Origin of the sequence: Vibrio ouci, assembly GCF_004551525.1 — a bacterium.
Lineage (GTDB): Bacteria > Pseudomonadota > Gammaproteobacteria > Enterobacterales > Vibrionaceae > Vibrio > Vibrio ouci.
In genome coordinates this window covers 1-53,569 of record NZ_SATR01000032.1, presented here as the reverse complement: position 1 = coordinate 53,569, position 53,569 = coordinate 1, and the positions used below count along the sequence as shown (strand labels likewise).

Sequence of the window (53,569 nt, the reverse complement as noted above, 5' to 3'; positions counted from 1 at the left end):
AGCTTGGCAAAGTGTTGTTGGCTATATCATCAGATATTACAGCCAAATCAGGCCGCACCAGTATAATGGTGGCCTGACTCCGAATGAGTCAGAAAGGCTTTACTGGAAAACTTACAAAACTGTGGCCAATTTTAGTTGACCACTACAGTTGGCCGAGATTGCCGCTCGGGATACACAGACTCTTTGCTTCTGTCTCGAAGATAAGTGCGAACGGTATTCCTTGAGATACCTAAATCTCTCGCGATGCGGCGGATGCTTTGCCCTTGCTGATGTAAAACGTGTATTTCCACTAGTTGCTCCTGATTGATCATAATCCGCCGCTTTGTCCATTTACGAACGGATAGTTTGCCTCAGGTGGGTCAATTTTAAATCGGCGTTAGTGGGTCATTTTTACATCGGCGCTGACATCATCATTGATTTGCTTGATTAGCTTTGTAAAACCTAAAGCGATCAAGAGGTAAGCGATCTGTAAGGTGCCATCTTCAATCATGGTATCAACGAGGTCGTACTTATCTGAAATAGCGTCAAGGTAATTAATTTCGGTTAAAACATCATACGCTTGATTAAAGATCAGAAGGAGAAAACCATACTTGATATAGCGATTGTCTAGGATGGTATTTTGGGAGATGACGAATATAAAAATCAGAACAAAGAGGGTATTACTTTCAAACCACACATCGTTGCGCGAATCGATGTAATCGCTGTGGGTCAAAAAGGCTATCAGCGTAGAAATGGCAAACAGTAGGCATAATATTATCAGTATTATTTTATACCTTCTTTTCATAGCTCATCCTTAGCTAGGTTTTACATAAAAAGAGAGCGGCATCATGCCGCTCTTTAAGTATATAACTGATATTAAATACCAATCAGAATAAATATCTGCTCATTCTTACTGGTTAAAATCGCTAATAGCTACGTTATAGATTTTGTAGGTAGAACAACTAGCTAGCTGCAATCTATGCCTTGCTCTGAGCGATTTTTCCTGCGTAATTATCTGAACATCTACTTATCCTAGTTGGTATATATGTGTTTAGTTATCAACTTTTAGCTTTTGGAAGTACTCGTCATAAAGAACGCTTGCTTCACCAACTTCATCTTGCCATGTACCGCTGTCCATCACTTCTTGAGGAGGGAAAATGCTTGTGTCATTAGCAAACTCTTCTGGAAGAAGTTTATGAGCTGTAGCAACAGGGGTTGGGTAACCAATCTCTAGAGCAATTTTTGCTGCATTCTCAGGGCGAAGTAGGAAGTCGATCATCTTATGCGCTGCATCGACGTTTTTAGCTTCAGCAGGGATTGCTAAGCTGTCCATCCAAAAGACAGTCCCTTTTTCTGGCCAAATGATATCAATTGAAGCGCCTTCTTGACGCGCCATGTATGCTGAGCCGTTCCAAAGCATACCCAGTGAAACTTCACCCGCTAGGTATGGGTTAGCAGGGAAGTCGGAGTTAAATACCAATACATTTGGCATTAGCTTTTTAAGCTCTTCGTAAGCTGCTTTAATTTCATCTGGGTTGGTTGTATTTGGCGAGTAACCAAGCTTAGTTAGTGCGATATGGAAAACTTCGCGAGAGTCATCCATAAGCATAAGTTGGCCTTCCCACTTGCTATCCCAGAAGTCGTCCCACTTAGTCACAGATGACGCATCTAGCATGTCAGAGTTAATACCGATACCGGTAGCGCCCCAGATGTAAGGGATTGAGTAATTATTGCTTGGATCAAAAGGTTTGTTTAGGAAATTAGTGTCCAAGTCAGCAAAGTGAGACAGTTTGCTTTTATCGATCTTCTGAAGCATGCCTTCTTTACGCATTTTAGAAACGAAATATGTAGACGGTACTACTAAATCGTATCCTGAACCTTGCGTCTTAAGCTTTGCATACATGCTTTCGTTTGACTCGTAAGTCGAGTAAATGACCTTAATACCTGTCTCTTTTGTAAAGTCTTCAAGAACTTCACTTGGAATGTATTCAGACCAGTTGTAGAAATAAAGTTCTTGGTCAGCAGCCATTGCTGGCGAAGCGATTAAAGTCGCTGCACAAAGTGCGCTTGCGTAGAATTTACTTTTCATTCTTTTTCCGTTTTATTTTGTCTTATAGGCGGCGATCTTCACAGATATCTGCGCTGATAAAACCATCGTATCAAACTTACTTATCTTCATGACAAGTTTAGCAGGGCGTAAGTATATCAGTGAAAACGAAAATAGGCAGCCGAGGCTGCCTATTTTTACAAAACCGCTAGTTATTACTGACCAGCTTTAAGCTTTAAGAAGTACTCTTCATACTTAACAGTCATATCGCCAACAGCGTCTTGCCACTCTACGCGGTCAAGATCTTCTTGTGATGGGAACAGAGGAGCGACATCTTTGAATTTAGCGTTAGATGCTTCAACTGCTGTTAGGTAGCCCGTATCACGAGAGATTTGCTCAGCGATTTCAGGGCGTAGAAGGAAGTCGATCATCTTATGTGCCGCTTCTACGTTTTTAGCACCTGAAGAGATTGCAAAGTTATCAACCCAGCCGATACCGCCTTCTTTAGGGAATACCAGTTTAAGGTTCATACCTTCGTTTTGCGCTGCTGCTGCACTACCATTCCAAAGCATACCAAGGCCAACTTCACCTGACATGTATGGCGCACCAGGGTTGTCAGAGTTGAATACTAGAACGTTTGGCATCAGCTTCTGCAGTTCTGCGTACGCTTCATCAATCTGCTTAGGGTCTTTAGAGTTACCTGAGTAGCCAAGTTTACGCAGAGCAATGTGGAACACTTCACGAGTGTCATCCATCATCATCAACTGACCTTCAAGCTCAGGGTTCCATAGATCCGCCCAGCTAGTGAAGTCATTTGGATCGTACATGTCTGCATTCACTGCAAGACCAGTAATCGCCACAACGTGTGGAATAGAGTAGTCGTTGTTTGGATCGTAAGGCTTATCTAAGTAGTTCTTATCTAGGTTCGAGAAGTTGCTTAGCTTTGACTTGTCGATCTTTTGTAGCATACCTTCATCGCGCATCTTCGCTACGAAGTAAGTAGAAGGTACAACTAGGTCATAACCTTGGTTATGAGTTTTTAGCTTTGCATACAAGGTTTCGTTTGACTCGTAAGTCGAGTAGATAACCTTGATACCAGTTTCTTCAGTAAATTGTTCTAGGATATTACTGTTTATGTAAGGCCCCCAGTTCATAAATACGAGTTCTTTGTTTTCGTCCGCTGCAACTGAACCTGAGAACAGGGAAAGCGCACATGCACTACCAGCTAATAGAGTAGCCCATTTTTTCATTTACGTTAGCTCCAAACCAAACGTTGCCACATCATAAGTTGATGTATTTACGGCAGTAGATAGAAAAACAGAATGACAAAATGCCATTCTGTTTCGTTAAAGTGAAAGCAATTCTACTTCACTTTCTCCCTTGCTAGCAACTGAGAAGTTACCACAAGGATTAAAGAAACAATCAGCATGACTGTTGCTAAGGCATTCACTTCTGGTGAGATGCCGACTTTCACCATCGAATAGATCTTCAATGGTAGAATTTCGTAAGTTGGGCCTGTCACAAATGAACTGATAATCACGTCATCTAAAGACAGGGTAAAGCTTAATAGCCAACCCGCCGCAACCGCTGGTTTCGCAAGCGGTAGAATAATCTGTTTCAAGATAACCCATTCACTTGCGCCAAGATCTTTTGCTGCTTCCAGCATCTTCACATCAAAACCATTCAATCGGCTGTATACCGTTACAACAACGAACGGTAGGCAGAAGGTAATGTGCGCGATCAATAAGGTTAAGAAACCAAGTTGCGCTCCCATTACTAAGAACAGTGCCAGCAAGGAGATTGCCATTACGATGTCTGGTGACATCATCACAACGAAAAGCATCCCATTGACGATTCCTTTACCTTTAAAAGAGTAACGGAATAGGGCAACCGCCGTTAAACTACCAATTATGGTCGCTGCAGTTGCAGAGAACACAGCAACATTCAACGAGTGCCATGCGGCTTGCATCAAGCTGTCGTTATTAACTAAGGTTTCGTACCACTTAGTGGTGAAGCCTCCCCATTTCATACCAAATTTATTGGCATTGAATGAGTTGACGATTAATACAATGATTGGCAAATACAGGAATGCATACACCAATGTCATAAAGCTAAATCTAACTGTACGTCCCATCAGTCTAGCTCCACTTTCTTATTCAATAGCTTACCCGCTCTGTAGTAGGCATATAGCATCACAGCCATCGCAATGGTTAGGGCAATACTGGTTGCCGCACCAAATGGCCAGTCACGCGCATTGAGCACTTGGCTCTTAATCACGTTACCAATCAGTAGGTTCTTCGCACCGCCCAGAAGATCTGAAATGTAGAACATTCCAAGAGCAGGCAGTAGAACTAGTAAACAGCCGCCGATAATGCCTGGCATCGTCAGAGGTAAAGTCACCTTAGTGAAGATCTGGAACTTGTTCGCGCCTAAGTCTTTCGCTGCTTCTACGTAGGTATCGTCAAGTTTCTCGATAGCTGAGTAGAGCGGAAGAATCATGAACGGTAACAAGATATACACTAAACCAATCATTACTGCGGTTTCTGTGTACATCAGTCTCATTGGTTTATCGATGATCTCCATCGCCATCAGAGACTTGTTCAAAATACCTTGTGTACCTAAGACGATTTTCAGACCGTAAGTACGAATTAGTGAGTTAGTCCAAAATGGAACAATCACTAAGAACAACATAATTGGACGCCATTTCTCTGGCATCTTCGCCACGATATACGCGAATGGGTAACCAATCACCAAACACAGCAGTGTCGCAACAATTGCCATGTAGAACGAATGGAGTAGTACCTTAGCGTATAGCGGATCCATCAAGCGTAGATAGTTATCTAGCGTGAAGGTCATCTCAATTAAGTTTGCTTCATCACGAGTCAGGAAGCTGGTACCAATAATCATTAGGTTTGGCACCAAAACGAAAAGCGTTAGCCAACCTACGATAAGCGTGATGATCGCGTTTTGAAGATTAAGCTTCTTGCTTATCATTTAACACCACCTCCCAGCTCTCTACCCAAGTGATAGCAACCTTTTGACCAAGAGAGTGGTCAACGTCAGGATCATCTTCGTTGAAGAACTCGCTTACCATTACACGCATACCAGACTCAAGTTCAATTACAGAGTCTAGAGTCATACCTTTATAAGTACGCTCAGTAACGTGACCAACGATGCCTTTTTGCTCAGACTCTTTGATCTCTTCGATTCGTAAGTCTTCTGGGCGAAGTAGAACTTGTAGCTTGTCGCCAGCGGATGCGTCTTTATCATAGTAAACCACTGACTCAACGCCTTCGATCTCTGCGCGGATGCGTTTCTCATCGATACGCTCAATCATGGTTGCGTTGAACACGTTGATTTCACCGATAAAGCGAGCAACAAATAGGTTCTTCGGCTCTTCGTAAATTTCACGAGGAGAGCCATCTTGCTCAATCACACCATCGCGCATAACAATAATGCGGTCAGACATCGACAATGCTTCTTCTTGATCGTGTGTTACGAAGATAAATGTAATGCCCAGTTGACGCTGAAGCTGTTTAAGCTCGATCTGCATCTGTTTACGCAGTTTGTAGTCAAGCGCAGATAGCGATTCATCAAGTAGCAGTACTTTTGGTTTGTTTACTACTGCACGAGCAATAGCAATACGTTGCTGCTGACCACCAGAAAGCTGATGTGGTTTACGCTGAGCCATTTTCTCTAGGCGTACCATACGTAATGCTTCCATAACGCGTGGTTCAATGTCAGCTGATGGTACTTTCTGCATGCGTAGGCCGAATGCTACGTTCTCGAATACCGTCATATGAGGGAAGAGTGCGTAACTTTGGAATACAGTGTTGACGTGCCTTTGCTCAGCAGGGACTGATGTAACATTCTGATTATCTAGAATGATGTCACCATTATCAGCGGTTTCGAAACCAGCAATCATCCTTAAAACGGTTGTTTTACCGCAGCCAGATGGACCAAGTATCGTAAGAAACTCACCGTGGTTAACATCTAGATTGAGATTACCGATGATTTCCTTACCATCAAAACTTTTACTGATACCAGTCAAACGAATAACTGGTTGTCCTGCTTTTTGTTTAGCGTTCAACGTCTGTTTTTCTCCCACCTTGGTCATTTGTAAATCATTTAAGAAAATGACCTGTCGTTACACAAATTAGAGGCGCGCATCATAATCACCAAAAGTGTGAAATCAAAGCATTTTCTTATCTTGAAACAGAAAAAATTTTGCAGGTAAAAGTAAACATTCCTTACCATACTCTCAGTACGCCCATTTAATAGCGTATAACGAGGATATTTTCCTTAGTGTCTCTCTAGATTTAGGCATTGATATGATGCATTTAGTGGTCAATTATCAACCAAATAGTCAAGAAAGCAAGTGACAAGCTGAGATCCGATTTTAGACTTCGCTCGCTTGCAGTATAATGAGTGCAATTTTCTATCAACAAGTTAGCTTGGTTAATGTCAAACTAAGCACTAGGTTCAAGAATGAATAACGACATTGAAAAAGACTTTAATTTAGGCGGTACCGTAGAAAGTGCACTGTCAGGGGAATACGAACTAAAAGCGGGGGAAGTAATAAAAGAGGCGTGGCAACATACAGTTAAGAACTTTTTGTCATTCTCCCCGTCAATCATCATCTTAATCGCTTTGCAGTTAGCGATTTTTTATATTGCGTTAAAACTGCAGCTTGGTAATCCGGGAATTATTCTTGACGCTTTCACCAACCCAGAAGCCTTTGACCCAAGTATCTTCAATGCCATTATGGTTGCAAACTTCAGCTATGAAGTTATCAGTGCGCCCATTTACGCGGGTATCAGTTTGATGGCGATGAGTCATGCTGCTGGACTAACAACTAAACCGCGCCATATCGGTAAAGGTTTGCAATATACAATGCCTGTAATGTTGGCGACTTTGTTCAGTCTATTGCTTCAAGGTATTGCTGGAATGATCTTCCCATTCCTTTCTCTATACCTATCTCTAGCATTCAGCAATGCAATCCTTCTGATCTGTGAGAAACAGATCCCACCAATGCAATCTCTGTTAATTTCGCTAAGAGCGGTCAATAAGAAGATTATTGTATTAGCCGGGATTTACTCACTGGTCACTATCATGTTTGTTGTAGGCATGATGTTCTACGGTATCGGCTTAATCTTTGTTCTACCTTTCTTCTTCCACGTAAAAGGTATTGTTTACCGCAATATGTTTGGCATTAAATTGAAGATTATTGCCTCCGACCGACCAAAAGATGAAGACGATAACGATGACAACGATCCACAAGTGTTCAATGCGTAAGAGTGAGTTCATTGCTATCGCTGCAGCTGGCGTTATTGCCGGCTGTAGTTTTTATGGCTATGAGCAAACACAACCGCGAGTGTCCGAAACTCGTGTCGAAGAGCGTAAACAAAACAGGCTTTCAGACTCACAAGTTGCAGGAAAGTCTGTTGGCGGCGCTCCGGATTTTTCAGCCATCAAAGATACCAAACAGAAAAAACAAGCATTCTTTGATTATCTGAGGCCGGGTATCGCTTTAGAAAACCAACGTATTGTCAAAGAGCGAGTGCGACTTGAGCAACTCAAAGAGCGTTTTGATAACCAAACAATTGAAAGCTCAGACCAAAGTTACGCGATTAAGTTAGGCAAACTATACAAAGTAGAAGTGCCTGCGAATGGCATAACAGATGAATGGTTAGATCTCATGCTCCACCGAGTTGATGTCATCCCTGAATCGCTAGTTTTAGTTCAAGGGGCGAATGAATCAGCATGGGGAACATCTCGCTTTGCCACCCAAGCCAATAACTATTTTGGTCAGTGGTGTTATAGCAAGGGATGTGGTCTCGTACCCCTACAGCGTGGTGAAGGAATGAGTCATGAAGTCGCGAAGTTTAGCTCTGTACAGCAATCCATACATGGTTACTTTATGAATGTGAATCGTAATCGCGCCTATGAAGAGTTGAGAGAAATACGCTATCAACGTCACCTTGCTGGACAAAGTCTAACCGATACGGAAGCTGCGATTGCCTTGAGCAATGGTTTACTCAAATACTCTGAGCGAGGTGAGGCATACGTCAACGATTTGCAGAGTATGATCAGGCACAATGTGCAGTTCTGGGAATCACCCCTAGCAAATCAATAAATAGCTAAACCAAAAAGAAAACTATCAATGAAAAAAGTATCGTTAGCGATTTTGGCAGCAGCGCTAAGCAGTGCTGTTGCGTTACCTATTCAAGCTCAAGAATACATGTTCACTTACTCTAAGCTTTACTCTCATATGAAGCAGAATGCGAAAGAAGGACATGATGATGTAAAGGTTGGTTTCTTCTTCTTAAATGCAGACACTAAAAAGCTTTGTAATATCGAAAAGGCATGGATGGAAAAAGAAGAACATTACGAAGAGTTAACTATTTCACCTTATAACGAAGTATTAGTGCCATTAGATAATAATCTACGCTCAGCCAACCCACTGGTATTCGTTCACACGCCAATGGACACACGTTGTGATTTTTCTATGGTTGTTATGACGAAAGAGCCAATGTCAGGTGAGATCAGCTACGACCAAGTAGAAGTCCTGCTGCCACAGATGCAGGTTATTCTTGAGCAACTAGGTGGAATGTTCGCGAGCTACTTTACTCCTGACGTTGAGGGTGTGACGCTAGAGTTTCCAAATAACTTAAACTCTACAATCAAGTTTTCTAATGGCTCAACGAAAAAGATCGTTAATGGTAAAGCGCAAGTTGCACTTTCAGAAATCGGTAAGGGCGGCACAATGACACTGCCCGCTGAGACAGCAAGAGTCTTACCTTACTTGCCAAAAGCAAACTAAAAACAAAATAAAGGTCGCACAAGCGGCCTTTATTATTATTGGCGCATGACAAAGTTAACTTGTATCAGTAATCGTCCACTTTTATCTGCCTATAACGATACAGGCATTTAATCCTCGCAAAAAAGCTCGTATAATCCACGCCCCAAGAAAACACGTTAGGAAGTCCTAATGTCGATTTTTCGGCAATATGAGAGCTCGCAATGAACGAAAAAGATACAAGAAAAGAAACCCTAGAATTCAACAAACTTCAGAAGCGTCTGAGAAGAAACGTTGGAAATGCCATTACTGACTACAACATGATCGAAGAAGGTGATGTGGTTATGGCATGTATTAGTGGGGGTAAAGATTCATTTGCGATGCTGGATATCCTATTGAATCTACAAAAAGCTGCACCAATCAAGTTTGAAGTTGTGGCTGTTAACTTAGATCAGAAGCAACCAGGCTTCCCTGAGCACATCCTGCCAGATTACTTCGAAACGTTGAACATTCCTTACTACATTGTCGACAAAGACACATACTCTGTTGTTAAAGAGAAAGTGCCAGAAGGTAAGACAACCTGTGGCCTCTGTTCACGTCTACGTCGCGGCACATTGTACTCTTTCGCAGAGAAGATCGGCGCAACTAAGCTAGCACTAGGTCACCACTTAGATGACATCGTAGAAACCATGTTCCTAAACATGTTCCACGGTTCACGCTTAAAGGCGATGCCACCAAAGCTACGTTCAGATGATGGTCGTAACGTGGTTATACGCCCATTAACATACTGTCGCGAGAAAGATCTGATTAAGTATGCTGAGCACAAAGCCTTCCCGATCATCCCATGTAACCTATGTGGCTCACAGGAAAACCTACAGCGTCAATCAATCAAAGCGATGCTAATTGACTGGGATAAGAAGACTCCTGGCCGTGTAGAAGCTATCTTTAAGTCGATTCAAAATGTTAGCCCAAGCCAGCTTGCTGATAAAAATCTATTCGATTTTGAAAACCTTCCACTTGATCGTGAAGGCAGCCGTGAAGAGTATGAGTTTAGCGAAGCAATTGTCTCGTCAACCAATATTGATGAGTCTATGTTTATCGATGTAACTAACATATAAACAAAGTCTCTAGATACAAAAAAGGAAGATAATCATTATCTTCCTTTTTATTTGTCTAAATTTCGTTAGATAGCGGTTTTTGGGTCGAGTGGGCTAATATAGCCTTCCGGTTTAAGCGCCAAAACATCGCAATTAATCTTATCGATAACGTGCTCAGCTGTATTACCAATAAAGACAGCAGATAAGCCAGTACGGCCAGTTGTACCTACAATCACCATCGCTGCGTTGAGCTTCTCAGCTGCATCAGGAATCACATCTTCAGGCAAACCTTGCTCTACAATTGTTTGCTCTTCATCGTAACCGTGTTTCTGGCGCAGTGCTTTCATCGCAGTTAAGTGATGGCCACGTACAGCATCAGTGTAGGTAGAAGGATCAAACTCAGGCAGTTCAATAGTAATGTTCGCCGGTGTAACAGGGTAGGCGTTGACTAAATAAGGTTTGGCATTTAGACGCTCAGATAAACTATTTAGCTGCTCAACCATGGAATCATTGAGACCTAGATGGGTATCGTTTTCTGAGCCAACATGCACTGACGCGAGAATACTGGAATCTTCAGGCCATTCTGCGTTTTTGATTAACAAGACAGGACAAGGACATTTACGTAGCAAGTGCCAATCGGTAGGAGTGAAGATAACCGATTCTAAAACGTCATGCTTACGCGTTCCTTTAACCACAATATCGTGACTGCCAGCAAAAACCTCAGCGATAATCGCTTCATAAGGTCTGTTGTGCCAGACGACACGCACTTCAAACTCAACTCCCTCTACAACATAATCTTTAGCGATTTTCTGCATCCATTGCTCGCGTTGGTGAATAACACCGCGACGCATTGCATCTCTTTCATCAATCGACAGCATAGAAGTCATATCGTAAGAGAAGTCGTAAATAGAGAGGAAGAAAGTCACTCGACTAGGAGAACGGCTTTTCGAAGCGAGCTGCATAGCACGAGCCAGCGCAGGCTGCTCATCTTTGTTGATATCTGCAACAACTAGGATTTTATTGTAGATGCTCATATAAAACTCCTTAAAGGCGAGGAGGGGTATATGATTAATGTAGCTTAGTTCGAAGGAGAGTTTTAGAAAAATATTGAGGAATTTGAAAGAATTATGATGTAGCTCATTATCGGAATGAATAGTGAGCTACATCATTGAAAGATATTATGATTCTGTTGAAACGCCAGCGAGTTCCATCAGAGCATCGTGATCTAAGATAGTGATGTATTTACCTTTCACACTTAAGATTTCTGATTTTTGGAAACGACCCAATAGGCGAGAGATTGTTTCAACAGTTAGGCCTAGGTAGTTACCAATATCACCACGAGTCATAGTTAGACGGAATTCACGAGGGCTGAATCCACGCTGTGAGAAGCGCGTTGAAAGGTTGTAAAGGAATGCCGCTAAACGCTCTTCTGCATTCTTTTTAGAAAGCAGTAGAATCATTTCCTGGTCACCTTTAATCTCGTTACTCATCAAACGCATGATTTGCTGACGTAGCTTAGGCATTTTGCCAGACAAGTCATCAAGGATCTCGTATGGGATTTCACATACCATTGATGTTTCCAGCGCCTGAGCGAAGCTAGGGTGAAGGTCGCCAGTGATAGCGTCAAAACCAACCAGATCACCTGCTAAGTGGAAAGCAGTAATTTGCTCATCACCTTGCTCAGTAATCGTATAGCTCTTGATCGTACCTGAACGAATTGCGTAAAGAGATTTTAGTTCATCTCCCGCTTTGAACAGCTCTTGACCTTTTTGAATTGGCTTTTTGCGTTCAATGATTTGGTCAAGCTGATCGAGCTCTGATTCATTTAACGTAAATGGAATACAAAGTTGGCTAATACTACAATCTTGGCAATGAATCGCACAACCACCAGACTGAATGCGCTTTGTTGCAGGCTTTTCAGAAATCATAACAACCTTTCACTATTTGATATACATCAATATTTTAGCACTCATTACCTACAAAGGGTAGTGAAAAAAGGTAGGGAAAAACAGCAATCTATCAACTTATTGATAATAAAATTATTGCGCCATAGCCTGTGTATAGGCCATAAGTTAATAAAATTAGAGCGCCGAGGTTACGGAAGATTTGAGATTGTTGCAGTTTATGTAAATATGTAGCGCCAAAGCCCATTAGTAACATTGCTGGTAGAGTACCAAGACCAAATGCGGCCATAATTAGAGCGCCGTTTAACGCGCTACCTGACACCGCCGACCAAGTTAACGTTGAGTATACTAAGCCACAAGGTAACCAGCCCCAAATGAAACCAAAAGGAATAGCGTGAATAGGGGATTTTAATGGTAAAAGAGATTTACCGGCAGGAGAGATAAATCGCCATAGGGTTTGACCGAGTTTCTCAACCGCTAGTAACCCTTGCCACCATCGACCGATATAACAGGCCAACAGCACCATAAACACGGCAGCTGCGAGTCTTAACCAGGTTAGCGCATTGTTGAGTGAGCTAATTTCGCTGATTGAGGCGACAGTACCACCAACGATAGCGCCAATAAGGGCGTAGCTGATGAGGCGGCCAGAATTATAAAACAGTGGAATCGTTTTAGATGGTTGAGACTGGCCAATGGTCAGCATAGAGGCAATTCCCCCACACATCCCCATACAATGGCCAGCACCAATCAAACCAATTAAGAAAGCTCCAATCCAATCAGGGCTCATTTAGGTGGATTCTCTTTACGCTCGTCTTCATCAAATAAGATGTTATGCCCTTGACGCTCAAGGTCTTCAAACTGTTCGCTTTTTACAGCCCACAAGAAGATCGCTACAGCGACACAAACTAGCACTATAGCGATAGGGATCAGTATATAAAGGCTTTCCATCTATCTACCTTTTTCTTTAAGCAAGCGAAGAGAGTTAGATATTACAATAATTGAGCTGGCAGACATACCGACTACAGCAAAATATGGTGCAACAAAACCCGCAACGGCCAAAGGAAGTATCAATAGGTTGTAGCCAAGCGACCACGCTAAGTTCTCTTTAATGATTCGACGCGTTTGCTGAGCAAGCTCTCTTGCTTCAAGAATTCTATCGAGTCGATCACCCAAGAGAACCATATCCGCAGACGCTTTAGCGACGTCTGCACCACCACCCATAGCAACGGAAAGGTGTGCACCAGCAAGTGTTGGCGCATCATTGATCCCGTCGCCAATCATCATAGTGATATCGCCTTCATCCGTGCCCTTAAGGTATGCGAGTTTGTCTTGCGGCTTAGCTTCGGCAACAACATCTTCTATACCAATTTGTGAAGCGACGATTTCAGCGTTTTCTTTGGTATCACCAGTAAGAAGAGTGACCTTAACACCTGATTGCTGGAACTTTTCAATAAACTCTTTGGTTTCAGAGCGGATAGGGTCGCGGTAAACAAAGTTAGCGACATGGACGTCGTCTAGAGATAAGTAAACTGTATTCGCTTGAGCCGATTGATTATCGCCCAATACATAACTTGCGCTACCAATCTTAACGGTTTTTGAATCGAGAGAGCCAACGATGCCTGAACCGATAACATTCTCTACATCATCAACTTTAACTGTACGATCTAAGTAAGGTTTAAAAGCACGGGCAATAGGGTGGTTTGCGTGAGATTCTAGTGACGCAGCGATCGCCAAAACCTGTTGCTCGGATAAATCACCAAACAGTTGGACTTGATCAATTTCAATATCACCATGAGTAAGAGTCCCTGTCTTATCTACAATAAGGTGATTCACCTTACACAGGGTTTCAAAAACATGACTCTTACGCAGAAGAATACCAAGGTTGCCCATACGAGATGTGGCACATGTCAGCGCGGTTGGTGTCGCTAATGAAAGGGCACAAGGACAAGTTGCAACTAATACTGACAACATAATCCAAAACGCGTCGTCTGGACGACTTGAATGCCAGAAGAACCAAGTGCCGGCTGCGACAATAAGTATCACTGCGACAAAGTAACGAGCAACGACATCTGCGATTTCAGCAATCTTTGGTTTAGAAAGCTGAGCTTCATCTTGTAAGCGGACAATGTTCGAGATCATTGAGTCAGCTTTAGAAGAGGTTACCTCAAGCTCAAACGACTCTTCACCGTTAAGCGTGCCGGCAAAAACGTAATCATCGACTTGTTTGACAACGGGGAGAGACTCACCAGTCAACATAGACTCATCAATATGGACTCGGCCTGACAGAATCTTACCGTCAGCAGGAATGTGCTCACCCGGTAAAACGCGGATTTGATCGCCCACTTTTAGCGTCTTAACAGGAACTTGATCACCATTTAGCTTATTAGCTATAGCAGGAATCAACTTTAACAAGTTACCGCTCGCGGCAGCGGCTTTACGACGCGCACGCATTTCTAAGAAACGGCCAACTAACAGGAAGAAGGCGAACATCGAAATCGATTCAAAGAACACTTCGCCTTGTTCAGTCACTGTCGCTACTAGGCTTGCAAAATAAGCGAAGATCATGGCAATAGAGACGGGAACGTCCATACCCAAAGTTCGACTGCGAAGACTGCGCCATGCGTTGATATAAAATGGAAGAGCTGAGTAAAGCATAACTGGGGTAGCGAAAATCAAGCTTACCCAGCGGAAATAGTTTTTAAATTCAGGTTCGAGGTCACCAAACACCTCGAGATATAGCGCAACTGCAAGCATCATAACCTGCATAGTTGCTAGGCCTGCGATACCCAAACGATACAGGTATTGCTTCATTTGCTCGTGGTAAGCGGCTTCCTGCTTATCAGCTTCAAATGGCGCGGCTTTATAACCAAGGCGATGAATAGAAGCGAGCAGTTCACTTAAGCGAGTCTCAGTTTTGTCCCATGCAAGAAGGGCACGATTGGTTGTTGTATTAACACGTATAGACAAAACGCCTTTATTCGCCGCAACTTGTTTTTCAATCAACCATGCGCAGGCGGCACATGAGACACCCTCAAGTGACAATGTCACCTCAGAGCAGTTTTCGCTGTTGCGCACAAACTCTGCTTGAACATCATCATTATCATAATGAATTAGGGCTTGTAGCTGCTCTGGGACGAGATCGGCTTTTTCAGCCGGGGCAGTTCGATATTGATAGTAAGAGACCAAACCGCTGTCAACGATAGTCTGAGCTACCGTTTCACAGCCTGGGCAACACATATCTCTAATGTCGCCCAAAATTTCCACTTTGAAATCCGTGTTGGCTGGTACATCTTCACCACAGTGATAACAGGATTTGCACATAGACTTTTCTTAATTGGATAGTTGTACTGCTGACGAAGTTGGGAACTCAACGCGACCTTGGATCAACCATTTTTCGTCATGTGGAGTCAGTTCAATAAACCATGGGCCTTGAAGGTCATTATCGAGCTTAAATCGGTAGGTACCGCGAGCGTCAGACGTAATAAGTCTCGAGAAGTCATGATCAGGGAGAGTACGGTGAGCGAACATAGCGGTGATCGCAGGATAGTGATCTAGCTGGCCTTTAGTAAATTGAATCACTACAGTGTCGCCTTCAGCACGAACGGTAGCATCAAGACCTAGCTCTTTAGCAACGTTGATTCGGGATATGTCGACGTTAATCCCTTTACCTTTTTTATAGTAGTCCTCAGTCACCAGGTGAACTGAATGGTTTGTAAGTATCGCGACTCGAACCAAAGTTAATATAGACACCCCGACCGTTAGGGAGAGTATAAACCACGGCCAAAACTGCTTATACCAAGGCTTTTCCATAATAGTTCTCGATAAAAAATTGAAATAAATTAGGGCTTTAACTGTAAAGGAAAGACAGCCCCATTACCATCTATAGAGAGTAAGGGGCTGTTATTGAAATGTAACTTATTGTTCCGAGTTGCTTAGACTCCAAACATAAGCAGAAACAAGCTGAACTTTGTCTTCACCTAGAATATCTTTCCAAGCTGGCATTACGCCCGAACGACCGTTCATTACTGTTTCAGTTACGTCAGCACGTGAACCACCAAATAGCCAGTCTTGGTCAGTTAGGTCAGGTGCGCCCACTGCTGGGTTACCTTTACCATCTGTACCGTGACACGCTGCACACACTACGAAGCGAGCTTTACCAGCCTCCGCTTCTTTAGCGTTAACAGAACGACCAGATAGGCTTAGCGTGTAGCTTACAACTTCTTTCACACCTTGCTCGCCTAGAGCGTCTTTCCATGCTGGCATCTGACCGATACGACCATTCATCACGGTAGTAACGATAGCTTCTGGCTCTCCGCCATATAGCCATGCATCATCTGTTAGGTTAGGGAAACCTTTCAGACCACGCGCATCAGAACCGTGACACTGAGAACAGTTCTGTAGGAACAAACGCTGACCAACTTTAACTGCTTCGTTATCCGCTGCAATTTCAGGGATAGGACGCAGTTCAGTTGAGCCATCTACGTACGCAAGTTTCTTGAATGCTTCACCAAAGTAGGTATCTGCATCGTCAAGCTCTTTAGCGTATTGAACCAGTTGCTTGTTTTGTTGAGAAGCCGCAATCGACGCTTTTGATTCTTCAATTGAACGAACCGTTTGGTCAGAACTCTGCCAACCTAGAACGCCCTTGAAGTTACCTAGGCCTGGGTAAAGCGTTAGGTAAATCGCAGCGAAGATAAACGTACCAACAAATAGGTAAGTCCACCATTTCGGTAGTGGGTTGTTAAGCTCACGAATACCATCGTATTCGTGGCCCATGTCTGCACCTTCTTCGACACCCATCTTATCCTTAAGGCACCAATAAAGGATCACAGCACAGCCAACTAACGTACCGACTGTAATGATGATTATCCAAAGACTCCAAAATGTAGTCATTGCTTAGTCACTCCTTGTTCTTTTGAAGGTGCTTGCTCTTCATCAGCGAATACAAGGTTTGCGGCTTCGTCGAAACGAGACTTACGGCTCTTACCATAAGCCCACCAAACAACGCCTATAAAGCTTACGAAAAGCACTATGGTCCAAATACTGTGAATAGTACCGATATCCATAATCACCCCTTATTATTTCATTGCGTGACCAAGAGACTGAAGGTAAGCGATGATGGCATCCATCTCAGTTTTACCTTCTACATCTTTAGACGCGTTTGCAATTTGCTCATCAGTGTATGGAACACCAAACTGATCACGGAAGATAGTTAGCTTCTTCTGAGTGTCCTTACCATCAAGAACGTTCTCTTCAAGCCAAGGGAAACCTGGCATGTTTGACTCAGGAACCAACTCACGTGGATCAATTAGGTGAACGCGGTGCCACTCATCAGAGTAACGACCACCAACGCGTGCTAGGTCAGGACCAGTACGCTTAGAACCCCAAAGGAATGGGTGCTCATATACACTTTCACCAGCAACAGAGTAGTGACCGTAACGCTCTGTTTCAGAACGGAATGGACGAATCATCTGGCTATGACATACGTTACAACCTTCGCGGATGTATACGTCACGGCCTTCCATTTCAAGGGCTGTATAAGGACGTAAGTTCTCTACAGGCTCTGTTGTTTGCTTTTGGAAAATCAGAGGAGTGATCTCTACAAGAGCACCCAAACTGATTGCAAAAACGATAAGAATCGCTAATAAACCGACATTGCGTTCAACAATTTCGTGGCGATTGTTAGAATTTGAACTCATTCTTAAATCTCCTTATGCCGGTTGTGGGATAGCTTTTAGGCTATCTTTTGGCGCACTTACTGTCTTGTACGTGTTGTATGCCATTAGGAACATACCAGCTAGGAAGATGAAACCACCTAGGAAACGTACAAAGTAGAATGGGTAAGACGCTTGTACAGATTCAACGAAGCTGTAAGTCAATGTACCGTCAGAGTTAACCGCGCGCCACATCAGACCTTGCATAACACCAGAGATCCACATAGCAACGATGTACAGAACTGTACCGATAGTTGCTAACCAGAAATGCGTGTTAACCATGCTTACAGAGTACATACGCTCTTGGCCGAATAGCTTAGGAACAAGGTGGTATACCGAACCGATAGATACCATTGCAACCCAGCCTAAAGCGCCAGAGTGTACGTGGCCGATTGTCCAGTCAGTGTAGTGAGACAGTGCGTTAACTGTCTTAATAGACATCATAGGACCTTCGAACGTAGACATACCGTAGAACGATAGAGATACGATTAGGAAACGAAGAATTGGGTCATAACGTAGTTTGTGCCAAGCACCTGATAGCGTCATGATACCGTTGATCATACCACCCCAAGAAGGAGCAAATAGTACCAGTGACATCACCATACCTAGTGACTGCGTCCAATCAGGAAGAGCAGTGTAGTGTAGGTGGTGTGGGCCAGCCCAAATGTATAGAGAGATAAGTGCCCAGAAGTGAACGATAGACAAACGGTATGAATAAACAGGACGTTCAGCTTGCTTAGGTACGAAGTAGTACATCATACCTAGGAAACCAGCTGTCAGTAGGAAACCTACCGCGTTGTGTCCGTACCACCACTGAACCATTGCGTCCACTGCACCGGAATAAATCGAGTATGATTTACCCAAAGATACAGGAATCGCCATGCTGTTTACGATGTGTAACACAGCAACAGTGATAATAAAGGCACCGAAGAACCAGTTTGCTACGTAGATGTGAGAGGTTCTACGAGTGATTAATGTTCCGAAGAACACAATCGCGTAAGAAACCCAGACAACTGCGATGGCAATGTCGATTGGCCATTCTAGTTCAGCGTATTCCTTACCGGAGGTAAAACCTAACGGTAGAGTAATAGCTGCTGCTAAAATAATGGCTTGCCAACCCCAGAAGGTAAAGGCGACAAGAGGGCCACCAAATAAACGTTGCTGACAGGTACGCTGAACAACGTAATAAGACGTTGCGAATAGGGCACTTGTACCGAACGCGAAAATAACCGCATTAGTATGCAGAGGACGTAAGCGACTATACGTCAACCACGGCGTATCAAAGTTTAGCTGTGGCCAAACTAATTGAGCGGCAATCAAAACACCAACAGCCATACCGACAATACCCCAGAGAATGGTCACTAAGGTAAACTGACGAACGACTGTATAGTTGTAGTTTTGTTCAAGCTGCTTTTCTTGGCTCATTTGCATGCTTCCAATTTCTAATTAACTACACTTTACTTCCAACACGACACATGTCGTAATGCCACCCAAACCATAAAGAAAAACAATCTGAAACAATCAGTTAATTATTCTTGCTGATTTTAAGAAAAAGTGGCACTTTCAGCCGCCAACTATACTGCATTTAACAATTCAATGACAGAGTAGTAACCTTACAGTCGGTCTGGTTTTGGCCTTTTATTTAAAAACTTTGAAGTTTGTTACACGGAGAACACCGCAGAATGGCTGCCGAAAAACTTACACGAGGACGTTTTGTTCAAATAATCATCATGTTAACCCTGCTAGTTACAGTGTTTATTTGGCGCACAGTAACATTCACAGAACCACAAATTCTCGAGTGTAATTTGAAACCAAACTGTGCATTTAGTGTTAAAAACGAGCGATTCAACGCGCAAAAACTCGAAGATAGGGTTGTGATACAAAAACCATCAAATAACTGGACAATTAAGCCTCAAAATAGCGCGCTAAAAATCATTGAAAATGAATCTAGTTGGGAAGTTTATCCAGAGCCGGACTCTGAATTCGAAATTTCTTTTTCGGACCTTGAGCAAACTAATCTAGCGGGAGTTAAATTCAGAATCTAAACTAGGTATTTCGTTACCACGTAACTAATAGCGAATGGCGGATACTAGTCCGCCATCAAACTCATCAGACCAAATAACTTGGCACGGCTCTAGCTATCATTCGCACATCATCCATAATACGCTTTAATCCTTCGCAGTGATTGATAAACTTAAGCTTATAAACAGTAAAAGCTCCCATTAAAGAAATAGATAGGTGCACATTTTAAGTTTGGTAATTGAAACCCTGTGGACTACATTTTTAATACCGCCTTATCAAATCCAATCTATCACACGTTATAAACGGACTTCATAGCGAGGGATAATCATGACCACAGTGACTGTATTTTTTAGTGGTACAGGTGCAACTTCTGAAAACCATGTTCATAAAGCTTATGCGTCAGGAGAGCTCGTTTCTGTACTCGCAAAGAATGTCGTTGGTCGCGACAATATTGACTATATACAGGTTGATGGAGTAGGTAGCGGCAATTTAAGCGAATGGAAAAAACAAACTAAAGATGACAAATATTGGCAAGTCACTGGGCAACTTGCAGGTAGAGGTGTAGATAGCAATATTCAACACGTTATTAACTTACTTGCAGGAAAAAAACCGTCAGGGCTAGCTGACTTCAAAGATAGAGCCAGTGATATTCTCAGTGCCCAAAAGCCGTTTAACAGAATAAGTTCAGCCTTTTCTAAGTGGCAGTCCGAGCGGGATAAACTCGCTTCAGACCTAAAATCTGGTCTCGATTTCCAGATGCAGATAATTGCAGCAGAGCGTCAAAAGAACCCGATCACTCAACTTAACCTCATCGGCTGGAGCCGAGGAGGTGTAACATGTTTCGAACTCGCTAACGCACTGTTAAAGGTGCCTGCTTTAGCCAACATAAAGGTCAATATTTTCGCTTTAGATCCCGTTCCAGGTGGAATGAATGCTTTCAAAGATTACAAGACATTGGGTCCGAACGTTAAACAGATTGTCTGTGTATTTGCGCAGGACGAGCGTTCATTATTCTTCAAAGCACGTATGCCTAATCTGCACAAGAACACCAAATTCTATACCACACTAATGCCAGGTCGACACGCCACGCTAGTCGGAGCATCAAGAACGAGTGGTGGCGGAAAAGGAGATCACTTATTGCTTGGGCCTGGTTTTGTCACTCGTGATTTAGCAGAGAAAGTGCTGTGTAGCTGGGGAACCAGCTTCAAACAGAAATCAACGCTCGGTTTATCCAAAGAACAGATCTTAGAACTTTACGGAAAAATGGATAAAAACAAAGCCTTGTATAAAAAGATGCATAGCAAAGTATACACGGCGAAAAACCTGATTATCACAACTACATCAAATCGTATTGCCGCTCATTCCAATTTCCCGGGAATAAAGCAGCAGTTTGATAACGCGGTAAATCGTCATCATTTCGATGTGCTAAACAATAACGCATTCGCCATCAAAGGAAATTCGGCGGTGTTGGTCTAGTTAAGTCTACTAATAATCAGTATTAGAATCGTAAGATTATAAATACTGATTATTAGGTATTTTATGGTAAATCAATTATGTTGAATCGACATAACCTAGATGTAAGAGGAGGAGCTACAAACAACCGTGGCATACGAATCTGACAAACTCCATTTAACATAAGATACATAATGCGCACTTGGCTTGACATAGTTAAGGTTTGTTTCTAAGGTGAATCTCTATGATTTTCGGGTTCTAATTAGTGGATTGGGTGTTTACGAAGCTTAAAATATTATTGCTCTAACTAGTTTAATACCCATCGATTAGTTTCGTTACGTGAAATCTTGAGTATTTCAGCCTCGCTAAGTTGTTCAGATTTTACGTAGCGCGCCAATTCTCTATCGATTCTTTAGCTGCGCGTTTTGCGAAACTATTTATCTCATCAGTTATCTTAGTGCAGCCTTCGCGTCCGATTCGCAGAATTATGCTCGATAACACACTTTGTAGAAACACAGCTCATGATTGTGAGTTTTCACTCAACGGCTATTTTCTTGTTTCTATACTAGAATATTTAGCTGAGTTGTTCACTGATGCTGGGTTTATCTCGTTACTGAACTTAATAGTGATTCAAATGGATTTAGTTATAGTGCTTTAAGTCAAATCGACCTAACTACTGAGTTCAACTTTACCTGGGTGTTTTTTACGGATCTGTTGAATTGACTCTGCCGACATTTGTACGTTAGCAAACCAAAACGGCTTATGTTTCTCGACAAATACGTTGCTACGTTCAAGGCCATCATAAATGGCATATGCTTGAGCTTGCGCCAATGCCACGCCGGCTTCACTTCGCTCAAGTATTGGCACTTCATCCAGATCTTCTTGAAGTGCCGTTTTCATATGAATATTAAACGGCGTCCACTCCAAAGAGTCTATAAGCTTTTGGGTAATAGTTTTCTCTAAGCTAGTGATTAGCTTGGGAATAATACTCAAATTTGGGGTTACGTCCGCGCACGCGTAGTATTCTTCACGCATATTGTTTTCACGGTAATAACGCATTTTATCGACCAGTGCATCTTCATACATCTGCGTAAAATGGTTAATAACCGCAAAATGACTCGTTGTTCTCAAAACACCAAGTAGAACACCTTGCTCTGGGTTTTTAACATTACCCTGCTCTAGCCTTAATCTGGTTACATTCGCGGTTAAAATCAGGTATTGCCATAGTTTAGGTGCAATATTTTTTGTCGGTTTATCTTGCCATCTCAATAGTCGCCGAGCCATAAGTATAGGAAACAGCAAGGCTGAGTTTTCGATACCTAGCGTTCCAATAGCCACCTTGGGATCCTGAAGGTTCCTAGGCGACTTACCAATGCGGTCACAAAATTTGGGGTTGTTGGCCAGTTCAATCACTTCTGATTTTAGTTGCGTGTCATTGGTGGTTAGAACAGACAGTTTTGTATAGTTAAGTGATGGTGAGTAAGCGATACTCATGAAATGACTAAAGTCAGGAAAACGATTGAAGATTTTTTTGATTGGAGAAGACGCCAGTTTCTCAAAAATTTGCTCTTGTGCGTACGCTGCAACATCGTCAACGACAAAGCTATGAATCTTCTGTCTTTCTTCAATTGCTTGCCTACGCTCTTTGACTCTTGAACTCTCACACTCAAGTAGAAGGCGTTGATTATCCGTAATTCTTTCTTTCTTGTGTAGAATTACACTGTCACAAAATTCACCTTGACGACTTAACACACCATCAACGTCAGATTGATCGAGTAAGTATTTTAAACTGACTAGCCATTTTGCGTGACGCTCTCTCGTTAGAAGAGATATTTTGCGTGCAAGGTCGACAGCTTCTTGGTTGTAATTCTTATTGGTAGTAAGCGAACTTTGCATAACCATACTATGTTTGAAAACTTCAGCGCGAATATAGTACGTCATTCACTAATTTTCAATGTGTAGACGAATGTATTTCTCTGTAAGGCTGTACTCATACCGATGACCTTTACGGACGATCTGCTTGCTCGCCTTACATAGCTTGTGATCTCCTGTTGATGTGACTCTTTTAATAACAGCGAAATTCTCTTTATGCGCCATTTCTATAAACAAGTCACAATACCCTGAAAGGTTATATTTGGAGAGCTGCTTATCTATTTTAGATTTAATCTTGCTTGCGAGTGGATTGACCTCTGTGTCATCAGCATAGACACCAAAGCTCATTACTATTGAAAAAATTAGTAAGTTTCTAGTCATCATGGTTACCTCTGACGACAAGATAACAAACATGATGACATTCGAACTTTCTAACGTGTGACTTCTAGAAACTTAGAAGAGAAATATGAAATTAACAAGTTTCTCAGTTTGCCTTTTTATTGCCCTTAGAGCGGAAACCTTGAAACGGAAAAACATTACGGATTCGTTGTTGAACGGATTTGTTGATCTCTTTCGACATCACAAGCTTAGTACCAGAGCGCTGCTGATAAACTTTTAACTCACCACTGAATGGTGTTCTATGCCCTATTTCTAACACGTTATGGCGGAAGCTAGGAGGAAAATGCCCTTTTTCACTGACAATCTTGCCGTCAGAAAAGGTGACTTTCAAAATCGGCCTGTCAATGGCGACAAGCCAAAACACAATAACAGCAGCAATCAAAATCACATAAAGCATCTAGGGCCCCCTTTACGCTAATCAAGCAATTTACTTAGATCTTCTTTCAAGCTATTTACCGCTTTACTTGCCTTCTCGCTTCTCGATGCTTCAGAAAGCAAGTATTCAATCGCGTCAGAGAGCGTACAACCTAACTCATTTGCCCGGTGTGACAGCTTCTCCCATACACGATAATCGAGATCAATTGATTTCTTTTTGGTATGAATCTGCTCAGCATTAAAATGGCGCTTACGCTTTGCGCGAATCGCTTGCTTGAGTTTGTTATCTAGCTCAGGAGCCATGTGGTTCTCGATCCATTCAAGAACCCTGGTTGGTTCGTGCTCGATTTTTCTTAGTTCAGCGACGGCAGTATCAGCCTCACTGGTATCGATATGGCAAGTAATAGATTCACCAGCTTTCCATTTATTGATTAAGTAAGTCCATTTCCAACCACATTCAAGATTTTCAAGCTGCTGATATTTCATTTCGAGGCCATTTAATAAACGTTAGAGTGACAGCGTAACTGTAAGTGACATAACTTACAATCCCTATTGTATTCGAAAAGAGATCAAGATCATTAGATAAATTATCTATATATACTACTTCAGTTTTTCTATATACTTTGCGTCCAATTAAAGCACATGATTTGATTCAATGAACCAAGAAAGCTGGCACGCGGTCACTCCTCAATATTCTCGCTATGATGCGAAAATCCAACGATTTTCTGAGCTAAGCCTAGTCAATTTTTTCGATATTCAGCCTCGCCTGAAACAATCTTTAGATACATTCACAAAACTCGCTGGATACAGCCGCCTACTGGTTATAAATTCTATCGACAATGCCTTCTATAGAAACCTAATCAAAGATGGCTTAACGACTCTTGATTCAGCCCAGCCATGTGTAACAACGGAATCATTAAACATCGCAACCCTTCTTGGGTCTTACACATGTAATGACTCAGGTGACGTTGTAACTAGAGTGCCTGGTCTATTTGATAAAGCAAATGGCGGTTACTTAGTTATCCCTGCGACATTACTGCTCGCTAACCCTGCAAGTTGGCAGGTGTTAAGGTCAGTGTTACTAGGACAGAGTGTTAACCCTGTAAACGCTAATACAAAGTCCATTGCACTCGATGAACCATCATCTAAATACGATATTAAAGTCGTGCTGGTTGGCGATAGACACCAAATTGCTGACTTCGAGTACCTTGAGCCTGAACTCTACACTGGATTGGCTCTGTTTACAGAAATAGAAACCGAGCTTGCACTTGATCATAATAGCATCGAGCAGTACTTAGGGTTCATTTCTTGGATAGTTCAGCAGTACAAACTGCCCCAGCCTACTTTTGGTGCCATTCACCGCCTGATGAACGCTGGAGCTCGATATACTGAAGATCAGCACTACATGCCTATTGAAGTACTTTGGTACTTGGCTCTTTTTGAAGAAGCACGCCTCACCTCCAATCAGCAGTTCATATCAGAACTCGACTTAGACCAAGCACTAGAGAACAAGTATCAGCGTGAAGCTTACCTACCCGAGCGCGCGTTGGCGGATATTACCGATGGCCAAGTCATCATTGAGACTAAAGGTGAATGCATTGGCCAAGTCAACGGCCTAACGGTTATTGATGTACCTGGTCACCCGATGTCATATGGTGAACCTGCACGTATTTCATGTGTCATCCACTTCGGTGACGGTGATATTTCTGACGTTGAACGCAAAGCCGAGCTCGGTGGTAATTTGCATGCAAAAGGCATGATGATTATGCAAGCCTTCGTTAGCAGTGCCCTTCAACTTGATGAACCCTTACCGTACTCTGCTTCAGTTGTGTTCGAACAATCATACAGCGAAGTCGATGGCGATAGCGCAACCTTAGCGGAACTGTGCTCTTTCGTTAGCGCATTGTCTGAATACCCAATCAATCAACAAATCGCTGTGACCGGCGCCGTGGACCAGTTTGGTCGAGTGCAGGCCGTCGGTGGCTTGAATGAAAAGATTGAAGGCTTCTACCACGTATGTAAACACCAAGGTTTTACGGGCGAACAAGGCGTAATTTTGCCTAAAACCAACCTCAAACATTTGGCTCTTCACAAAGATGTTGTTGAAAGCATCAAAAAGAACGAGTTCCATATCTGGTCGGTATCAACGGTTGATGAAGCCATTCCAATCATCATGGGTAAGCCTTTTAGAGGTGATGATGAAGAAAGTGTGATTTGTAAAATCGCCCAACGTATTGAAAACTTTGAGAGACATGAACACCCTCCGGGTTTTGTGGAACGAATCAAAAACTGGTTCATGTAAGACTTAAATCATTAAAAAATGGACTGATCGGAGTTGTTTAGCGTACACGTGTTCACTAACATGCTCCTATCAAAATTTGGAGTAATTGATAATGCAAAACAAACGTGATTCTTATAACCGTGAAGATCTTCTAGCATCTAGCCAAGGTGAACTGTTCGGCCTGGGTTACCCTCAACTACCAGCGCCAAACATGCTAATGATGGATCGCATCAGTAAGATGTCAGAAACAGAAGGCGATTACGGTAAGGGTCTTATCTTAGCTGAACTAGATATTACTCCAGACCTATGGTTCTTTGACTGTCACTTCCCTGGTGACCCAGTAATGCCTGGTTGTCTTGGTCTTGACGCAATGTGGCAGCTTGTTGGTTTCTACCTAGGCTGGGTTGGCGGTAAAGGTAAAGGTCGCGCACTAGGTGTTGGTGAAGTGAAGTTCACAGGTCAAATCCTACCTACAGCGAAAAAAGTGACTTACGAAATTCACATGAAGCGCGTTGTTAACCGTAGATTAGTTATGGGTCTTGCTGATGGCCGCGTTCTTGTAGACGGTAAAGAAATCTACGTAGCGAAAGATCTTAAAGTTGGCCTTTTCCAAGATACGTCAGCGTTTTAAGTATTAGATTTTTCAAAAGCGACTAGTTTTAGTCGCTTTTTTCATAACAATATATTTAGTTATAGTGCATTAGGTTGCTATTTAAAAGCCCCTTTCGGGGCTAGATCCTTTCAAAGTATGTGGATTGAGTGTTATTTGTAGAGACCAGAGTGTTTATCTTCTCTGGCATCGCGCCAACCACCAAGCCAATAAGATCGAGCATCCATCTGCTGGTATGGACATGCCTCCATTGAGCGGCCATTAAGGCCCGCTTTGTATCCTTGAGATTGAGCTCTTTCTAAGCGGTCACGCTTTTGTCTCTTCATAGTGTCGTCCTCATACATAAAATGTTTTCTTAACGTACTACTTAAATCCATCACTCCACCAGCAATCTCATTGCTCGCCTCTTTACGTGATAGACGTGAAGCTTTTATGGCTTCTAGATTAAGATTCGATCAAAATTTGGCTTTATTCAAGATAAAAAAAAGGCACAGATTCAAAATTGTGAACCTGTGCCCTTGTTGAATATTTAACCTATTTTCTACGGAACCCAAGCAGGCCTAGAAGTGTCAGAGCGAAGAAGCCTAACGAGCCCCCCTGGCGTTCAACTGTTGAAGTTTCCACAGGACGTTTAGTAATTGCAGTGCTGCCACTAATAGGCACAAGTTTCACCGCGACCAACTTAGATGAACCGCTACACGCCGCATCGATTGCGTCACTAGCGTAACCGCCTTCACAGTAGTATGCCGTTGCTGCAATCACACCAGCATCATTAATGTCACCCGCTTGGATAATGCGGTAGTCATTGTTCGAAGCTAGCGCATCGCCACCATATGTAAGGTCATCAAGGTACCATGCTTTACCTTGAAGTGGTGCCTGAGCTTTAGTCGTTAGCTGAGTAATGAAACCTCTTTGCGCACGTGGCTGACCATCAACTTCACGGTGAGTTTCAAAATCAACAGCACCCACTACTTCATCGTATTTGTTAATGCCGCCGATTAAGCCGTTTGCACCAGTAAAGAAGATATCACCAGAGAACACTTTCGCTGTTGGGTTAGCTACGTCTGTTACGTAGAATAATCCGTTACTGTATGCACCATTACTTACGACATCTCTAAGCTTATACGTACCAACGGCTACACCGTTTTCACTTACGGCTGTCAGTGATGAGTTCAGGTAGTTATCTAAATCACGATCGCCGCCATCGAACCCAGTAACAAATGTCGATGTCCATGTGTTGCCGTTATCGCCGGAAGAGAAAACGCTTGCACGTAGGCGCTCATCAATGTCACTGTTATAACCAACGGCATAAAGTGTAGAAGAGACTTTTGTAATATCTCGAGCGCTACCTTGTGGCATTACGCGATCACGAACAGCCGCACTATCCCAAGCAACAGATGTTAGTGTAGTGCCTTTCCAAATAGCTGCTTTCGAGGTGTAATCGCTCGCTGAACCATATTTTGTTGAAACACTACCAACTGTGTAGACATCTGAGCCATCAGTATACTGAGCCCATGCACGAGAACGATCTCCATCGATAAAGGTATCAGTACCTGCATAAGCAGTGTTACGGCGAGTACTAGTTTGGTAGTTACCTACAGGCTCTCCAGAAGCATCGATACTGTTAACAATTACGTTGCCCTGAGCCGATTGAACATCGCTGTTCTCAAGGTATGCTTTTGAATTGTTTATATCACTATTTTCAAACTCATTTGCGTAGCCATTCGTATACTGGCTATTTGCCCAGTTTTCACACAGTGAGTCGGTGTAACCAAGATAGTTGTAACAGTACGAACGGAAGTTGTCGTATACATTATCGCCTTGATCAATGTAATCAAAACCGAAGTTGACTAAGAACGGTGATTCATCACGGTACTGAAAGCCTTCTTGGTATCGCTTACCTTCATAAGCGATTGCTGATGTTTGCTGATCACAGCTATCACTGAAACAGTTCGTTTGGCCTGAATCAGTTACTGGCGAGATCGCAACACCGTATGTCTGCACTGCGGAACTGTCGTCATACTTGTAAACGTTGTATAACGCCGCGTTAGCTGCGAAAGAAGCTGCGACGGTTGCCGCAACTGCTGAAATCTTAAAAATTTTACTACTCATTTGATCTTAACTTTCCTGTTGCATTGCCTCTAGCTCTTCCCAGCGTTCGAAGGCAATTTCAAGTTCCTGCTCAGTAGCAGCTAACTTATCTAATATTGGTTGCGTCTGGTCGACAGGCTTTGAAAAGAAGTCTGCGCTGTTGACCTGCTCTTGCAAATTCTCGATTTCAGATTCTAATTCTTCAAGTTTTGCGGGTAACGCTTCTAACTCTCGCTGCAGTTTATAAGATAACTTCTTAGGCTTACTCTTAACCACTACAGTTTTGGGAGTTTCCTCAACCTGTTTAGCACTTTTAGATGATTTTTCATCCGATCGTGCTTGATGGCTTTGTAGACGTTGCTGCTGAGCGTCGTGATAACCACCGACAAATTCTTCAATAACACCTTCGCCTTCGAAAATCCAACTCGTAGTCACCGTATTGTCCACAAACTGACGATCGTGACTCACAAGTAGTAACGTACCCTGATAATTGGCAAGCAAATCTTCCAAAAGTTCCAAAGTTTCGATATCAAGATCGTTAGTTGGTTCATCTAACACCAACAAGTTGTTTGATCTGAGGAAAATTCGAGCAAGTAACAAGCGGTTCTTTTCACCACCTGATAATGCTTTAACTGGAGTACGTGCACGCTTTGGTGCAAATAAGAAGTCTTGCAGGTAGCTTAAAGCATGGCGCTGGCGTCCGCCGACCATGACCTCTTGTTTACCATCGGCTAAGTTGTCAATAACTGACTTCTCAGGGTCTAGGATTTCACGATATTGGTCAAAATACGCTACTTCTAACTTAGTACCGCAATGCAGTTTACCGGACTGTGGCTGAAGATCGTTCAGCAATAGCTTAAGCAGTGTACTCTTACCGCAACCATTAGGGCCAATCAGCGCTATACGGTCGCCACGCATGATATTGAACGAAAAGTCCTTAACGATAGACTTACCATCAATACTGTAATTGATATTCTTAGCTTCAAACACGATCTTGCCAGAGCGCGCTGCATCATCAATTTGAATATTGGCTTTACCTTGAACTTCACGGCGGTCACTGCGTTCTTCACGAAGCTTTTTAAGTGCTCTCACACGCCCTTCATTACGAGTACGACGCGCCTTAATACCCTGACGAATCCAAACTTCTTCTTGAGCGAGCTTTTTATCAAATTCAGCGTTTTGCATTTCCTCAACACGTAACGCCTCTTCTTTCTCTACCAGATAGTTCTCATAATCACCTGGGAATGAAGCGAGTTTGCCACGGTCTAAGTCGACAATGCGAGTCGCCATTGATTTAATGAACGCGCGATCGTGTGAGATGAAAATGATTGAGCCGCGAAAATCTTTAAGGAAGTTCTCTAACCATTCAATCGTTGTCACATCTAGGTGGTTAGTTGGTTCATCAAGCAGTAATACGTCTGGGTCGCGCACCAAAGCACGAGCAAGGGCTGCTTTACGCTGCCAGCCACCTGATAAATCCGTCAGCTTTGTATGACCATCGAGCTTCAAAGCCGCCAGCACGTTTTCAATACGGTCTTCAAAACGCCAAGCACCATTAATTTCTAGCTCTTCTTGGATGCGCGCTAACTTATTAATGTTTTGTTCAGACGCATCTACCGCTATCAGATCCAGCTGATCTTGATAGATCTTAAGCTTTTCACCAATTTCAGCCAACCCACCAGCAACGTAGTCAAAAACGGTACCTTCTTGGTTACGAGGTGGATCTTGCTCAAGTCTTGAAACCACAACATCTTGAGTAACTGTAAGTTTACCGTCATCAAGAATGACCTCGCCGGCTAATACCTTCATCAAGGTAGATTTACCAGCGCCGTTGCGACCTACTAAACAAACACGCTCGTTTTCTTGAAGCGCGAAGTCCGAATGGTCTAGTAAAGGATGATCACCGTAAGCCAGTAATCCGTTATTAATTGTTAGCAATGCCATTGTTTTCTAACCAAGCTTGTAGTTGTTCCAAATCAAAAGGCCAATTGAGCTCATTTCCTTGATAATTCAGCACGGGAATAGTGACCCCGTAACGAGAAAAGAGCTCATCATCAAATGCGATATCTACAATTTCGACCTGATCTGATATTTTGAGTTGTTGAGTTAAGTGAAATGCCATCTCACAAAGATGGCACCCTTCTGTACTGTACAAAGTGATCACGATACTTAACTAGTCCTTGTGTTTTAGTACCCAACAGTTGTGAATATGTTTGTTACGTGAAAAGTCTAATGGCATCGTTTGACTAGAAATGTTCTTAGCTTCCAGTCCTAACTCTTGCAGAGACTCTAAGTCCATCTTGAAATGGCGCTTGTTATTTGAGAACACTATAGTGCCTTCAGGACGAAGGAGACGTTTCAAGTTTCTCATAAGCTGGATATGATCGCGTTGAATATCAAAGCTCTGTTCCATACGTTTAGAGTTAGAGAACGTTGGCGGATCGATGAAAATCAAATCGAACTGACCTGTCGACTTCTCTAACCATTGTAAGCAGTCTGCTTGCTCAAAGCGGTGCTGGCGGCCCACTTGACCATTAAGCTTCATGTTGTCTTTCGCCCACTCTAGATAAGTGTTAGACATATCTACGGTTGTTGTAGATTTAGCACCACCACATGCAGCGTGTACAGTTGCAGAACCTGTATAAGCGAATAGGTTCAAGAAATCTTTACCTGCAGCCATTTCACCCAGTTTACGACGAGTAATCTTATGATCTAAGAACAAGCCCGTATCAAGGTAGTCATGCAGATTAACGATGAGTTTAACGCCGTATTCGTTCACCTCTAGCTTTTCAGATTCTTGAGATAGCTTTTGGTATTGAGAGCGGCCTTTCTGCTTCTCTCTCACTTTAAGAACAACTTTGTTTGCCTCAGTACCTGTAACTTGTATCGCAGCGCGGATAATGTCCGTTAAACGGCGTTTAGCAGTCTCTTCAGGGATGTTTTTCGGTGCTGCGTACTCTTGAATCACTAATTGATCCAGATATACGTCGATTGCAACGTTGTAATCAGGCAAGTCAGCATCATAAATACGGTAACAATCTAGTTGCTCTTTACGAGCCCACTTACCAATCTTGCCAATATTTTTCTTAAGACGGTTTGAGAAGTCAGGTGCTATAACCTGCTCCGTGACATTGTCACCTTTATTTTCAGACTGACGAGCACTGATTGAATAATTCTTTTGCTGACAAGGCAGCGCGCCGTTATTGAGCTTGAATTGCTTGTCTGCGCGCATACGTAGACAACTTAATAGTTCGTCAGAGCTAGAGAAGATTGAAGCTTGGCAACCACCAAACTGAGCTTTTAGTTGCGCACCAAATGCTGTGTATAAAGCGATTAGACCAGGATGTGTACCCAGACGCTCACCATATGGCGGGTTTGATACAATAACACCCTCTTCGAAGCCTTCTGGACGTAATACTTGAGCCGCATCACCTTCTTTAAATTCGATCAGTGAATCAACACCAGCGCGGCGAGCATTATCGCGAGCGGTTTGGATTACGCGCGCATCATTGTCAAAGCCGTAGAATTTAGTGTCAATTTTATTGACGCCTCGGCGAGCTTGTACTGACGCCTCAGATTTAACCTCAGCCCAAAGGTCAGGTTCAAAATCTTCTAGTGATTCAAAGCCCCACTTTTCGCGTTTAACACCTGGAGCCATGTTAGCGGCCATCATTGCAGCTTCGATAAGCAAAGTACCTGAACCACACATAGGGTCTAACAACGGCTTGTCAGCAGTCCAGCCACTACGCAGGATAATCGCTGCTGCTAATGTCTCACGCAAAGGTGCTTTGCCCGAAGCAGGACGATAGCCGCGTTGATGAAGACCACCACCGACCATATCGACACCCAGGATAGCTTTATCGCGGTGTAGACGAACGTGAATACGAAGATCTGCATGATCTTTACTGATCGACGGTCTTGGTAAGCTTTTCTTCTCAAAGCAATCCACTACTGCATCTTTAACCTTCATCGCACCGTATTGGCTGTTTCTGATTTCACGGTTAGTACCATTGAAATCAACAACAAACTTTTTAGAGCTATGGAATTGGTTGACCCAATTTACTGAAGAAGTCGCTAGGTATAAGTCCATGTCGTCGTTACAAGTGAACTCCGATAACACACGAACAAAACGCGATGCCAGACGGCTCCACAAACAACAACGATAAATCTGTTCATTAGAAGCTTTAAAGCGAACGCCCGCTTGCACAGGTTTAGCATTCGAAATGCCTAGCTTTGTAAGCTCCTCAACCAGAAGGTTTTCGAGGCCATTGGAAGTAACCGCAAGATATTGATGCATAGTGATCTTTTTATTCTGTAGAAAATGACCCCCCATTATACCTGACATCAACATATATCGTTAGCCGAATAGCGACTTTCCTCACGTTTAATTCTTAATTGAATACTCATTCGCCACTTTTGACTTGAGTAATCGAATTTCATTTCTCCTCTAAGAAAGCTTTTACTTTTAACCAAATAAAGGGGCCTAAAGGCGAAGTGAATACTTATTCGCATTGAATTTGGTCTATACCAATGGAGATCAAATGTGTAATTTCCTTTCAAAATAGCCCTAAATGGGGAACTTGTGACCATTTTTAAGGAAAAGATTCGTGCTGGTGTAGTGATTAATTGAATGTTATTTGCTCAAAAATCGAACCAAGTTCACAGTTGTGCCCTGCCGATTATTGTATTAGCGGAAAATTGGGCAAAAAAAAGCCAGCTGGATAGCTGGCAGGAAATGAAACAAAAGGAACGATAATGGGTTTTAGCTCACCATTCTGATGGGCTGAACGGTAAAAAAGTGATTCACAATCGCCATACGGTCATGCATGACTTTAATTGCTTCACCGAACTTAAGACTTTTTGAGCCACTCAATGCAAACTCTTCTAAGCAGACCGAGGCGCATAAGCTTGCGCTCTCTCCTACTTCTAGGACAATGAAGTAACCTTCATTATGGCTGTTTGACAAGCGAATCAAATCACCCTCTTCAGGGTTGATTGAACCATCGGCCACTGAATCAAAGAACCAACTTTTTGGCTGGACAGGTTTGTGGAAACGTTTTGCAGCTACGCAATACAGAGCGAGTTCCGCTTGTCTTGGTTCGCTTAAATCAAGATGAGCAATTTGCTCCTTGTAGCCTTGATAGGCAGACGCATCATCCACAGAGAATTCGTTTATACCAATTGCGCAATCGACAATCAGTTTGCGAGGAAGATTTGTTTTAAATAGCATTTCGTTTCCCAGATCGAGCATTAAATGCCCTTCTGAGTCTTCGTAATACCATGTCCATTTGTCACTAGGTTTAAGCATCGTTCCATCTCTGGTTAGTTTTTACATTATTAGGTAAAACGCTTAATTACCTTCCAAATAATATTGAAATTCTATTCCCTCTCTCGCAAAAAAAAAGAGGAAATGACTATGCATTTCCTCTCGTTTCACGTCAGCTTTTTTGTCACTAATTCAAAGTGACATTGTCACCATCACTTTGATGGCATAAACAATACAGACTATAGATTCTTAACGATATCTCGTACTAATGCTGGACCGTGGTAAATAAAGCCCGAGTAAACTTGAACCAGTTGCGCACCAGCCATCATTTTCTCTTTAGCAGCAACATAAGAGTCAATACCGCCTACCCCAATAACTGGGATCTGGTCATTTAACTCTTCGTGTAAACGGCGAACAACTTCGGTACTGCGTGATTGAACTGGGCGACCGCTTAAGCCACCAGCTTCATTACCATGCTTCATACCTTCAACAATGCTACGATCTAACGTTGTGTTTGTTGCGATAACAGCGTCAATTTGGTTTTTGATCAGAGATTCACAAATCTGAGAGATTTCATCATCACTTAGATCCGGCGCGATCTTTAACGCTAGAGGTACATACTTGCCAAATTTTTCTGCCAGCTCAGATTGCTTAGCTTTCAGTTCAGCAAGAAGCTCATCTAAAGCTTCGCCGTATTGTAGTGAACGAAGCCCTGGTGTATTTGGTGAAGAGATATTTACTGCGATGTAACCCGCGTGCTCATAAACCTTCTCCATACAGATCAGGTAATCTTCCGCACCCTTCTCGATCGGAGTATCTTTGTTTTTGCCAATGTTAATACCAAGAACACAATCGAACTTTGCTTTCTTAACATTTTCAATCAGGTTATCAACACCTAGGTTATTAAAGCCCATGCGGTTAATAATACCTTCCGCTTCAACCAAACGGAAAAGACGTGGTTTGTCATTACCCGACTGAGGACGAGGTGTCACTGTACCCACCTCAACGAAGCCAAAGCCCATCGCATCGAATGCTTCGATACATTCGCCATTTTTATCTAGGCCAGCCGCTAAACCAACAGGGTTACGGAAGGTTAGCCCCATGCACTCTACTGGGCGATGAGGAAGCTGTTGACGATAAAGAAGATCCAGTGGTGTGCCGGTGAAACGTTTGAAGTTTTGGATTGCAAGATCATGTGCCTTTTCGGCATCAAGTTGGAAAAAGCCAGTTCTGGCTAGACGGTAAAGCATTGTGCCTCCGAAAGAAAAAAGCCCCGTGTAAACGGGGCTGTATTATTTACTGTTTTACCGAATTATTCAATGAATTATCGCAATCGTTTACTCATTCGCTGAACAATTGAGGTTTAGAAGCATCAGTTCGCGTAAAGCAACCGAGAATTTAGCAAATTCATGGACAGAACCTACTTTAAATTCATTGAGAATATTCTCCCAACGATGCAGTGATACTTCGTTAGTCTCAATCCAATCATCAAGCGCTTTCATGACATCAAGCTCTTCCGGTGAACAGCCGCAGCTAAGTACCTGACCTGTTAATTGACGTTGCTGCCAATCAAGGTCTTCACGGAATGCCGCTCTCGCCAGTGCTTGCCAGTTGTTATCGACTGCCTGGCCATTGATTTGCTTCAAGAACCAGTGAAGTGACAATCGATCGCCTAGGTTGTAGTAAAGTTTGGCTGTTTGTTCAACCGTTTTACCTTTTTCACGAGACACTGTGGAAATATCCAGTACTGAGTACAAGCTAGACAAACGAGCGACATAATTGGCAACTTCACCATTAATGCCCTGCTCAATCCACGCCTGAGCCATCTCTTTATGTTCTTCAACTTCAGATGGAACCAGCATGTCATCAAGGTGCGTTTTGATGGTATCAACATCACCTTGGTACAGCTCAATCAGTTCATTGACTGACTGGCGACCAGTGCGATTACGCAGTAACCAGCGCGATAAACGACGTAGCGTGCGACGAACATAGAAAATCATATCGTACTGAGCATCCGTCGAGGCTTCGTTATCTTGCGCTCGAATCTCATCGAGTACTTTACCTAAACCAAAGATTTCACGCGTCGCCGCATATGCATTAGCAATATCAACAACGTTCGCACCCGTTTCTTCTTGTAGACGAGTAACGAAGTTACAGCCCATTTCATTGACCATTTGGTTGGCCAACGCTGTCGCAATAATTTCAGCGCGTAGCGGATGGTTGTCCATTTGGTCCGAATAGTTACGGCGTAACTCAGTTGGGAAGTAATTCACGAGCTGCTGTGCATGAAATGCATCTTTAGCAATATCTTCGTGCACCAACTCTTCTTTAAGAACCATTTTGCCGTAAGCAACAAGAACGGATAGCTCAGGGCGAGATAACGCCATACCCTGCTTTTCGCGCTCTAGAAGCGTTTCATCATCTGGAATGTACTCTAGCGCACGATCCAAGTGGCCTGCTTTTTCCATAGTATGGATAAAGCGAATCTGCTCTTTTACTAACGAGATACCCTGACGCTCAGTTACTGAGATCGATTCAGATTGGCAATACGCATCGTCTAGAACGATATCGCCAACTTCATCTTCCATCGACTCAAGGATCTTATTACGTTGTTTAACCGTAAGATCGCCGTTGGTCACTAGACCGTTAAGGAAGATCTTAATGTTTACTTCGTTATCAGAACAATCTACACCACCAACGTTATCAACGAAGTCAGTATTAACACGACCACCAGTAAGTGCATACTCGATACGACCAAGTTGAGTCATACCCAAGTTACCACCTTCACCAACTACTTTAGCTTTTAGGTCACGACCATCGATACGAAGAACATCGTTGGCACGGTCACCAACATCAGTATGAGTCTCTGTAGACGCTTTAACATAAGTACCGATACCGCCATTCCATAGAAGATCGACTTGCATAGATAAGATCATTTTAATCAGATCATTCGGTGCCATCGACGCCTTTTTGGTACCCAGCATCTTTTGAATTTCTGGTGTAAGCGCAATAGATTTTGCTCGGCGAGAGAAGATGCCGCCACCTTGCGAGATTAGGTCAGTATTGTAATCTTCCCAGCTTGAACGCGGTAAGTTAAACAAGCGATTACGCTCTTCCCAGCTACTTGCCGACTCAGGATTCGGGTCGATAAAGATGTGCATATGGTTGAAAGCAGCTTGCAGACGAATATGCTTAGACAGCAGCATACCGTTACCAAATACGTCCCCTGCCATATCACCTACACCAATCGCGGTGAAATCAGTTGTCTGGCAGTTAATTCCCATTTCACGGAAGTGACGTTTAACAGATTCCCAACCACCTTTAGCAGTGATACCCATCGCTTTGTGGTCGTAACCATTCGAACCACCTGAAGCAAATGCGTCACCCAACCAGAAGTTGTATTCTGCAGATACTGAGTTAGCAAGGTCAGAGAATGTCGCCGTACCTTTATCCGCGGCAACAACCAAATATGGATCATCTTCATCATGACGAACCACACTCTTAGGGTGCGCAACTTCGCCATCAATGATGTTGTCTGATACGTCTAGAAGTGCACGAATGAAACGTTTGTAGCAACGTTGACCTTCAGCGAAGATTTCATCACGGCCACTTAGGGTTGGTTGACGTTTACAAACAAAGCCACCTTTTGCACCAACTGGTACAATTACGGTGTTCTTAACTTGCTGAGCTTTCACTAGGCCAAGGATCTCAGTACGGAAATCTTCTTGACGATCTGACCAACGAAGACCACCACGTGCAACTTTACCGCCGCGTAGGTGAACACCCTCAATATCCGGTGCGTAAACGAAAATTTCGAATGCCGGCACTGGCTGAGGAATCTCAGGAATATCACTTGGCTTCATTTTCAGCGATAGCCAAGGTTTCGCCTGCTTGTTGTCGTCCAGCTGATAGTAGTTAGTACGAAGCGTCGCGGAGATCATCTCCATGTAACGGCGGATGATACGATCGTCATCAAGACTTTCTACATGATCGAGTTGCTCGGTAATTCTAGCAATCAGATCATTTTGACCTTTCTGACTACCTTTGAATTTCGGCTCAAAACGTTTGGTAAATAGCTCTACCAAACCTTTCGCAAGCTCTGGGTAATGGTTTAGTGTCTCTTCAATGTAGTGCTGGCTGAATGGGAAGCCAACTTGGCGCATGTAACGCGCGTATGCACGCAGTATTGAAATCTCACGTCCGGTTAGTGAAGCGCCAAGAACTAAACGGTTAAAGCCATCACTTTCAAGTTCACCCGCCCAAATAGCAGCAAATGCTTGCTGGAAACGGTCTCTCGCTTCACGGAGATCCACTGTCTTATCGCTCTTATGCAGCATTGAGAAATCAAGGATCCAGTACACTTGACCATTTGATTTACGCACTTCATAAGGTGACTCACCAATAACACGTAGACCAAGGTTTTCCAGCATTGGCATGACGTCAGACAAGTGAATTGGTTCATCGCGGTGGTAAAGCTTAAGTTTTACTGCTTTAGAATCAGAACTCAGTTCTTGCGGACGGTAGAACAGCATGCCAAGCTTGTTGTCATCACTCAAGCTTTCTAGACGTTCAATGTCTGCCACTGCAGAACCTGGCATAACATCTTCTTTGTATGAACGTGGGAATGCGCGCAGGTAGTCCTTTGATAAAGGTAGACCTTTACTCTCACCGAAGTTTGCCACGATCGCTTCTGATAAACGATCATCCCATGTAGAAGATGCTTCCATTAAGTTTTGCTCAATCGTTTTAACGTCGACATCCATGTTGTTGTTATCAACACGAACGATGTAATGAGTGCGCGCTAGTGGGCTTTCCGAGAAGTACGTTGTAAATTCAACTTCCTGCTCGCAACCAAAGTATTGTTTAAGAATTCGTTGTGTTTGACGACGCAACTCTGTGTTGTAACGATCTTTTGTGACATACACCATGCAACTGAAGAAACGACCAAATGGGTCTTTACGTACAAACAGGCGAAGCATGTCGCGATCTTGCATCTGAACAACGCCCATACCGACTTCTAATAACTCTTCTTCTTTCGCTTGAAGTAGTTCGTCGCGTGGGTAGTTTTCTAGAATATTGTGGAGTGCTTTATAAGAGTATGAGCCTTCTCGGTAACCACTTGCGTAAAGAATACGTTCAACTTTCTCTCTGATAAGTGGGATGCCCGCTACGCTTTGGTTGTATACCGCTGACGTATATAGACCTGTGAATCGGTGCTCACCGATTACCTTACCGTTTTTATCGAATTTCTTAATTCCGATATAGTCAGTGTACGCCGGGCGGTGAATACGAGAAGCGCGGTTACCTTTAGTGACAATCAGAAGAAATGGCTTTTTCGCTTCTAATCGCGCTGAATCTGGAAAATCTGAAAGTTTCACGGTACGGACACGTTCACTATTCGCGAACAGACCTAAACCTTTATCTTCAGTTGGGCGTAACTCCGTATCACCATCAACAGAAACAAGATCGTATTCCTTGTAACCCATGAATGTGAAGTTATGATTGCCTAACCAGCGAAGGAATTGCAGCGACTCATCATAACGATCGCGTTGGATCTCTACCTTTCCTTGCTGAGACTCGACCTGCGCAGTTACCTGTTCTAGTTTTTCAACCATCAGTAACCAGTCTTGAACAACTAATCCCGTGTCGTTCAAAATGCTGAGAAGTTCTGCTTTCAAAGAAGCCATTTCTTCTTTTTGACTTAGACGGTCAACCTCAATATGGAATAGAGATTGAAGAACGCCCTCGCCTTCATTAATACCGGTAATTTCACCTTTATCGGTACGAGCTACCTGTGTAGGTCCATGTAGCATTAAGTGTGATGAAAGATCCAAACGGCTAAGTGCCATCTTAACCGAGTCAACCAAAAACGGGCCATCTGGCACCACGATTTCTACGATCGTGTGTGTCGACTGCCATCCTTGACGGCTTACGGTTGGATTAAAAACTCGAACAGAAATATCGTCAGCTTTTTTCTCGTTAATATGATGCCAAAGTGAGACAACAGCACCATATAAGTCAGATTCATTGCGTTCGACTAAATCGTCTTGAGAGATGTTGCTAAACAGGTGTTGAGCAAGTTGGGTGACTAAAGGTTGATGAGCAAGCTCGAGTTTGTCTTGAATAAGTTTATATACTTTTTCAAGCAGAACCGGCATCAATGTTTCACGCGCGGTCATAATCACACTCCACAATTAGAATTGTATGTATTTTTGAGGTTTTTGTAAGCATAGTGCTTAACACGGGTAATGCCGCTTTATTGTAAAAGCTTTATTGATAAATGGTTAATTGTTTTAGAAGTGGTAGGAGGTGAAATGTTCGAGAATGTGACTAAGGTTCTATTTAAACTTCTATAAAATCAGTTGCTCACAGAAGTTCTAACTTCATAAACTTGTTATTTTGGTCAGTTGTTAATCTGAACCGCCCTTTTAGCCCTATTTGACTAAGAAAAGGCCTGAAACGAGATGCAGGCAATTGTAAGCGCAAGCCCTTGTCAGTAACGACTAAAACGTTACTAGCAGCACCATTATAGTGAGCTAAGAAAGTTTGATATGAGATGTTTAGGGTGAAGTAATAGTGGTTCATAAATTGGCTAAAAAAGTAACGTTTTTATCACCGCTACAAAAGAACTGTATAAATAAACAGTAGCACACAAAAGTGCTACTGTTTTATCCATGTGGTTAAGACTCAAGCGCCTTAGTCACTTTTTCGAACAGATCTTTGGCGAGATTATCCATAGATTTCAACGCTTCCAACTCTGCTTTAATCAAAGCTTGGCGTTGCTCATCATACTTACGGAATTTCAACAAAGGATCAATCAAACGAGACGCAACTTGAGGGTTACTGCTGTTTAGTTCACGCAAAATTTCTCCAGCGAACTTGTAGCCTTCGCCACTCTTAGCATGGAAACGTACAGGGTTCATGTTTAAGAACGAACCCACTAAACTACGAGTACGGTTCGGGTTTTTCAAGCTAAAGGCTTCATGACCCATCGTCTGTTTAATCACATCGAGAACGTTCTCTGCAGGATTAGTACCTTGCAACGCAAACCACTTATCCATCACCAAACCATCATGCTTCCACTTGTCGCTGTAATCTTGCATTAGCGATTCGCGACACTCCAGCTGTGCACTGTTCGCCGCACTCATCGCTGCAATTGTGTCTGTCATGTTGTTCGCATCTGCGTATTGGCCTTTGGCTAGCTCATCGCCTTGCTCAGTGTAAGCCAAGAAGCTAAGCGCCGTATTACGTAGAGCTCGTTGACCAATCGCTGCATGGTCGATTGAATACGCAGCTTGTTTAGAGCTATGGTAAATCGCACTTAATTCATCATTTAGTTGTGTAGCAAGGATTACTTTAACTGCTTTTAGCACTTTAGTAACAGCATCAACATCTACCTGCTTGTACCAACCAGACACTTCATTAAAGCTTGGCAGAGAAAGTACTTCCGCAATAAATGCTGGCTCTAGATCTTTTGAAAGTAGAACACCACGGAATGCATCAACAACCGCATCGGATAGTTCAACCTCTTGCCCTTCTTGTACCTTAGCAACATTCGCGCGAATGTACTTAGCAAGAAGCATTTGACCCGCATCCCAACGAGCAAATTCGTTGCGAGCATGAACCATTAAGAAAATTAGCTCTTCGTCGCTGTAATCGTACTCAAGTTTCACCGGAGCAGAAAACTCGCGCAGCAATGACGGCACTGGTTTCTCTGCCACATTTTCAAAAACAAAAGTTTGCTTAGCTTGGGTTACGTCCAGTACATTGTGTACCGGCTCATTGTTACAGCGTAACTCAATCACACTGCCATTTTGAGTATATAGCTCTACATCAAACGGGATATGCAACGCCTGCTTATCAGCCTGATCTTGAGTTGGCTCTGTCGACTGCTCTACTGTTAATGAGTAAGTTTGCTCAGCAGCGTTGTAGTCACTTGATACTTTTACTGTCGGTGTACCCGATTGGCTATACCATAGACGGAATTGTTTAAGACTTATGCCCGATGCGTCTTCCATCGCTGCGACAAAATCTTCACAGGTTGCTGCCGTACCATCGTGGCGCTCGAAGTAAAGCTTCATACCCGCTTGGAAACCCTCTTCACCTAACAGAGTATGCATCATACGAATAACTTCACTGCCTTTCTCGTAAACGGTCAGCGTGTAGAAGTTGTTCATTTCGATCACTTTGTCAGGTCGAATTGGGTGAGACATTGGGCTAGCATCTTCCGCAAACTGAGGGCCACGGATGATGCGCACATTGTTGATACGATTAACCGCTCGTGAACCTAAATCTGACGAAAACTCTTGATCGCGGAATACCGTTAGACCTTCTTTCAAACTGAGTTGGAACCAGTCGCGGCACGTTACTCGGTTACCCGTCCAGTTGTGGAAATACTCGTGACCAATTACCGCTTCAATACCTAGGTAATCGGTGTCTGTTGCCGTTTTCTCGTTGGCTAATACAAACTTGGAGTTAAAGATGTTCAGACCTTTATTCTCCATTGCGCCCATATTGAAGAAATCGACAGCTACAATCATGTAGATATCAAGATCGTACTCTAGGCCGAAACGTTCTTCATCCCACTTCATTGAGTTAATTAGTGACGTCATTGCATGTGGAGCACGGTCCAAGTTGCCTTTATCAACGAAGATTTCAAGCTCAACATTGCGGCCAGACTGAGTAACAAACTTATCGCGCAGTACATCAAAGTCACCTGCCACTAGCGCAAATAAGTACGCTGGTTTCGGGTGCGGATCTTGCCATTGAACCCAGTGACGACCACCGTCTAAGTCACCTTGATCAATGCGGTTACCGTTACTTAATAGGAATGGGTATTGACCTTTATCTGCGATAACTTTGGTCGTGTATTTCGCCAGTACGTCTGGGCGATCCATATAATATGTGATGCGACGGAAGCCTTCTGCTTCACATTGAGTACAGAAAGCGCCACCCGACTTATATAAACCTTCAAGTGCTGTATTCGCTTCAGGATCAATCAATGTCTCGATAGTCAGTTCGCATTCAGCAGGTAATTGGTGAATTTCCAATGCACCTTCCAACTCATCGTACGCAGTCCAAGCTTCGCCATTAACATGAATACTCTTAAGCTTGAGGTCTTCACCTTCTAGGCGCAGAGTCGTGCTCTCTTTAAGCTGTTTTACTTTTGACGTAGCGACAACGGTTGTGTCGTTATCATAGAGATCAAACGTAAGGTCGATATCAGTAATCGCATGAGACGGAGACTGGTAATCTTTGCGATATTTGGCTTGAGGAGTCTGAGCCATGTCTAAATCCTTCTGACTAATTTCATTGAAGTGCTCACCAAGGAGCCTTGATGATAATGAATTGTGTATGGTGAATAGCAGATAACAACTGCCTTCATTTGTTGCGTGTTAGCTTACAACTCTAAATAGAAAAAAACGAGGCTCTCTATAGAAATACCTCGTTTTTTGTCTATTGTTGACGCAAGACTCAAACTATTTGTCTATATTGTCATCAAACCTCACACTATTGCGCCAAGCAATGCTTAGCGAATTCTATTCAATACCGCGTACATCGCCCCTTGTTCCATTTCTAACGTTAAGGTATCGCTATTTAATGTGTACTTAGTCTCATGCTCACCATTTTCATACAACAAAACGAGATGTTCCCCTTCGGTGTAATACACTCCACGGTGAATGGCTTCCGCTCCAGCGTCATTACTCACACGGAACATAAACACGAAATCTGGTTGAAGAATTAAATCTAGCTGGTGGACTTCATTTGCCGATAGGTCATCACCACCAATTTTGGCACTTGACCACATACCTGCTAACGCGTTCGAAAGTTCTTTAGTAAACACAACGCCGTTGAGGTTCAATAAATTATGGTTCGCAGAATACTCATAAATTTGTGGCTCAGAAGTGTTTAAGCCGAGAATAAGCGTGTCGTCGTTCGCAGTATAGAGCCCTTCCCAATGGTCTACAGAGTAATCCCTTTTCTGAATATCGATTTTAAAACTATAGTTAGAATCCAAAGTAAGCTTAATAGCTAAGAAGTTTTCTTGTGATTCCTCAGGGTTAGGATTTACAAGGTACCAATCACCTAGTAAGAATGGCTGATCAAACTGCGTTAAATCGCTGTTGTCACGACTCTCATTGCCGAATACTGAAAAACATATAATCAGTGATATCAATCCAATCAATCTCATCGCTCACCCCTCACTCTTTTCTTTAAGCTTAGGCATAGGCTGAATAATTAGCGAAATATTAGATCTAAATCACATAAATTATCTAGATAAAAAAAGCGAGCTTAAGTAGCTCGCTTTCTATCTAACTAATTTAATTAGGATTTAATCATATCGACCATAATGGCTACAGATTCATCCAAATAAGCATCTGGTGCCTCGTAATCCTTCGGCACATCATCCAAAGTGCTAAAGGTCTCTTCACCGAGCGCTTTTTGTCGCTGATTAATTCGATCGAGACGTTTCTTATCCGCTTTATCACTTTCAGCTTTACGAGTTTTCTCGTTTAATGACAAAGTATTATCGTCTTTTTCAGCTTTGTATTTTTCAATATCTTCTGCAATAAAACGGAATTCAAGATCTTTAGCGATACGAACTTGGTGCTTGGCAGTCAGTTTACCAATCATAGCCTCGTTACGCTGTAACACTTGGTATTTCGCTTTGTCAATGCTATCCCAAGGTAGCGCATTATCCTCAACACTTTCGCCCGTTTCACTTGGGTCGACAGCTGTAGGGAATGCAATATCTGGAGCAACACCTTTATTCTGCGTACTACCGCCATCAATGCGGTAGAACTTCTGAATCGTGTATTGAACGTAACCTAGTTCTTTATCGAATAGATCGTAGATGTGATTCAAAGAGCGATGCTGTTGAACAGTACCTTTACCGAACGAGTTTTCACCCAGAACGATAGCTCTACCATAATCTTGCATGGCTGCGGCAAAGATTTCTGATGCTGACGCACTGTATCGATTCACCAACACTGTCAGTGGACCTTTATAGCTAATCTGGCCATCAGTATCACTGTTAACATTGATACGACCATAACTATCACGCACCTGCACTACTGGCCCACTGGTAATAAATAAGCCAGACAATGCCGTTGCTTCAGTTAACGCACCACCACCGTTATTACGTAAATCAACGATAATGCCATCAACGCCTTTCTCTTTAAGCTCGTTGATCAGTTTATCTGTATCTTTCGCTAAGCCAACATAGAAGCTTGGCACTTCTAATACACCAATCTTTTTGCCATCTTTTTCAATGACTTCAGATTTTACCGCTCGATCTTCTAAACGAATTTTATCTCGAACGATGGTAATGACTTCAGCTTTAACATCCTTACCTTCCGGCAAGATTTGCAGATTAACTTTGGTTCCTTTCGGCCCCTTGATCAATTGAACAACGTCATCTAGACGCCAGCCAATAACATCAACGATCTCTTCACCATCTTGACCTACACCGATGATGCGGTCACCTTCCGCTAACTGCTTACTATTAGACGCAGGTCCACCAGCAACAAGAGAACGAATAACGGTGTAGTCATCGGTCATTTGTAGAACCGCCCCAATACCTTCTAGAGATAGATTCATCTCTGTTTGGAATTGGTCTGCACTACGAGGAGAAAGGTAACTAGTATGTGGATCAACTTCTCGAGCAAACGCATTCATGTATAGCTGGAAAGCATCTTCATTGTGCGTTTGGCTTAGGCGCTTAAGGGCATTGTTATAACGCTTGCCTAAGACCTCCTTGATCTCATCCCAATCTTTGCCCGTCAGCTTTAAGTTAAGCGCATCGTATTTTACACGTTTGCGCCACAACTCATCCAGTTCAGCCGTACTTTGAGGCCAAGCAGATTCGCTTCGGTCAAGTTCAATAGTTTCATCACTATCAAAAGTCATCTCTTTATCGAGCAGACCCAGTGCATACTGAAAACGCTCATAACGACGCTTAATAGAAAGATTGTAAACATCGAAAGCGATCTGGTTATCACCGGACTTCAACTGATCATCAATACCCGCTGACCAACTATTAAACGAGTCGATATCCGCTTGTGTAAAGATGTTGCGATTGAAATCAAGCATTTCGATATAGCGCTCGAAAATGGCCTGAGAAAACTGATCGTTTAACGAGAAATGTTTGTAGTGAGAGCGAGTAAAGCGAGACGTGACGCGTTTGCTTGCTGTCTCATGCTGAACTTCAGGAGCAAGGACGGGTAAGTCCTCAAGAGTGATATTTGCTTCTAGAGCATGGGCTGAAGAAGCTGCTAGCCAGAGGCTAGCAGCAATCAGCGACAATTTTGAACGGCATTTCATGCGTAGGAGTATCTCCTTTATGCGCGTAAATGCTCCGCTTTTACAACCATTTGTAGGCCGTTAGTCAGCTGAACACGCACATCTTCCTTATTGATTTCAACGATAGTCGCAGCCATATTTCCTTTGCCCATATTTACGTTTACTTGATTACCGACTTTTACTTCATCAGCAGTCAAAGCACGCGTCTCTACTGGCTTGCTGGCTTTTTGTACTTTGTTCTGTTGCGGACGACGAGCTTGAGGCTTCTTCGCCGCTGGTTTCGCCTTCGCTTTACCTTCTTCGCGAGCTTTCTGTGCTTGCTCTTTACGACGAGCTTGCACTTTAGCTTTGCTTTCAGCTAGTGCAGTCTTTGCGTGTTCTACGTGTTCTTCATCAAGCTCACCTGCTGGGTTGCCGTCTAAATCTACACGTACTGCACCAGGCTTAACACCGTGAAGGTAACGCCATGATGAAGTGTACTGTCTTAACGCTGCACGAAGTTGAGTCTTGCTTACTTTCGGGTCGTCAGTTAGACGCTCCGCAAGATCTTGAAAAATACCAATTTTAAGTGGCTTAGCTTCACCTTCTAAAGTAAAGCACTTAGGGAAACATTCAGCAATATATGCGATAACTTCTTTGCTGTTTTTTAACTTTTCAGTGTTTTCCATGTGGATTCCTGGTTATTGCGGCATGTCCGCGAGCATTAAGAATAAATATTTGAGGTATTATAGTGACCTGCAAGCGAAAAACCACACTCAATAATCAATTTATGCCTTGATAGCGTGTGAATTAAGCAGCTTTTCTACTTCGCTCATCAAAAAAGTCAGTCCTTGCTCGTCAGTTTCGCTGAATCGTCCTACTTTTGGGCTATCAATATCCAAAACACCAGCGACTTGACCATTGATTGAAAATGGAATCACTATCTCAGAGTTACTTTCAGCATCACAAGCGATGTGACCTTCAAACTCATGGACATCATAAACGCGCTGAACACGATTTTCAGCCACAGCGGTTCCACATACGCCGCGTCCTACCGGAATTCTCACACAAGCAGGTTTACCTTGGAACGGCCCCAAAACCAGCTCATCACCCTTCATTAAGTAGAAACCAACCCAGTTTAACTCTTCAAGTTCCATATTCAGTAGAGAACTGATATTCGATAAGTTAGCAATTAGATCCGTTTCCGATTCAATAAGTGCGACCGCTTGCTTGGTTAAGCGGTGGAAATGTTCTATTTTCATAAGGTCTATACGTCCTACTATTCCATTTGAAAATTAGAGACTTCTAGCATGAATCTGCGTACAATCGCCGCAAACCATAAATAGTAAGCATTCTCATTATAATGATAGATAATCCCAACACTATTAGCCGTTCTTGGTTGATAACACAAGTAAAAAAGCACAAATCAAAGCTAATATTTGCCAATGTCATTGCTCTACTAGCCACTTTGATTAGCGTGCCTATCCCTCTTCTTATGCCATTAATGGTTGATGAGGTACTTCTGGATCAGCCGGGAACTGGGTTAGCCGTGATGGATAGGGTTCTACCCACTTCTATGCAAACACCGACAGGTTACATTTTTCTTACTCTATTACTTGTCATTATTATGCGAAGCGCCAGCCAAGCGTTAAGTATTGTTCAAAGCCGCCAATTTACCCTAGTCTCAAAAACCATTACCTATCAGATGCGCAGCAAAATGATCGATAAACTGGGGCGCATCAGCATTCGTCAATATGAGACTCGCGGAAGCGGTGGTATTAATGCCCACTTAATTACCGATATTGAGACCATTGACCAGTTCATTGGTTCTACATTAAGCAAGTTCCTCATCAGCCTACTCACTGTTATCGGTACTGCGGGCGTTCTTTTATGGCTCGACTGGCGTCTTGGTCTGTTTATTTTATTGGTAAACCCTATCGTCATTTATTTCTCTCGTAAGTTAGGTAGCAAAGTTAAGCACCTTAAAAAGAGAGAAAATCAGTCTTTCGAACGTTTTCAAAACCGCTTAGTTGAGACATTGGACGGTATCTATCAACTTCGTGCCGCCAACCGAGAGCGTGAGTTCCTGAATGAACTGAAAGGCCAAGCCGATCAAATACGTCATGATGCCGATAAATACGCTTGGCAATCAGAGGCTGCTGGTCGCGTCTCTTTCTTGCTGTTTCTATTAGGCTTTGAGCTATTTAGAGCGGTAGCCATGCTGATGGTACTGTTTAGCGATCTCACCATTGGCCAAATCTTCGCTGTGTTTGGCTACTTATGGTTTATGCTCTCACCGGTTCAGGAGCTATTAGGTATTCAATTTTCTTGGTACAGCGCAAAAGCCGCGCTAAAACGTATCAATGCCCTTTTAGATCTTGAAGAAGAACACCGCCCAGTCAGTCAGGTCAACCCATTTACTGATGATCGTGAAGTCGACATCGAAATTCAAAACGTAAACTTCTCATATAATGAAGAAGCAAAAGTCTTATCGGACCTAAGCTTAACCATCCCCGCAGGCAAGAAAGTCGCCTTAGTAGGTGCCAGTGGCGGCGGAAAATCGACACTCATTCAACTGCTCATTGGCGTTTATCAGCAAGACTCGGGGTTCATTAAGTTTAATGGTCACACCACTGACGAAATTAGTTTTGACATAATTAGAGAACAAATAGCCGTTGTATTACAACAGCCTATACTTTTTAATGACACTTTAAGGCATAATCTGACCCTAGGTTCAGATTATGATGACTTGCACCTTTGGCGCGCTCTTGAGATCGCACAAATGCAAGATGTGATTAATCAATTAAGCGATGGGCTAGAAACGCAAATCGGCCGAAGCGGTATCCGTTTATCTGGCGGGCAAAGACAACGTTTAGCGATCGCGCGAATGGTATTGAGTAACCCTAAATTTGTTATTCTTGATGAAGCAACGTCAGCGCTTGACACTGCTACTGAAGCCGCACTACACAAAGCGCTAACTGAATTTTTAAAAGGTCGTACAACCTTGATTGTCGCGCATCGATTATCTGCCGTTAAACAAGCAGACCTAATTTATGTACTTGAAGATGGTCAAGTCGCGCAAGTGGGTACGCATGGAGAGTTGGTTGAACAACAAGGCTTATATCAAACCTTATATGGGAACGTGCAAACACACGCTTAACCCAAACAATCTACATCAATTAGGAGAGAAGCGATGAGCTCCTCTTCTAAGCTTCATGCGCACTCTAGCAAACTCACTTCAGTAAGGTTATGTCACGGCTGTGAACTGCCTGTCGATCTTGTCGAAGTCGAAAGAGGCAAAAGCGCACACTGTCCACGTTGTAACACCCATCTATACAGAGGAGGCACCCCTTCTCTATCTGGTAACCTAGCTGTTGCCGTCGCCTGTCTTCTGCTATTTATACCTTCGCACTTTTTCGACTTTATCAGTATTCGACTGTTTGGGATGATGATCCCCGCAACGCTACCTTCCGGCGTATTAAGCCTGTTTAATGAAGGTTTTGTTCTACTCTCTATTTTGATCATATTTTGTAGCTCAGTTGCGCCACTTCTGGTCTGTAGCTCAGTTGTCACCGCACATATCGCGCTAAAATATCGAGCATTTAAACTGCTCAAGTATTCGCTTTCAATTATTCAGCACTTGAAAACTTGGGTGATGATCGACGTATTTCTTGTCAGCATCGCGATTTCCTGTTTTAAGCTTCAGGATTATTCTGATATCTATGTCGGGCCAGGCCTGATCGGTTTGATTCTGCTGCAAGTCGCAACCATTTTATTGATTACTCGCGTTAGCGTTCGTCGTTATTGGGAAGCCTTCCAACCAGAAGATAACTACCACCTACCAGAGAAAACGCTACACTGTCACCAATGTCATTTATCTCAGCCTGAAGGTGAGCTATGCGTACGTTGTCATAGCCCTATTCACCATCGTAAGCCCAATTCTATCCAAAAAACTTGGGCCTATTTGATTGCTGCGAGTATCGCGATTTTTCCTGCTAACCTAATTCCGATATCGATACTACTGACTAATGGTAAGCGTCTAGAAGACACTATTTTTTCCGGCGTCGCATCACTGGTAAATAGTGGCATGATAGGTATTGCGGTGATCATATTTGTAGCCAGTATTGTCGTTCCGGTCGCCAAGATTATCGGTCTCTCATATTTGTTACTGGCGATACAATTCAAAAGAAAGATCTATCACAAACACAGAATGTTTATATATTTTGTGATTAAGTGGATTGGGCGTTGGTCAATGATGGACCTGTTTGTTATTTCGATCATGATGACCTTAGTCGATCGTGGTCAGGTTCTCGATTTTACGCCCGGCTACGGCGCTGTAGCATTTGGCTTAGTGGTTGTTTTGACCATGCTGGCCGCTGAAAGCATGGATCCAAGATTAATTTGGGATAACTACCCTGATGAAGTTAAACAGAAAGAGTCTATAAATGAGTAATTCTTCTCCAACTCAAAACTCGTATTCACCGCATATAAAGCGCAATAAAGGGATATCGCCACTCTGGCTGTTACCAATAATCACTATGGTACTTGCGGGTTGGTTGGTGTTTAAAGCGGTTCAAGATGCTGGGCAACGAGTGCAGATCTATTTTTCTGATGCACAGGGGCTCATTGCTGGTCGAACAACCATCCGATACCAAGGCCTAGAAGTGGGTATGGTCAAAGACATTAGCTTGGCAGAAGATCTTCAAAGTATTTATGTTGATGCGGATATTTATCCTGAAGCCACTAAGCTTTTAACCAAAGAAACGCGCTTTTGGATGGTTAAGCCGACTGCAAGTCTCTCCGGTGTATCCGGCTTAGATGCGCTTGTATCTGGTAACTACATTGCTATTTCTCCGGGTAACAACCCTTCTGAGCCAGAGACAGAATTTACAGCGTTAGAAAGAGCACCATCAGATCTCTTGGCTGAAGAAGGCCTTAATATTTCGCTCAAGTCGCGCGACCTTGGCGGTATCTCAGTTGGCTCTCAAATCGTTTATCGTAAGATACCGATTGGTGAGGTTTACAGTTACCAGCTCGACTCCGAGTCCAAAAACGTCATCATTCAAGCTTCAATCCAAGACGAATATCGCCATATCATCACCGACGACAGTCGTTTCTGGAATGTAAGCGGTATTGGCGCAAATATCGGCTTTGAAGGTGTCGATGTACGCTTAGAAAGTTTAAGTGCGTTGATTGGTGGTTCAATCGCGGTGGATTCACCAGACGGAGGTGAACCCGTCGCTGATAATACGCAATTTAGACTTTATAAAGACATTAAGACTGCGGGTCGCGGTATTGCAATTAAAATTGCCCTGCCCGACGGCAACAATATCAGCGCCTCAGGTGCCCCTATTATGTACAGAGGCATAGAAGTTGGCCAAGTCACGGACTTAGAGTTAAGCGAAGGCCGAGAAGAAATCGTTGCTTCTGCCGCTATTCAACCAGCATTCAGCGACATGTTGACGACAGGAAGCCGCTTCATTCTTGAGGAAGCAAAGGTATCACTGTCTGGTGTTGAGAATATCGCCAACATAGTTAAGGGCAACTTCTTAACCATCGTTCCGGGTGATGGTGAGCGTTCCCGTGCCTTTAGCGCGGTGCGTAAAGATGACTTCAACCGCCAGCAAGCGCGCTCGGTTTCACTACAGCTTGTCGCCGACAACTCTTTTGGTCTTGATAAAGGCGCAAACATTCTTTATCGCGGAATTAGTATCGGCTCTGTCACTCAGGTCAGCCTAGCTAAAGATAAGGTTCACTTCGATATACTTATCGACAGTGCCTACTCTTCGCTAATCAAATCTCAAAACAGATTCTTTGTAACGGGTAGCGCAAGCGCGGAACTCACCGAGTCTGGCTTAAACATTACTGTTCCGCCAGCAAAACAGCTCTTAACTGGCTCTATTAGCTTCGTCAGCGAAGGAAAAGAGACACCGCTCGATGAATACAAACTCTATCCAAGTAAGTCACTAGCAGAGCTAGCGAAATACAACATGTCAGGCTCTACTCAGCTCACATTATTTGCTAACGAGCTACCACCGATTAGCAAAGGCAGCCCTCTTCTGTATCGCAACTTACAAGTCGGTAGTATCTCAGATTTCTACTTGGTCGATGGTGGTGTAATCATCACAGCAAGCATCGAGAACCAATACAAACACCTTGTGACCAACCAAACCGTATTTTGGAACCGCTCTGGCGTTGAAATCGATGCTAGCTTAACGGGTGTGAGCGTTAAAGCTGCTCCTCTGAAATCGCTTATCCAAGGTGGAATTGCGTTTGATTCTCTTCCTGGTGTCGACAACAAGCAGAACGGAAAATGGCTACTTTATGATGACTTCAAAACCGCGCGTAAGTTCGGTCAGGTAATCACATTAAACTTTGAAGGGGAAAATACCCTCTCTAAAGGCACTGTGATTAATTACAACGGAATTAAAGTCGGTGAAGTAACGCTCGTCGTACCTAACTTTAAACACCACACTGTCGAGGTGAAAGCGCGTATTCTGCCAGAATACACCAACGCGATCGCTGCAGAAGGCTCCTACTTCTGGCTACCAAAAGCTGAAGTCGGCTTACGTGGTGTGAAAAACATTCAGAACTTACTGTCACAATCGATCAGCGTTCAACCGGGGCAAGGAAAGGCAAAGAATACCTTTACCCTGCACAAGACTAAGAAAGCAACCCAAGGCGTTCGACTTACCCTTCAAAGTGAATCTAGAGGCTCGATCGCTATCGGTACACCAATACTCTACCGCGATATCGAGGTGGGTGAAGTGACGCACGTGGCTCTTGGGGAATTTGCAGATCGCATCGTATCTAAAATCATTATTCAGCCTGAATATGCCTATTTAGTTCGACAGAACAGTGTATTTTGGAATGCGTCTGGCGTTGATGTCTCTATCGGTCTTACTGGAGCAAACATCAAAGCAGGAACATTCGATAGCCTTGTTCGTGGTGGGATCTCATTCTCTACGCCAGAACAGAGTCAGTTAGAGCCTATCGCAAAGGACGGCCACACCTTCTACCTCAATGCGAAAGCTGAGGAAAGCTGGAAGGCATGGAGAACCGCCATCCCTAAGCCATAATCAATAAGAAAAACGCAGCCTAATCGCCTGTCTCTTATACACAAATCCCCAAGCCACAGCTTGGGGATTTTTTTTGAACTAATTGCATGTTCCATGATCTGATCATCTAAGCAATGACAAGGATGATTACCATGACTTATATAGAGCCAACTCTTTGGGCGCAMAAGCAATTCGGTCAAGCCCACCTCAATGACCCAAGACGTACTCAAAGACTCGTCGCACTCGCTGCCTCATTGGCTGAGCAGCCAGGAGTACCCGTCTCGAAACTCATTATCTCTCCTGCTGATATGGAAGGTGCTT

Annotated in this window: 47 protein-coding genes and 1 pseudogene; 13 read left to right on the top strand and 35 right to left on the bottom strand. The window is 43.2% G+C overall.

What is annotated here, in order from left to right:
• Positions 1 to 139 (top strand): annotated as a pseudogene (locus tag ELS82_RS18090) (IS3 family transposase); the annotation flags it as partial.
• On the opposite strand, the gene ELS82_RS18085 reads toward ELS82_RS18090, so the two are convergent.
• From ELS82_RS18085 to potA, 7 genes are all read right to left on the bottom strand, one after another.
• Complete coding sequence (locus tag ELS82_RS18085) at positions 132 to 311, bottom strand: helix-turn-helix domain-containing protein (RefSeq protein WP_370447483.1); 180 nt, start codon at positions 309 to 311, stop codon at positions 132 to 134. The pseudogene ELS82_RS18090 and the gene ELS82_RS18085 sit on opposite strands and share 8 nt — an antisense overlap.
• Positions 312 to 376: 65 nt before the next feature.
• Complete coding sequence (locus ELS82_RS18080; RefSeq protein ID WP_244230813.1) at positions 377 to 784, bottom strand: hypothetical protein; 408 nt, start codon at positions 782 to 784, stop codon at positions 377 to 379.
• Positions 785 to 1,030: 246 nt separating this feature from the next.
• Positions 1,031 to 2,068: an extracellular solute-binding protein gene (locus tag ELS82_RS18075; protein WP_134836719.1), complete on the bottom strand. Its 1,038-nt coding sequence runs from the start codon at positions 2,066 to 2,068 to the stop codon at positions 1,031 to 1,033.
• A 173-nt stretch (positions 2,069 to 2,241) separates the two neighbouring features.
• The gene (locus tag ELS82_RS18070) at positions 2,242 to 3,276 is read right to left on the bottom strand and encodes an extracellular solute-binding protein (protein ID WP_134836718.1); all 1,035 of its coding nucleotides are present in this window, start codon (positions 3,274 to 3,276) and stop codon (positions 2,242 to 2,244) included.
• Between the two features lie 113 nt (positions 3,277 to 3,389).
• Complete coding sequence (gene potC, locus ELS82_RS18065) at positions 3,390 to 4,160, bottom strand: spermidine/putrescine ABC transporter permease PotC (protein WP_053441264.1); 771 nt, start codon at positions 4,158 to 4,160, stop codon at positions 3,390 to 3,392.
• A complete protein-coding gene (gene potB / locus ELS82_RS18060) occupies positions 4,160 to 5,020 on the bottom strand; it encodes a spermidine/putrescine ABC transporter permease PotB (RefSeq protein ID WP_004416913.1) in 861 nt (286 codons plus the stop codon). Before potB ends, potC begins: the two co-directional genes overlap by 1 nt.
• Positions 5,001 to 6,134 carry a spermidine/putrescine ABC transporter ATP-binding protein PotA gene (gene potA / locus ELS82_RS18055; RefSeq protein WP_134836723.1) on the bottom strand — a complete coding sequence of 378 codons (1,134 nt, stop codon included), beginning with the start codon at positions 6,132 to 6,134 and terminating at the stop codon, positions 5,001 to 5,003. The genes potB and potA overlap by 20 nt, the downstream gene beginning before the upstream one ends.
• A 380-nt stretch (positions 6,135 to 6,514) precedes the next feature.
• Here potA and ELS82_RS18050 point away from each other — a divergent pair, with 380 nt between their 5' ends.
• The 4 genes from ELS82_RS18050 to ttcA all read left to right on the top strand — a co-directional run bounded on the left by ELS82_RS18050 (position 6,515) and on the right by ttcA (position 9,943).
• Entirely contained in the window at positions 6,515 to 7,321 is an 807-nt protein-coding gene (locus tag ELS82_RS18050; protein WP_134836717.1) for a DUF2189 domain-containing protein, read from the top strand.
• Positions 7,314 to 8,162: a glucosaminidase domain-containing protein gene (locus tag ELS82_RS18045; RefSeq protein ID WP_134836722.1), complete on the top strand. Its 849-nt coding sequence runs from the start codon at positions 7,314 to 7,316 to the stop codon at positions 8,160 to 8,162. Before ELS82_RS18050 ends, ELS82_RS18045 begins: the two co-directional genes overlap by 8 nt.
• A 27-nt stretch (positions 8,163 to 8,189) precedes the next feature.
• Positions 8,190 to 8,849 carry a DUF2987 domain-containing protein gene (locus ELS82_RS18040; RefSeq protein WP_134836716.1) on the top strand — a complete coding sequence of 220 codons (660 nt, stop codon included), beginning with the start codon at positions 8,190 to 8,192 and terminating at the stop codon, positions 8,847 to 8,849.
• Between the two features lie 200 nt (positions 8,850 to 9,049).
• A complete protein-coding gene (gene ttcA, locus ELS82_RS18035) occupies positions 9,050 to 9,943 on the top strand; it encodes a tRNA 2-thiocytidine(32) synthetase TtcA (protein WP_134836715.1) in 894 nt (297 codons plus the stop codon).
• Positions 9,944 to 10,008: 65 nt separating this feature from the next.
• Here ttcA and uspE read toward each other — a convergent pair whose 3' ends face one another.
• From uspE to ccoN, 10 genes are all read right to left on the bottom strand, one after another.
• The gene (gene uspE / locus ELS82_RS18030) at positions 10,009 to 10,956 is read right to left on the bottom strand and encodes a universal stress protein UspE (RefSeq protein WP_134836714.1); all 948 of its coding nucleotides are present in this window, start codon (positions 10,954 to 10,956) and stop codon (positions 10,009 to 10,011) included.
• A 144-nt stretch (positions 10,957 to 11,100) separates the two neighbouring features.
• Positions 11,101 to 11,850 carry a fumarate/nitrate reduction transcriptional regulator Fnr gene (fnr, locus tag ELS82_RS18025; RefSeq protein WP_004414051.1) on the bottom strand — a complete coding sequence of 250 codons (750 nt, stop codon included), beginning with the start codon at positions 11,848 to 11,850 and terminating at the stop codon, positions 11,101 to 11,103.
• Positions 11,851 to 11,941: 91 nt separating this feature from the next.
• Complete coding sequence (locus tag ELS82_RS18020; RefSeq protein WP_134836713.1) at positions 11,942 to 12,613, bottom strand: sulfite exporter TauE/SafE family protein; 672 nt, start codon at positions 12,611 to 12,613, stop codon at positions 11,942 to 11,944.
• The gene (gene ccoS, locus ELS82_RS18015; RefSeq protein WP_053441258.1) at positions 12,610 to 12,774 is read right to left on the bottom strand and encodes a cbb3-type cytochrome oxidase assembly protein CcoS; all 165 of its coding nucleotides are present in this window, start codon (positions 12,772 to 12,774) and stop codon (positions 12,610 to 12,612) included. Before ccoS ends, ELS82_RS18020 begins: the two co-directional genes overlap by 4 nt.
• Positions 12,775 to 15,147, bottom strand: coding sequence for a heavy metal translocating P-type ATPase (locus ELS82_RS18010; RefSeq protein WP_134836712.1), 2,373 nt, complete (start codon positions 15,145 to 15,147; stop codon positions 12,775 to 12,777). It lies immediately after the preceding gene.
• Between the two features lie 9 nt (positions 15,148 to 15,156).
• A complete protein-coding gene (locus ELS82_RS18005) occupies positions 15,157 to 15,636 on the bottom strand; it encodes a FixH family protein (protein WP_134836711.1) in 480 nt (159 codons plus the stop codon).
• Between the two features lie 105 nt (positions 15,637 to 15,741).
• Positions 15,742 to 16,719, bottom strand: coding sequence for a cytochrome-c oxidase, cbb3-type subunit III (gene ccoP / locus ELS82_RS18000; RefSeq protein WP_134836710.1), 978 nt, complete (start codon positions 16,717 to 16,719; stop codon positions 15,742 to 15,744).
• On the bottom strand, positions 16,716 to 16,892 hold the full coding sequence (locus ELS82_RS17995) for a CcoQ/FixQ family Cbb3-type cytochrome c oxidase assembly chaperone (RefSeq protein WP_004414045.1): 177 nt from the start codon (positions 16,890 to 16,892) through the stop codon (positions 16,716 to 16,718). Before ELS82_RS17995 ends, ccoP begins: the two co-directional genes overlap by 4 nt.
• Positions 16,893 to 16,904: 12 nt before the next feature.
• Positions 16,905 to 17,525 (bottom strand): cytochrome-c oxidase, cbb3-type subunit II, encoded by a 621-nt coding sequence (gene ccoO, locus ELS82_RS17990; protein ID WP_006878897.1) that lies wholly within the window; start codon positions 17,523 to 17,525, stop codon positions 16,905 to 16,907.
• A 12-nt stretch (positions 17,526 to 17,537) separates the two neighbouring features.
• Positions 17,538 to 18,965 carry a cytochrome-c oxidase, cbb3-type subunit I gene (gene ccoN, locus ELS82_RS17985; protein WP_167489381.1) on the bottom strand — a complete coding sequence of 476 codons (1,428 nt, stop codon included), beginning with the start codon at positions 18,963 to 18,965 and terminating at the stop codon, positions 17,538 to 17,540.
• Between the two features lie 257 nt (positions 18,966 to 19,222).
• Between ccoN and ELS82_RS17980 the strand changes: the two genes are divergently transcribed.
• Together ELS82_RS17980 and ELS82_RS17975 are read left to right on the top strand one after the other, a co-directional pair.
• Entirely contained in the window at positions 19,223 to 19,585 is a 363-nt protein-coding gene (locus tag ELS82_RS17980; protein ID WP_134836708.1) for a hypothetical protein, read from the top strand.
• Between the two features lie 304 nt (positions 19,586 to 19,889).
• Positions 19,890 to 21,038: a hypothetical protein gene (locus tag ELS82_RS17975; protein WP_134836707.1), complete on the top strand. Its 1,149-nt coding sequence runs from the start codon at positions 19,890 to 19,892 to the stop codon at positions 21,036 to 21,038.
• A gap of 645 nt (positions 21,039 to 21,683) precedes the next feature.
• On the opposite strand, the gene ELS82_RS17970 is transcribed toward ELS82_RS17975, so the two are convergent.
• The 4 genes from ELS82_RS17970 to matP form a co-directional block, all read right to left on the bottom strand.
• Complete coding sequence (locus ELS82_RS17970) at positions 21,684 to 22,916, bottom strand: HDOD domain-containing protein (RefSeq protein WP_134836721.1); 1,233 nt, start codon at positions 22,914 to 22,916, stop codon at positions 21,684 to 21,686.
• Between the two features lie 42 nt (positions 22,917 to 22,958).
• On the bottom strand, positions 22,959 to 23,270 hold the full coding sequence (locus tag ELS82_RS17965; protein ID WP_244230811.1) for a hypothetical protein: 312 nt from the start codon (positions 23,268 to 23,270) through the stop codon (positions 22,959 to 22,961).
• A gap of 100 nt (positions 23,271 to 23,370) precedes the next feature.
• Positions 23,371 to 23,682, bottom strand: coding sequence for a DUF3634 family protein (locus tag ELS82_RS17960; protein WP_053440428.1), 312 nt, complete (start codon positions 23,680 to 23,682; stop codon positions 23,371 to 23,373).
• Positions 23,683 to 23,699: 17 nt separating this feature from the next.
• Positions 23,700 to 24,146 carry a macrodomain Ter protein MatP gene (gene matP, locus ELS82_RS17955; protein WP_134836706.1) on the bottom strand — a complete coding sequence of 149 codons (447 nt, stop codon included), beginning with the start codon at positions 24,144 to 24,146 and terminating at the stop codon, positions 23,700 to 23,702.
• A gap of 169 nt (positions 24,147 to 24,315) precedes the next feature.
• Here matP and ELS82_RS17950 point away from each other — a divergent pair, with 169 nt between their 5' ends.
• Together ELS82_RS17950 and fabA are read left to right on the top strand one after the other, a co-directional pair.
• Positions 24,316 to 25,962, top strand: coding sequence for an AAA family ATPase (locus ELS82_RS17950; RefSeq protein ID WP_134836705.1), 1,647 nt, complete (start codon positions 24,316 to 24,318; stop codon positions 25,960 to 25,962).
• Positions 25,963 to 26,053: 91 nt separating this feature from the next.
• Positions 26,054 to 26,572, top strand: a complete 519-nt coding sequence (gene fabA, locus ELS82_RS17945) for a bifunctional 3-hydroxydecanoyl-ACP dehydratase/trans-2-decenoyl-ACP isomerase (protein WP_134836704.1) — start codon at positions 26,054 to 26,056, stop codon at positions 26,570 to 26,572.
• 131 nt (positions 26,573 to 26,703) lie between these two features.
• On the opposite strand, the gene rmf is transcribed toward fabA, so the two are convergent.
• The 14 genes from rmf to msrC all read right to left on the bottom strand — a co-directional run bounded on the left by rmf (position 26,704) and on the right by msrC (position 47,452).
• On the bottom strand, positions 26,704 to 26,877 hold the full coding sequence (rmf, locus tag ELS82_RS17940) for a ribosome modulation factor (protein WP_004414030.1): 174 nt from the start codon (positions 26,875 to 26,877) through the stop codon (positions 26,704 to 26,706).
• 208 nt (positions 26,878 to 27,085) lie between these two features.
• Entirely contained in the window at positions 27,086 to 28,663 is a 1,578-nt protein-coding gene (locus ELS82_RS17935) for a DUF3466 family protein (RefSeq protein WP_134836703.1), read from the bottom strand.
• Between the two features lie 6 nt (positions 28,664 to 28,669).
• Entirely contained in the window at positions 28,670 to 30,586 is a 1,917-nt protein-coding gene (locus ELS82_RS17930) for an ABC transporter ATP-binding protein (protein ID WP_134836702.1), read from the bottom strand.
• The gene (locus ELS82_RS17925; RefSeq protein WP_134836701.1) at positions 30,567 to 30,806 is read right to left on the bottom strand and encodes a glutaredoxin family protein; all 240 of its coding nucleotides are present in this window, start codon (positions 30,804 to 30,806) and stop codon (positions 30,567 to 30,569) included. The genes ELS82_RS17930 and ELS82_RS17925 overlap by 20 nt, the downstream gene beginning before the upstream one ends.
• A gap of 9 nt (positions 30,807 to 30,815) precedes the next feature.
• Positions 30,816 to 32,939 carry a bifunctional 23S rRNA (guanine(2069)-N(7))-methyltransferase RlmK/23S rRNA (guanine(2445)-N(2))-methyltransferase RlmL gene (gene rlmKL / locus ELS82_RS17920; protein ID WP_134836700.1) on the bottom strand — a complete coding sequence of 708 codons (2,124 nt, stop codon included), beginning with the start codon at positions 32,937 to 32,939 and terminating at the stop codon, positions 30,816 to 30,818.
• A gap of 465 nt (positions 32,940 to 33,404) precedes the next feature.
• On the bottom strand, positions 33,405 to 33,950 hold the full coding sequence (locus ELS82_RS17915; RefSeq protein ID WP_134836699.1) for a cell division protein ZapC: 546 nt from the start codon (positions 33,948 to 33,950) through the stop codon (positions 33,405 to 33,407).
• Positions 33,951 to 34,147: 197 nt separating this feature from the next.
• Positions 34,148 to 35,158, bottom strand: a complete 1,011-nt coding sequence (pyrD, locus tag ELS82_RS17910; RefSeq protein WP_134836698.1) for a quinone-dependent dihydroorotate dehydrogenase — start codon at positions 35,156 to 35,158, stop codon at positions 34,148 to 34,150.
• Between the two features lie 87 nt (positions 35,159 to 35,245).
• Positions 35,246 to 40,087: an NAD-glutamate dehydrogenase gene (locus tag ELS82_RS17905; RefSeq protein ID WP_134836697.1), complete on the bottom strand. Its 4,842-nt coding sequence runs from the start codon at positions 40,085 to 40,087 to the stop codon at positions 35,246 to 35,248.
• Between the two features lie 187 nt (positions 40,088 to 40,274).
• Entirely contained in the window at positions 40,275 to 40,493 is a 219-nt protein-coding gene (locus tag ELS82_RS17900) for a DUF2835 domain-containing protein (RefSeq protein ID WP_134836696.1), read from the bottom strand.
• Positions 40,494 to 40,588: 95 nt separating this feature from the next.
• Positions 40,589 to 43,195, bottom strand: a complete 2,607-nt coding sequence (gene pepN, locus ELS82_RS17895) for an aminopeptidase N (RefSeq protein WP_134836695.1) — start codon at positions 43,193 to 43,195, stop codon at positions 40,589 to 40,591.
• A 242-nt stretch (positions 43,196 to 43,437) separates the two neighbouring features.
• A complete protein-coding gene (locus tag ELS82_RS17890) occupies positions 43,438 to 44,100 on the bottom strand; it encodes a hypothetical protein (protein WP_134836694.1) in 663 nt (220 codons plus the stop codon).
• A gap of 134 nt (positions 44,101 to 44,234) precedes the next feature.
• A complete protein-coding gene (gene prc, locus ELS82_RS17885; RefSeq protein ID WP_134836693.1) occupies positions 44,235 to 46,232 on the bottom strand; it encodes a carboxy terminal-processing peptidase in 1,998 nt (665 codons plus the stop codon).
• A gap of 17 nt (positions 46,233 to 46,249) precedes the next feature.
• Positions 46,250 to 46,879 (bottom strand): RNA chaperone ProQ, encoded by a 630-nt coding sequence (gene proQ, locus ELS82_RS17880; RefSeq protein ID WP_053440416.1) that lies wholly within the window; start codon positions 46,877 to 46,879, stop codon positions 46,250 to 46,252.
• Positions 46,880 to 46,978: 99 nt separating this feature from the next.
• Entirely contained in the window at positions 46,979 to 47,452 is a 474-nt protein-coding gene (gene msrC, locus ELS82_RS17875; protein ID WP_134836692.1) for a free L-methionine (R)-S-oxide reductase MsrC, read from the bottom strand.
• Positions 47,453 to 47,553: 101 nt separating this feature from the next.
• On the opposite strand from msrC, the gene ELS82_RS17870 reads away from it, so the two are divergent.
• The 4 genes from ELS82_RS17870 to ELS82_RS17855 form a co-directional block, all read left to right on the top strand.
• The gene (locus ELS82_RS17870; RefSeq protein WP_134836691.1) at positions 47,554 to 49,350 is read left to right on the top strand and encodes an ABC transporter ATP-binding protein; all 1,797 of its coding nucleotides are present in this window, start codon (positions 47,554 to 47,556) and stop codon (positions 49,348 to 49,350) included.
• Positions 49,351 to 49,383: 33 nt separating this feature from the next.
• Positions 49,384 to 50,643, top strand: a complete 1,260-nt coding sequence (locus ELS82_RS17865; RefSeq protein ID WP_134836690.1) for a paraquat-inducible protein A — start codon at positions 49,384 to 49,386, stop codon at positions 50,641 to 50,643.
• Entirely contained in the window at positions 50,636 to 53,269 is a 2,634-nt protein-coding gene (locus ELS82_RS17860) for a PqiB family protein (RefSeq protein WP_134836689.1), read from the top strand. Before ELS82_RS17865 ends, ELS82_RS17860 begins: the two co-directional genes overlap by 8 nt.
• 140 nt (positions 53,270 to 53,409) lie before the next feature.
• Positions 53,410 to 53,569: IS4/Tn5 family transposase DNA-binding protein (locus ELS82_RS17855; RefSeq protein WP_370447484.1), on the top strand; the 160-nt coding region annotated here is incomplete at its 3' end.

Coding starts and splice junctions, on each gene's coding strand:
- ELS82_RS18085 (WP_370447483.1), bottom strand. CDS start 311: ATGATCAATCAGGAGCAACTAGTGGAAATACACGTTTTACATCAGCAA.
- ELS82_RS18080 (WP_244230813.1), bottom strand. CDS start 784: ATGAAAAGAAGGTATAAAATAATACTGATAATATTATGCCTACTGTTT.
- ELS82_RS18075 (WP_134836719.1), bottom strand. CDS start 2,068: ATGAAAAGTAAATTCTACGCAAGCGCACTTTGTGCAGCGACTTTAATC.
- ELS82_RS18070 (WP_134836718.1), bottom strand. CDS start 3,276: ATGAAAAAATGGGCTACTCTATTAGCTGGTAGTGCATGTGCGCTTTCC.
- potC (WP_053441264.1), bottom strand. CDS start 4,160: ATGGGACGTACAGTTAGATTTAGCTTTATGACATTGGTGTATGCATTC.
- potB (WP_004416913.1), bottom strand. CDS start 5,020: ATGATAAGCAAGAAGCTTAATCTTCAAAACGCGATCATCACGCTTATC.
- ELS82_RS18050 (WP_134836717.1), top strand. CDS start 6,515: ATGAATAACGACATTGAAAAAGACTTTAATTTAGGCGGTACCGTAGAA.
- ELS82_RS18045 (WP_134836722.1), top strand. CDS start 7,314: ATGCGTAAGAGTGAGTTCATTGCTATCGCTGCAGCTGGCGTTATTGCC.
- ELS82_RS18040 (WP_134836716.1), top strand. CDS start 8,190: ATGAAAAAAGTATCGTTAGCGATTTTGGCAGCAGCGCTAAGCAGTGCT.
- ttcA (WP_134836715.1), top strand. CDS start 9,050: ATGAACGAAAAAGATACAAGAAAAGAAACCCTAGAATTCAACAAACTT.
- uspE (WP_134836714.1), bottom strand. CDS start 10,956: ATGAGCATCTACAATAAAATCCTAGTTGTTGCAGATATCAACAAAGAT.
- fnr (WP_004414051.1), bottom strand. CDS start 11,850: ATGATTTCTGAAAAGCCTGCAACAAAGCGCATTCAGTCTGGTGGTTGT.
- ELS82_RS18020 (WP_134836713.1), bottom strand. CDS start 12,613: ATGAGCCCTGATTGGATTGGAGCTTTCTTAATTGGTTTGATTGGTGCT.
- ccoS (WP_053441258.1), bottom strand. CDS start 12,774: ATGGAAAGCCTTTATATACTGATCCCTATCGCTATAGTGCTAGTTTGT.
- ELS82_RS18010 (WP_134836712.1), bottom strand. CDS start 15,147: ATGTGCAAATCCTGTTATCACTGTGGTGAAGATGTACCAGCCAACACG.
- ELS82_RS18005 (WP_134836711.1), bottom strand. CDS start 15,636: ATGGAAAAGCCTTGGTATAAGCAGTTTTGGCCGTGGTTTATACTCTCC.
- ccoP (WP_134836710.1), bottom strand. CDS start 16,719: ATGACTACATTTTGGAGTCTTTGGATAATCATCATTACAGTCGGTACG.
- ELS82_RS17995 (WP_004414045.1), bottom strand. CDS start 16,892: ATGGATATCGGTACTATTCACAGTATTTGGACCATAGTGCTTTTCGTA.
- ccoO (WP_006878897.1), bottom strand. CDS start 17,525: ATGAGTTCAAATTCTAACAATCGCCACGAAATTGTTGAACGCAATGTC.
- ccoN (WP_167489381.1), bottom strand. CDS start 18,965: ATGAGCCAAGAAAAGCAGCTTGAACAAAACTACAACTATACAGTCGTT.
- ELS82_RS17980 (WP_134836708.1), top strand. CDS start 19,223: ATGGCTGCCGAAAAACTTACACGAGGACGTTTTGTTCAAATAATCATC.
- ELS82_RS17975 (WP_134836707.1), top strand. CDS start 19,890: ATGACCACAGTGACTGTATTTTTTAGTGGTACAGGTGCAACTTCTGAA.
- ELS82_RS17970 (WP_134836721.1), bottom strand. CDS start 22,916: ATGGTTATGCAAAGTTCGCTTACTACCAATAAGAATTACAACCAAGAA.
- ELS82_RS17965 (WP_244230811.1), bottom strand. CDS start 23,270: ATGATGACTAGAAACTTACTAATTTTTTCAATAGTAATGAGCTTTGGT.
- ELS82_RS17960 (WP_053440428.1), bottom strand. CDS start 23,682: ATGCTTTATGTGATTTTGATTGCTGCTGTTATTGTGTTTTGGCTTGTC.
- matP (WP_134836706.1), bottom strand. CDS start 24,146: ATGAAATATCAGCAGCTTGAAAATCTTGAATGTGGTTGGAAATGGACT.
- ELS82_RS17950 (WP_134836705.1), top strand. CDS start 24,316: ATGAACCAAGAAAGCTGGCACGCGGTCACTCCTCAATATTCTCGCTAT.
- fabA (WP_134836704.1), top strand. CDS start 26,054: ATGCAAAACAAACGTGATTCTTATAACCGTGAAGATCTTCTAGCATCT.
- rmf (WP_004414030.1), bottom strand. CDS start 26,877: ATGAAGAGACAAAAGCGTGACCGCTTAGAAAGAGCTCAATCTCAAGGA.
- ELS82_RS17935 (WP_134836703.1), bottom strand. CDS start 28,663: ATGAGTAGTAAAATTTTTAAGATTTCAGCAGTTGCGGCAACCGTCGCA.
- ELS82_RS17930 (WP_134836702.1), bottom strand. CDS start 30,586: ATGGCATTGCTAACAATTAATAACGGATTACTGGCTTACGGTGATCAT.
- rlmKL (WP_134836700.1), bottom strand. CDS start 32,939: ATGCATCAATATCTTGCGGTTACTTCCAATGGCCTCGAAAACCTTCTG.
- ELS82_RS17915 (WP_134836699.1), bottom strand. CDS start 33,950: ATGCTTAAACCTAGTGACAAATGGACATGGTATTACGAAGACTCAGAA.
- pyrD (WP_134836698.1), bottom strand. CDS start 35,158: ATGCTTTACCGTCTAGCCAGAACTGGCTTTTTCCAACTTGATGCCGAA.
- ELS82_RS17905 (WP_134836697.1), bottom strand. CDS start 40,087: ATGACCGCGCGTGAAACATTGATGCCGGTTCTGCTTGAAAAAGTATAT.
- ELS82_RS17900 (WP_134836696.1), bottom strand. CDS start 40,493: ATGAACCACTATTACTTCACCCTAAACATCTCATATCAAACTTTCTTA.
- pepN (WP_134836695.1), bottom strand. CDS start 43,195: ATGGCTCAGACTCCTCAAGCCAAATATCGCAAAGATTACCAGTCTCCG.
- ELS82_RS17890 (WP_134836694.1), bottom strand. CDS start 44,100: ATGAGATTGATTGGATTGATATCACTGATTATATGTTTTTCAGTATTC.
- prc (WP_134836693.1), bottom strand. CDS start 46,232: ATGAAATGCCGTTCAAAATTGTCGCTGATTGCTGCTAGCCTCTGGCTA.
- proQ (WP_053440416.1), bottom strand. CDS start 46,879: ATGGAAAACACTGAAAAGTTAAAAAACAGCAAAGAAGTTATCGCATAT.
- msrC (WP_134836692.1), bottom strand. CDS start 47,452: ATGAAAATAGAACATTTCCACCGCTTAACCAAGCAAGCGGTCGCACTT.
- ELS82_RS17870 (WP_134836691.1), top strand. CDS start 47,554: ATGATAGATAATCCCAACACTATTAGCCGTTCTTGGTTGATAACACAA.
- ELS82_RS17865 (WP_134836690.1), top strand. CDS start 49,384: ATGAGCTCCTCTTCTAAGCTTCATGCGCACTCTAGCAAACTCACTTCA.
- ELS82_RS17860 (WP_134836689.1), top strand. CDS start 50,636: ATGAGTAATTCTTCTCCAACTCAAAACTCGTATTCACCGCATATAAAG.